This window comes from Rhodophyticola porphyridii (genome assembly GCF_003688285.1).
Lineage (GTDB): Bacteria > Pseudomonadota > Alphaproteobacteria > Rhodobacterales > Rhodobacteraceae > Rhodophyticola > Rhodophyticola porphyridii.
The window spans coordinates 441,682-496,588 of sequence record NZ_RCNT01000001.1; the positions used below are offsets into that span (position 1 = coordinate 441,682).

At 64.6% G+C, this 54,907-nt stretch carries 57 protein-coding genes, 1 pseudogene and 1 riboswitch (2 of these 59 running past the window's edge); of the genes and pseudogenes, 19 read left to right on the forward strand and 39 right to left on the reverse strand.

Annotated features, from left to right (window positions below; translation table 11 throughout):
• A protein-coding gene (locus D9R08_RS02245; RefSeq protein WP_121896357.1) for a metallopeptidase family protein crosses the window boundary here: on the reverse strand, positions 1–345 show its 5' portion. 66 nt of this gene lie to the left of the window's left edge; only the first 345 of its 411 coding nucleotides appear in the window; its start codon is at positions 343–345; its stop codon lies beyond the left edge, outside the window.
• 63 nt (positions 346–408) lie between these two features.
• Here D9R08_RS02245 and gltX point away from each other — a divergent pair, with 63 nt between their 5' ends.
• A complete protein-coding gene (gene gltX / locus D9R08_RS02250; RefSeq protein ID WP_121896808.1) occupies positions 409–1,731 on the forward strand; it encodes a glutamate--tRNA ligase in 1,323 nt (440 codons plus the stop codon).
• A gap of 348 nt (positions 1,732–2,079) precedes the next feature.
• On the opposite strand, the gene D9R08_RS02255 is transcribed toward gltX, so the two are convergent.
• Positions 2,080–2,724, reverse strand: coding sequence for an FAD-dependent oxidoreductase (locus D9R08_RS02255; RefSeq protein WP_121896358.1), 645 nt, complete (start codon positions 2,722–2,724; stop codon positions 2,080–2,082).
• On the opposite strand from D9R08_RS02255, the gene D9R08_RS19185 reads away from it, so the two are divergent.
• On the forward strand, positions 2,714–3,133 hold the full coding sequence (locus tag D9R08_RS19185; protein WP_199709250.1) for a hypothetical protein: 420 nt from the start codon (positions 2,714–2,716) through the stop codon (positions 3,131–3,133). The genes D9R08_RS02255 and D9R08_RS19185 overlap by 11 nt on opposite strands.
• Here D9R08_RS19185 and D9R08_RS19605 read toward each other — a convergent pair.
• Positions 3,017–3,301: pseudogene (locus D9R08_RS19605) on the reverse strand (NAD(P)-binding protein); the annotation flags it as partial. The gene D9R08_RS19185 and the pseudogene D9R08_RS19605 overlap by 117 nt on opposite strands.
• A 181-nt stretch (positions 3,302–3,482) precedes the next feature.
• Positions 3,483–3,944 carry a pyridoxamine 5'-phosphate oxidase family protein gene (locus D9R08_RS02265; protein ID WP_121896360.1) on the reverse strand — a complete coding sequence of 154 codons (462 nt, stop codon included), beginning with the start codon at positions 3,942–3,944 and terminating at the stop codon, positions 3,483–3,485.
• 268 nt (positions 3,945–4,212) lie between these two features.
• Between D9R08_RS02265 and D9R08_RS02270 the strand changes: the two genes are divergently transcribed.
• The 3 genes from D9R08_RS02270 to D9R08_RS02280 all read left to right on the forward strand — a co-directional run bounded on the left by D9R08_RS02270 (position 4,213) and on the right by D9R08_RS02280 (position 6,874).
• Positions 4,213–4,671, forward strand: coding sequence for a DUF2267 domain-containing protein (locus tag D9R08_RS02270; protein ID WP_121896361.1), 459 nt, complete (start codon positions 4,213–4,215; stop codon positions 4,669–4,671).
• Between the two features lie 348 nt (positions 4,672–5,019).
• Positions 5,020–6,102, forward strand: coding sequence for a ribosome small subunit-dependent GTPase A (gene rsgA / locus D9R08_RS02275; protein ID WP_121896362.1), 1,083 nt, complete (start codon positions 5,020–5,022; stop codon positions 6,100–6,102).
• 4 nt (positions 6,103–6,106) lie between these two features.
• Positions 6,107–6,874, forward strand: a complete 768-nt coding sequence (locus D9R08_RS02280; RefSeq protein ID WP_233557171.1) for a VOC family protein — start codon at positions 6,107–6,109, stop codon at positions 6,872–6,874.
• A 237-nt stretch (positions 6,875–7,111) separates the two neighbouring features.
• Here the strand turns inward: D9R08_RS02280 and D9R08_RS02285 are convergent, their stop codons facing one another.
• Positions 7,112–7,837 (reverse strand): phosphotransferase, encoded by a 726-nt coding sequence (locus tag D9R08_RS02285; RefSeq protein WP_121896364.1) that lies wholly within the window; start codon positions 7,835–7,837, stop codon positions 7,112–7,114.
• A 327-nt stretch (positions 7,838–8,164) separates the two neighbouring features.
• Here D9R08_RS02285 and D9R08_RS02290 point away from each other — a divergent pair, with 327 nt between their 5' ends.
• Entirely contained in the window at positions 8,165–9,553 is a 1,389-nt protein-coding gene (locus D9R08_RS02290) for an MATE family efflux transporter (RefSeq protein ID WP_121896365.1), read from the forward strand.
• Here the strand turns inward: D9R08_RS02290 and D9R08_RS02295 are convergent.
• On the reverse strand, positions 9,527–10,090 hold the full coding sequence (locus D9R08_RS02295; protein ID WP_121896366.1) for a gamma-glutamylcyclotransferase family protein: 564 nt from the start codon (positions 10,088–10,090) through the stop codon (positions 9,527–9,529). The two genes, D9R08_RS02290 and D9R08_RS02295, sit on opposite strands and share 27 nt — an antisense overlap.
• A gap of 74 nt (positions 10,091–10,164) precedes the next feature.
• Positions 10,165–10,257, forward strand: a riboswitch (glycine riboswitch).
• Positions 10,258–10,401: 144 nt separating this feature from the next.
• On the opposite strand from D9R08_RS02295, the gene gcvT reads away from it, so the two are divergent.
• From gcvT to gcvP, 3 genes are all read left to right on the forward strand, one after another.
• Complete coding sequence (gcvT, locus tag D9R08_RS02300; RefSeq protein ID WP_121896367.1) at positions 10,402–11,505, forward strand: glycine cleavage system aminomethyltransferase GcvT; 1,104 nt, start codon at positions 10,402–10,404, stop codon at positions 11,503–11,505.
• A 16-nt stretch (positions 11,506–11,521) separates the two neighbouring features.
• Positions 11,522–11,881 carry a glycine cleavage system protein GcvH gene (gene gcvH / locus D9R08_RS02305; RefSeq protein ID WP_121896368.1) on the forward strand — a complete coding sequence of 120 codons (360 nt, stop codon included), beginning with the start codon at positions 11,522–11,524 and terminating at the stop codon, positions 11,879–11,881.
• 180 nt (positions 11,882–12,061) lie between these two features.
• Positions 12,062–14,899 (forward strand): aminomethyl-transferring glycine dehydrogenase, encoded by a 2,838-nt coding sequence (gene gcvP, locus D9R08_RS02310; protein WP_121896369.1) that lies wholly within the window; start codon positions 12,062–12,064, stop codon positions 14,897–14,899.
• Positions 14,900–14,979: 80 nt separating this feature from the next.
• On the opposite strand, the gene D9R08_RS02315 is transcribed toward gcvP, so the two are convergent.
• Together D9R08_RS02315 and D9R08_RS02320 are read right to left on the reverse strand one after the other, a co-directional pair.
• Positions 14,980–15,441, reverse strand: a complete 462-nt coding sequence (locus tag D9R08_RS02315) for a GNAT family N-acetyltransferase (protein WP_121896370.1) — start codon at positions 15,439–15,441, stop codon at positions 14,980–14,982.
• Positions 15,442–15,471: 30 nt separating this feature from the next.
• Complete coding sequence (locus D9R08_RS02320; protein ID WP_121896371.1) at positions 15,472–15,996, reverse strand: DUF4329 domain-containing protein; 525 nt, start codon at positions 15,994–15,996, stop codon at positions 15,472–15,474.
• 137 nt (positions 15,997–16,133) lie between these two features.
• Here D9R08_RS02320 and D9R08_RS19030 point away from each other — a divergent pair, with 137 nt between their 5' ends.
• Positions 16,134–16,307, forward strand: a complete 174-nt coding sequence (locus D9R08_RS19030) for a hypothetical protein (RefSeq protein WP_158598910.1) — start codon at positions 16,134–16,136, stop codon at positions 16,305–16,307.
• A gap of 88 nt (positions 16,308–16,395) precedes the next feature.
• Here D9R08_RS19030 and D9R08_RS02325 read toward each other — a convergent pair whose 3' ends face one another.
• Both D9R08_RS02325 and D9R08_RS02330 read right to left on the reverse strand, forming a co-directional pair.
• On the reverse strand, positions 16,396–16,602 hold the full coding sequence (locus D9R08_RS02325; RefSeq protein WP_121896372.1) for a cold-shock protein: 207 nt from the start codon (positions 16,600–16,602) through the stop codon (positions 16,396–16,398).
• 276 nt (positions 16,603–16,878) lie between these two features.
• Positions 16,879–19,380 (reverse strand): glycosyltransferase, encoded by a 2,502-nt coding sequence (locus D9R08_RS02330; RefSeq protein ID WP_158598911.1) that lies wholly within the window; start codon positions 19,378–19,380, stop codon positions 16,879–16,881.
• Between the two features lie 327 nt (positions 19,381–19,707).
• Here D9R08_RS02330 and D9R08_RS02335 point away from each other — a divergent pair, with 327 nt between their 5' ends.
• Positions 19,708–20,628 (forward strand): ring-cleaving dioxygenase, encoded by a 921-nt coding sequence (locus D9R08_RS02335; protein ID WP_121896374.1) that lies wholly within the window; start codon positions 19,708–19,710, stop codon positions 20,626–20,628.
• The gene (locus tag D9R08_RS02340; protein WP_121896375.1) at positions 20,625–21,284 is read left to right on the forward strand and encodes an alpha/beta hydrolase; all 660 of its coding nucleotides are present in this window, start codon (positions 20,625–20,627) and stop codon (positions 21,282–21,284) included. The genes D9R08_RS02335 and D9R08_RS02340 overlap by 4 nt, the downstream gene beginning before the upstream one ends.
• A gap of 23 nt (positions 21,285–21,307) precedes the next feature.
• Here D9R08_RS02340 and D9R08_RS02345 read toward each other — a convergent pair whose 3' ends face one another.
• The 6 genes from D9R08_RS02345 to D9R08_RS02360 form a co-directional block, all read right to left on the reverse strand.
• Entirely contained in the window at positions 21,308–22,855 is a 1,548-nt protein-coding gene (locus D9R08_RS02345) for a polyamine aminopropyltransferase (protein WP_233557172.1), read from the reverse strand.
• The gene (locus tag D9R08_RS19335) at positions 22,852–23,076 is read right to left on the reverse strand and encodes a DUF350 domain-containing protein (protein ID WP_227284544.1); all 225 of its coding nucleotides are present in this window, start codon (positions 23,074–23,076) and stop codon (positions 22,852–22,854) included. Before D9R08_RS19335 ends, D9R08_RS02345 begins: the two co-directional genes overlap by 4 nt.
• A gap of 19 nt (positions 23,077–23,095) precedes the next feature.
• A complete protein-coding gene (locus tag D9R08_RS19035; protein WP_158598912.1) occupies positions 23,096–23,266 on the reverse strand; it encodes a hypothetical protein in 171 nt (56 codons plus the stop codon).
• Positions 23,267–23,278: 12 nt separating this feature from the next.
• Entirely contained in the window at positions 23,279–24,574 is a 1,296-nt protein-coding gene (locus tag D9R08_RS02350; protein ID WP_158598913.1) for a DUF4178 domain-containing protein, read from the reverse strand.
• Entirely contained in the window at positions 24,571–25,194 is a 624-nt protein-coding gene (locus tag D9R08_RS02355; RefSeq protein ID WP_121896378.1) for a DUF4178 domain-containing protein, read from the reverse strand. Before D9R08_RS02355 ends, D9R08_RS02350 begins: the two co-directional genes overlap by 4 nt.
• An 84-nt stretch (positions 25,195–25,278) precedes the next feature.
• Complete coding sequence (locus D9R08_RS02360; protein ID WP_121896379.1) at positions 25,279–26,649, reverse strand: aspartate aminotransferase family protein; 1,371 nt, start codon at positions 26,647–26,649, stop codon at positions 25,279–25,281.
• Positions 26,650–26,933: 284 nt separating this feature from the next.
• On the opposite strand from D9R08_RS02360, the gene D9R08_RS02365 reads away from it, so the two are divergent.
• Genes D9R08_RS02365 through D9R08_RS02375 form a run of 3 tightly spaced genes read left to right on the forward strand, consistent with a single transcriptional unit; the run spans position 26,934 to position 29,595 of the window.
• A complete protein-coding gene (locus D9R08_RS02365) occupies positions 26,934–27,287 on the forward strand; it encodes a hypothetical protein (RefSeq protein WP_233557173.1) in 354 nt (117 codons plus the stop codon).
• Positions 27,288–27,343: 56 nt separating this feature from the next.
• Complete coding sequence (locus D9R08_RS02370) at positions 27,344–28,870, forward strand: ATP-dependent DNA helicase (RefSeq protein ID WP_121896381.1); 1,527 nt, start codon at positions 27,344–27,346, stop codon at positions 28,868–28,870.
• Positions 28,867–29,595, forward strand: coding sequence for an SDR family oxidoreductase (locus D9R08_RS02375; RefSeq protein WP_121896382.1), 729 nt, complete (start codon positions 28,867–28,869; stop codon positions 29,593–29,595). Before D9R08_RS02370 ends, D9R08_RS02375 begins: the two co-directional genes overlap by 4 nt.
• Here D9R08_RS02375 and D9R08_RS02380 read toward each other — a convergent pair.
• The 17 genes from D9R08_RS02380 to trpS all read right to left on the reverse strand — a co-directional run bounded on the left by D9R08_RS02380 (position 29,592) and on the right by trpS (position 43,322).
• Entirely contained in the window at positions 29,592–29,969 is a 378-nt protein-coding gene (locus D9R08_RS02380; protein ID WP_121896383.1) for a nuclear transport factor 2 family protein, read from the reverse strand. The two genes, D9R08_RS02375 and D9R08_RS02380, sit on opposite strands and share 4 nt — an antisense overlap.
• The gene (locus D9R08_RS02385; RefSeq protein WP_407690592.1) at positions 29,966–30,730 is read right to left on the reverse strand and encodes a TIGR02186 family protein; all 765 of its coding nucleotides are present in this window, start codon (positions 30,728–30,730) and stop codon (positions 29,966–29,968) included. The genes D9R08_RS02380 and D9R08_RS02385 overlap by 4 nt, the downstream gene beginning before the upstream one ends.
• Entirely contained in the window at positions 30,721–31,644 is a 924-nt protein-coding gene (locus D9R08_RS02390; protein WP_121896384.1) for a sulfite exporter TauE/SafE family protein, read from the reverse strand. The genes D9R08_RS02385 and D9R08_RS02390 overlap by 10 nt, the downstream gene beginning before the upstream one ends.
• Before the next feature lie 221 nt (positions 31,645–31,865).
• Positions 31,866–32,831: an ABC transporter permease gene (locus tag D9R08_RS02395; RefSeq protein ID WP_121896385.1), complete on the reverse strand. Its 966-nt coding sequence runs from the start codon at positions 32,829–32,831 to the stop codon at positions 31,866–31,868.
• A gap of 4 nt (positions 32,832–32,835) precedes the next feature.
• The gene (locus D9R08_RS02400) at positions 32,836–33,465 is read right to left on the reverse strand and encodes a LysE family translocator (RefSeq protein WP_121896386.1); all 630 of its coding nucleotides are present in this window, start codon (positions 33,463–33,465) and stop codon (positions 32,836–32,838) included.
• A 5-nt stretch (positions 33,466–33,470) separates the two neighbouring features.
• Complete coding sequence (locus tag D9R08_RS02405; protein ID WP_121896387.1) at positions 33,471–34,580, reverse strand: ABC transporter permease; 1,110 nt, start codon at positions 34,578–34,580, stop codon at positions 33,471–33,473.
• A complete protein-coding gene (locus tag D9R08_RS02410) occupies positions 34,581–36,122 on the reverse strand; it encodes an ABC transporter ATP-binding protein (RefSeq protein ID WP_121896388.1) in 1,542 nt (513 codons plus the stop codon).
• A 135-nt stretch (positions 36,123–36,257) separates the two neighbouring features.
• Positions 36,258–37,256 (reverse strand): BMP family lipoprotein, encoded by a 999-nt coding sequence (locus D9R08_RS02415; RefSeq protein ID WP_121896389.1) that lies wholly within the window; start codon positions 37,254–37,256, stop codon positions 36,258–36,260.
• A gap of 180 nt (positions 37,257–37,436) precedes the next feature.
• Positions 37,437–37,853 (reverse strand): GNAT family N-acetyltransferase, encoded by a 417-nt coding sequence (locus D9R08_RS02420; RefSeq protein WP_121896390.1) that lies wholly within the window; start codon positions 37,851–37,853, stop codon positions 37,437–37,439.
• Entirely contained in the window at positions 37,850–38,524 is a 675-nt protein-coding gene (tsaB, locus tag D9R08_RS02425) for a tRNA (adenosine(37)-N6)-threonylcarbamoyltransferase complex dimerization subunit type 1 TsaB (protein ID WP_121896391.1), read from the reverse strand. The genes D9R08_RS02420 and tsaB overlap by 4 nt, the downstream gene beginning before the upstream one ends.
• A 129-nt stretch (positions 38,525–38,653) precedes the next feature.
• Entirely contained in the window at positions 38,654–39,217 is a 564-nt protein-coding gene (locus D9R08_RS02430; RefSeq protein WP_121896392.1) for a NifU family protein, read from the reverse strand.
• Between the two features lie 103 nt (positions 39,218–39,320).
• Positions 39,321–39,776: a universal stress protein gene (locus D9R08_RS02435; RefSeq protein WP_121896393.1), complete on the reverse strand. Its 456-nt coding sequence runs from the start codon at positions 39,774–39,776 to the stop codon at positions 39,321–39,323.
• A 135-nt stretch (positions 39,777–39,911) separates the two neighbouring features.
• Positions 39,912–40,778: a branched-chain amino acid aminotransferase gene (locus tag D9R08_RS02440; protein WP_121896394.1), complete on the reverse strand. Its 867-nt coding sequence runs from the start codon at positions 40,776–40,778 to the stop codon at positions 39,912–39,914.
• A gap of 42 nt (positions 40,779–40,820) precedes the next feature.
• Positions 40,821–40,961, reverse strand: coding sequence for a hypothetical protein (locus D9R08_RS19040; protein WP_158598914.1), 141 nt, complete (start codon positions 40,959–40,961; stop codon positions 40,821–40,823).
• A gap of 125 nt (positions 40,962–41,086) precedes the next feature.
• On the reverse strand, positions 41,087–41,587 hold the full coding sequence (locus tag D9R08_RS02445) for a VOC family protein (RefSeq protein ID WP_233557175.1): 501 nt from the start codon (positions 41,585–41,587) through the stop codon (positions 41,087–41,089).
• Between the two features lie 119 nt (positions 41,588–41,706).
• Entirely contained in the window at positions 41,707–42,270 is a 564-nt protein-coding gene (locus D9R08_RS02450; RefSeq protein WP_121896395.1) for an AAA family ATPase, read from the reverse strand.
• 26 nt (positions 42,271–42,296) lie between these two features.
• Entirely contained in the window at positions 42,297–43,322 is a 1,026-nt protein-coding gene (gene trpS, locus D9R08_RS02455; RefSeq protein WP_121896396.1) for a tryptophan--tRNA ligase, read from the reverse strand.
• Positions 43,323–43,431: 109 nt separating this feature from the next.
• Here trpS and D9R08_RS02460 point away from each other — a divergent pair, with 109 nt between their 5' ends.
• A complete protein-coding gene (locus D9R08_RS02460) occupies positions 43,432–44,115 on the forward strand; it encodes a rhomboid family intramembrane serine protease (protein WP_121896397.1) in 684 nt (227 codons plus the stop codon).
• Here the strand turns inward: D9R08_RS02460 and murJ are convergent.
• The 3 genes from murJ to D9R08_RS02475 are packed head-to-tail and all read right to left on the reverse strand — an operon-like array spanning position 44,112 to position 49,685.
• Positions 44,112–45,713, reverse strand: coding sequence for a murein biosynthesis integral membrane protein MurJ (murJ, locus tag D9R08_RS02465; protein WP_121896398.1), 1,602 nt, complete (start codon positions 45,711–45,713; stop codon positions 44,112–44,114). The genes D9R08_RS02460 and murJ overlap by 4 nt on opposite strands.
• 5 nt (positions 45,714–45,718) lie before the next feature.
• Positions 45,719–48,553 (reverse strand): [protein-PII] uridylyltransferase, encoded by a 2,835-nt coding sequence (locus D9R08_RS02470; RefSeq protein WP_121896399.1) that lies wholly within the window; start codon positions 48,551–48,553, stop codon positions 45,719–45,721.
• Positions 48,513–49,685, reverse strand: a complete 1,173-nt coding sequence (locus D9R08_RS02475; RefSeq protein WP_121896400.1) for a penicillin-binding protein activator — start codon at positions 49,683–49,685, stop codon at positions 48,513–48,515. Before D9R08_RS02475 ends, D9R08_RS02470 begins: the two co-directional genes overlap by 41 nt.
• 93 nt (positions 49,686–49,778) lie before the next feature.
• Between D9R08_RS02475 and rsmI the strand changes: the two genes are divergently transcribed.
• The 3 genes from rsmI (at position 49,779) to gshB (ending at position 52,048) form a co-directional block, all read left to right on the forward strand.
• Complete coding sequence (rsmI, locus tag D9R08_RS02480) at positions 49,779–50,675, forward strand: 16S rRNA (cytidine(1402)-2'-O)-methyltransferase (protein ID WP_121896401.1); 897 nt, start codon at positions 49,779–49,781, stop codon at positions 50,673–50,675.
• Entirely contained in the window at positions 50,672–51,025 is a 354-nt protein-coding gene (locus D9R08_RS02485) for a YraN family protein (protein WP_121896402.1), read from the forward strand. The genes rsmI and D9R08_RS02485 overlap by 4 nt, the downstream gene beginning before the upstream one ends.
• A 75-nt stretch (positions 51,026–51,100) precedes the next feature.
• Positions 51,101–52,048 carry a glutathione synthase gene (gene gshB / locus D9R08_RS02490; RefSeq protein ID WP_121896403.1) on the forward strand — a complete coding sequence of 316 codons (948 nt, stop codon included), beginning with the start codon at positions 51,101–51,103 and terminating at the stop codon, positions 52,046–52,048.
• A 135-nt stretch (positions 52,049–52,183) separates the two neighbouring features.
• On the opposite strand, the gene D9R08_RS02495 is transcribed toward gshB, so the two are convergent.
• The 3 genes from D9R08_RS02495 to D9R08_RS02505 all read right to left on the reverse strand — a co-directional run.
• The gene (locus D9R08_RS02495; RefSeq protein ID WP_121896404.1) at positions 52,184–53,722 is read right to left on the reverse strand and encodes a YifB family Mg chelatase-like AAA ATPase; all 1,539 of its coding nucleotides are present in this window, start codon (positions 53,720–53,722) and stop codon (positions 52,184–52,186) included.
• A 63-nt stretch (positions 53,723–53,785) separates the two neighbouring features.
• Positions 53,786–54,466, reverse strand: a complete 681-nt coding sequence (locus tag D9R08_RS02500; RefSeq protein ID WP_121896405.1) for a glutathione S-transferase — start codon at positions 54,464–54,466, stop codon at positions 53,786–53,788.
• 58 nt (positions 54,467–54,524) lie between these two features.
• On the reverse strand, positions 54,525–54,907 hold the 3' portion of the coding sequence (locus tag D9R08_RS02505) for a histidine phosphatase family protein (RefSeq protein WP_121896811.1). 196 nt of this gene lie beyond the right edge of the window; 383 of the gene's 579 nt are visible here — the last part of the coding sequence; its start codon lies beyond the right edge, outside the window — the gene reads right to left on this strand; the stop codon is at positions 54,525–54,527.

Below are 54,907 nucleotides of genomic sequence, written 5' to 3' on the forward strand. Positions count from 1 at the left end.
ATGGACCAGCACATGGGCCACGAGCGTTTCCAGGGGCACGTCGCCGCGATCGGTCCACTCCTCCAGAATGGCGCGGCGGAAAAGCCAGATCGTATCGGGGCCATAGGGCTGGTCCATCACCGATTTCTCGGTCAGGGGTATGCCTTCGTAAAGGCCTGTCAGATCAAGCGGGTCGGCAATCTCCATTTCGCTCAGGATATAGTCGGGGGCGAAATCCTCGACGCGCAGGGCGACCGCAAGCGCGGCCTCCCCGTAAGGTGGCGGAAGCGCCTCCCGCGCGGCATGGGCCATCATCTCGAAACTGGCGAGATCCGGAGCGGGGGTATTGCCGGGCAAGCTGGACATGGCCCCGATATGGACAAAATGCACCGCCTGTGAAAGAGGATCGACGCTGATTTGGAGGCATTCATGACTGTTACCCGTTTTGCGCCCTCACCCACAGGCTATCTTCATGTGGGCAACCTGCGCACCGCCTTGTTCAACTATCTGATCGCACGGAAGGCGGGCGGGCAGTTCATCCTGCGGCTGGACGATACGGATCCGGAGCGTTCCAAACCGGAATATGCCGATGCGATTCAGGAGGATCTGGAATGGCTCGGCCTGACATGGGACCGGGTGGAGCGGCAATCGGCCCGGTTGGACCGGTATGCGGCGGCGGCGGACGAGTTGCGGGAAAAGGACCGTTTCTACGAGGCGTTCGAGACCCCGACCGAGCTGGACCTGAAACGCAAGAAACAACTGAACATGGGTCTGCCCCCGGTCTATGACCGGGCGGCGCTGGCGCTGAGCGCGGCCGAAAAGGATGCCCTGCGGGCAGAGCGCGGGCAGGGGGTGTGGCGGTTCAGGCTGGATCATGAGCGGATCGAATGGACCGATGGCATCCTTGGCGATCTGTCGATCGACGCGGCCAGCGTGTCCGACCCGGTGCTGATCCGCGGCGACGGGCAGGTGCTCTATACGCTGGCCTCGGTGGTGGACGACACCGAGATGGGGATCACCGATGTGGTGCGCGGATCGGACCATGTGACCAATACCGCGACGCAGATCCAGATCATCGATGCGCTGGGCGGGCATGTGCCCCGTTTCGCGCATCACTCGCTGCTGACCGGTCCGCAGGGGGAGGCGCTGTCGAAACGTCTTGGCACGCTGGCGCTGCGCGATTTGCGCGCGAACGGGGTGGAGCCGCTGGCGCTTCTGAGCCACATGGCGCGGATCGGCTCGTCTCAGCCGGTTGAACTGGCCGGATCGCTGGAGGAGCTGGCCGACGGGTTCGACCTTGGCCATTTCGGCTCCGCGCCGACCAAATTCGATGTGCAGGATCTCTACCCGCTGACCGGGCGCTATCTGCACGGCCTGCCGCTTGAGGCCGTCGCGGAGGATGTGGCTGCGCTGGGCGTGCCCGAGGCGCTGGCCGAGCCTTTCTGGAACGTGGCGCGGGCGAATATCACGACCCGCGCCGATCTGGCCGGGTGGTGGGCGCTGTTCCGGGACGGGGCGACACCGCTGGTGGATGCGGAAGACCGGGATTTCGTGGCCGATGCCTTCGCGATGCTGCCCGATCCGCCCTATTCGGCGGAGACCTGGAGCACATGGACGGATGCGGTGAAGGCGGCGAGCGGGCGCAAGGGCCGGGGGCTGTTCATGCCGCTGCGCAAGGCGGTCACGGGGCTGGAACGGGGGCCGGAGATGGCCGATGTGATGCCGCTTCTGCAAAAGAAGCCGGGCCTGTAGGCACCGGAGCAAGCGGGCCCGTCAGCGCGCCCGGGGGAACGCAAGACGCCCGGCGCCGCTGCGCGGGCCCGGAGGGAAATCCGGTGATGTGAGAGAGCGCTGCCGGAGGAAACGCCCGCGCTGCTCTTTTCACCGGGGGGCCGGAACCGCGCTGCGGCTGCCATGGCATTTGTCACCGGGTCGGGCTGCGGGGTCGATAGACGCCTGAGAGAGCGGGGCCTTTCCCGTCTGTCCTTGAGATATGCGCGCCAAGCCTATTGGTCCGCCTTGTCGGCGGGCGACGCGGGCGTTCATCCGACCTCTCTTTTCATCCTCAGGGCCAGCCGGCGGGCCTGCTCGCGACCGCTTTCATAGGCGCCGTGCGCGGCCCCGGCCCAGTGCGGCGAAGGCCTCGCCTGCGAAGACGATGTTGTCCGTCTCCATGGAGATCGCCCGGCGCCGCTGCGCGGCCGCGCCGGGGCGCGCATTCGAGTAGCTTCCCAAAATCAGCGGGTTGTGGCTCCAGTCGCTCGTGCCGGACGCGATAATCCCGCGCCGGAGGTCGCTCCCGAACGCATGAACCAGCCTCTCCGTCGCAAGGGCGATCATCGCCGGTCCACCTTCACCGATCGCCGGGCCTGCCGCATCGCCGGCCAGGTGGGCGATCAGCACGGGCGGCGAGGTCGACATGATCTGGAAGTCTATCGCCCGTGCGCCCGAGCCGGGGTCAATCATACAGAAGATCTTCCCTGCGGTCTCCGGAGGGAGGTCGGTCACCGCAAGGGCCACTTTTTCGTACTTGCCGCAGGGCAGGTCGCCAATGATGTCGAGCAGTTCGGTCGTGGATCCGGGCGAGAAGCCGATCGAACCCGAGGCCAGAACGCCTGTCGAGGCGGTGATGATCGCGGCCTTTGCCGATATCGTGCCTGCGGACGTATCGAGCGTGACCGAGCCCGCCCCTTGCAGCACCTTTTCGACCCGCGCATTCAGTTTGATCGGAAGGTTGGAGGCCATCCGCGAAAAAAATATCGCCGTAGCCAGAGATCACCGGCCAGTTCAGATCGGTGTCTTCACCGTCGAAATAGTCGGGCGCGGAGACCTTTTCAGGATTTGCGCCGGCCATGGTCTGCAGGACACAGCGAACGCCCGCGTTCCAGCGCCCTGCATCGGGAAGTATCTCCTGAATGGAAACGTCGTTTTCGGCCTCGAACGCGGCTTCGATTGCATCGAAGGCCGCCAGCGTGGCAGCGCGGGCCTCCGCCAGCTCCGTGGCGGAAACGAACCGTCCCGCCTGCCAGATCGCGAAATGATCGACGCGGTCCTCCGTCCGGTAGGCGGCGCCGAGCCGGTCTGCCCAGGCGACCAGCGGATTGATGTCGGCGGAATGCAGCCAGTGGCATCCATGGTCCCAGGCGACCGGTAAGCCCGATGTGTCTGTCAGCGCCCGCCCGCCCACACGATCCGCAGCCTCAAGGACGACGAAGTTCAAACCCGTCCCGGCAAGTTCGAGCCCGGCACCGATGCCCGCGGCGCCTGCTCCGACAATGACCACATCATGGAAGTCCATGGAGAAAAGGTAGTTCAGCCACATCGAAACCGCCAGGACCCCTCCGCCGGTAAGCTGATGCGCAGCTGCTCGTGCAGGGGCGCCTGTCTGAGATCGGCTCCGAAAATCCAGTCATGGCAGTTCCGGGACGAGGCGAGCCTTGGCCACAGCAGAGATTGCGCGCCGCGCCAAAGCCGCAGTCGGCCAGGCGATGGCGAGGCCACCGTCACTCGGTGGCGAAGCGCGGCCTGGTGCGAAAAAAGCTCACATCGTTGGTGAATATGCTGTCTGGTACAAGCTTGATCAGGCGGCCCGACGGGTCCGGGATGCGGGCTACATTCTCGATGAACCAAGGGTTCCAACGGGTTTCGTCAGGGCCCAGGTACCGCGACAAGAGACGGCGGAACAGATCCTGATCCATCGCTTCGACTGTGGCGCGGCCGCGCAGGCCCAGGTGACGCATGATGCCGCGCGCATTGTCGTAGTCGACGATTTCAACAGCAACCTCTGGCGTGTGACGGATCCGGCGGGCCGAACTGGCACCATCGTCCGACAGCATGAAAAGTGCGCCGTTTTCCCAATGATACCAGACGGGCGCGCAGCGGGGTGCGCCATCGGCTTCGCATGTCGCGAGGCTCGCCACCAGGGGCAGGCACAGAACCTCTTCGTGATCGAACGCTTTGGGCATGGGGTTCCTTCCCGGGCAAGACGGCCGAGCGCATGCGCCGGCATCGGGGAGATTGCATGAGGGGAAACGGTGCAACAAGCCGGAACAGCCTGTAAACGGGCGCGGTGCACAGGAGCAGAGCAACGCAAAAGGAGCTCACGCCGGGCCCCGCGCATCAGGATGGGCGATGGCGGAAAGCGGGAGGCCACCGCCCGTCACACATCGACATCCGGCGACCGATCTTTTTAGGCTGGCTGCGGTTCGAGTCGCGTCGACAGGGAGATCACCGATGCCAATGCCATGGACATACCGGCATGCGTCCAAGGAATGGCGTGCCTTTCTCGACGATGTGAAAGAGCGGATGTCCCTTGAATCCGACAACATGGCCTATACCGCTGTCGATGCGGTGTTGCAGGTGTTCCGGCGCCGTCTGACCGCGCAACAGGGGCTGGATTTCGCAAGCGTTCTTCCAACCGTCCTGCGCGCGATCTTCGTGAACGGTTGGAATGTGACCGGCCCGCCCGTTGCTTTCGCCGACAGACATACGCTTGTCGACGAGGTGAAGCGGGTGCGGGTAAACCACAACCTGACGCCGGACAATGCGATCGAGGCGACGGCCTGGGCCGTCCGGCGCTGCACCGACAAGAGAGACTTCGAGCGTGTGCTGGCCCAGATGCCCGACGGCGCGGCAGCCTTTTGGCAGGTGGAGGTGGACGATCCCTCGGAACTCGACCAACGGATCATCTAGCAGGGACGCATCACCCCCCGGGTCAAGGGACCGGCGGCGGTGATCGGAAGCGCGCGCTCCGGCTGGCCGGCCCCGAACGGCGGGGAAGGTCGGCAATGCGGACCTGAAGAAGGACCCAAATCAGCCGTCAACGGTTGCGTTTTGCCTCTACTCATCCTATCTCCAAATCATCTGTAATGGAGATTTCATGTCCCGGTAAGGAAGGGAGGCAGCGCGCCTCCCGGAGCACATACAACGTCTGAAACTGATCCGTCCTCTCGTAGCTGGCGGATAGACTGGATGTGCGCACTCTTTTCCTACCATCAGCGCCCAAATCTGACCTGGGCCAGAGACATGAAAGCGACCCCCATGACACGGGATTACTCAAACTTCCTTCCGCGGGGCGCGTACGCCGCCGGATCACACGCCAAACTCGACCCTCTTCAGGCCCTGGGGTGGCACCCCTTCTTCGCCCAACAGATCAGTGTGGACGATTTGTCATCGACACCTCCCGTTCGCATTGTCGAAGTGCACCGCAGTGGGCTGCACGCCCTTGGTGACGACATTGATACTGTACTTCCTCCCAGAGCGGATGTGACCGTCGGGGACTGGCTGATGCTGGATCCTTCGCACCCGCGATCCAGTCGGGTTCTCGAGCGCACGAGCCTCATCAAGCGGCGGGCGCCCGGCACCGACCGGCAGGAACAGCTGATTGCGGCAAACATTGATACGGCCTTTATCGTCACGTCCTGCAATCAGGACTTCAAGGTGGCCCGGTTGGAACGCTATGCCGCTCTGGCCTTCGAGGCACGGATCACGCCCGTCATCGTCGTCACAAAGACCGACCTTGTGCCGGACCCGCAAAGCTACATCGACGCGGCGCGCGCGGTGTCGGACATGATCGACGTGGTTGCGCTTGACGCCCGTGGAGACGCGCCCCGGACAGAACTGACCCCATGGTGCAAGCCGGGCAAGACGGTGGCGTTCCTCGGCTCATCCGGCGTTGGGAAATCGACGTTGGCCAATGCGTTGCTCGAGAGCCAATCCATCGAAACCCGGACCATTCGCGAGGACGACGCGAAAGGTCGGCATACGACGACGCGGCGTGAGCTTCATGCGATGCCCAATGGCTGTCTGATCCTGGACACGCCGGGCATGCGGGAGTTGCAGCTCACCGATGCGGCGGACGGGATCAATGACCTTTTTGCCGACATTCAGGACCTGGCCGCGCGGTGTCGATTCAACGACTGTCAGCACGAAACCGAGCCGGGATGCGCTGTTCTGGAGGCTGTTGATGAGGGTATTCTCGATGCCCATCGGCTTGGCAGGTGGCGCAAGCTGATGGCGGAGGACGCGTTCAACTCGGCAAGCCTTGCGGAACGCAGGTCACGCGACAAGGCCTTCGGAAAAATGGTGCGCGGCGTTAAAAAGATCAAAGATGTCAGGAGGTAAGACGATGGCGCAGTCGAAAGCGGGTCAAATCGTATGGCACGACCTTTTCACATCGGACAGAGAGTGCTCGATGGCATTTTACCAACACGTCGCCAACTGGACATATGAGGTCGAGCGGGCGACGGATTTTGCCTGGGGAGGCGGCGAGAAGGATTTCGTCCTTGCCCTCTCCGGTGACGAAGCGGGCGCCGGGTTGGCCGAGACGCCTCCGGAGCAGGAAAATGGCTGGATCGCTTATATCGAGGTCTCCGATGTGGACGTGGCGGTCAAGCGCGTCGGCACGCTCGGAGGCAAGATCGTTCGGGAGCCGTTCGAGGTGCCGGGCGTCGGGCGCAACGCACTCGTCCGCGATCCGCTCGGTGCTCTGGTGGGGATTTCGCTGTCTCGGCACGGTTTCCCTGTGCCGCGCCGGCAGTTCGGCCCTGACGTGTATGTCAGCAACGGGACTGACTTCTCGCAGGCGTTCTATGCAGAGCTTTTCGAATGGCAGGTCGCTCCCGAGCGGGACAAGAATCGCGTCGCTCTCCTCGGGCCTGGGGGCGATCTTGTTGCAATCCAACATGCGGCGACTTGGCCAACCGGTTCAAACGCAGCTTGGGTCCCGTGCATCAGGGTTGCTTCAGTCTCCGATGCCTGCCGAGTTGCGGCAACCCAAGGGGCGCGGTCGGCTTCAGTGGATGTGAATGAAACCGTTCAAGTCCATCACCGCATCCTGTGTGATCCAGACGGTGCGCTGTTTGTTCTCGGCGTCGGGCAGACACCCACTTTCTAGCAGCGCGCCTATTCTTCACGGATGCTGCAGAGCGGATATTTGTTCGTTCTGCAGCATCCGTGACCCAGGGCTCCAAGCCGACCTTCACTGCGGTCGCGAGCGCACCTCGGCGGTACGGAGCATGGGTGACGGCCCGGTGTGCGGGACGAAGTGAGCTTTCGCCGCGCCTGCGCCAATGGCGGCTTCCTGCGTTCGAAATAGGAATAGGGACTATTGGTGCGTCACCAAATTGCGATATCAAAGACGCTCTGCAAGGGCTTTCGCATATTCGGGTTCAACGATCCAACTACATGCGACTTCCCAAGCTATTCGGGCTTGGCGAGCAGCCCCGTCATCCTTCTCGATATGACCACAATCGAACAAAATCAGGTCGCGCCTGCATTCGTCCCAATCAATCAATGCAAAGCGGTGCTCTGGGGTTACTAGAATGTTCCCAGCATTCAAATCACCGTGGATGACGCTTTCGTCTCTGCTTGCCACGGCACGCCAAGCATCCCGGCACTTACGCACCAATTCCCCCGGCATTTTGTTCAAGTCAACGTCGCCACCAGCAGAGACACTCAGGAGCCCCTTCGATGATTGAAACTGAGGGCGCTGCGGAAAATGGGAGGCAGCTTTGTGAAAACTTCGCATAGAAGGCCCGAGGCAAGGCAGATCGCTTGGGTCTATCTGAACGCCTTCGATGAACTCTTGGCAGGTCCAGCCGTCTTCAATGAGGTTGCCGCCAGTGCTTTTCAACAGACGCGGGACGACGAATCCGGCATGCCGAGCTTGTTCGTGGATCTCGGAGAGCCATTCGACTGATGCTGATGATCGTCTCGTCGATTTGAAAACGACATTTTGAGAGAGACTCGCCGAAGCAAAGACGGCGTTCCGATGCCCTCCGTGAAGCGGAACCAGCTCAGTTGAGATCGCCCACTTTTCCGTCCGCGGTCGGTCTGGGGTGAGCGATATCACATCCATTTTGGCCCAATGAGTTGCGTTATAGGTGCTTCATAGCTGACATTCATGCGTCACGCAGCATCGGTCAACATGGGCTCGAAGCCGCCCCCCGAGAGCCTTCCTGCCCGACGTGCCCGATGTGGCAGAGCCAGGGCGTGCGATGACCCATCGGGCTTGGCCTGGGTCTGGGTCTTCGATGACGCTGAACGAAGCGGCGGTTTTCTCCCCGGAGACGCGGCCAGCCGCCGTACTCCGCAGACTTGACCTGTAATCTCTCCTTCGGGAGGCATGAAAAAGACTGGCCGGCCCTGTCCATTCATGCCACGCCTAGAACAGGAAGGGACGCGCATGGCACAGGCGAAATTTCTGACTGGCAATCTCTTCCGGCATATCAGCATCATGTCGCTGACCGCCTCGATCGGGTTGATGGCCGTCTTTCTGGTCGATTTCATCGACATGATCTTCATCGCGATGCTGGGCAAGGCGGAGCTGGCCGCGGCCGTGGGCTATGCCGGGGCGATCCTGTTTTTCACGACCTCTTTCGGGATCGGCATGGCCATTGCCGGCGGCGCGCTGGTGGCCCGCGCTCTGGGCGAGGGCGACGCCAAGCTGGCGCAGCGGCGCGCGACCAACAGCCTGATCTTCGGGGTCGCCTTCGGTGCGGTGTTCAGCGCGATCGTCTGGATCAACCTGCACGGGCTGACGGCGCTGGTGGGCGCGAGCGGCCAGACCCAGGAACTGGCGGTGCAGTATCTTCGGATCATCATCCCTTCCCTGCCATTCCTGCTGGTGGGCATGGTGGGCGGTGCGATCCTGCGGGCCCATGGCGATGCGCGCCGCGCGATGATGGCGACGATCTATGGCGGGCTGGTCAATGCGGTTCTGGACCCGATCCTGATCTTCGGTCTCGATCTGGAGCTGACCGGCGCGGCCCTTGCCTCGGTCGCGGCGCGGGTGACCATCGCGGCCACCGCACTGATCCCGATCCTCCGGCATCATGGCGGTTTCGGCCAGCCCGACCTGCCGGGCTTGCGCGCCGATCTTGCGCCGGTCGTCACGCTGGCCTTTCCGGCGATCCTGACGCAACTGGCCACGCCTGTCGGGCAGGCCTATGTCACGCGATCCATGGCAAGCTATGGCGAAGAGGCGGTGGCGGGCATGGCCATCGTGGCGCGGCTGACGCCGGTGGCGTTCGGCGTGATCTTTGCCCTGTCGGGGGCGGTCGGGCCGATCATCGGGCAGAACTTCGGGGCGCGGGACGCGGCGCGTGTCAGGCGCGCCTATTGGGACGGGCTGATCTTCACCGCGCTGGTGGTGATCCTCGTCACGGCGGTGTTGTTCGCCCTGCGCGGACCGATCGCGGATCTGTTCTCTGCCAGCGGCATCACCCGCGATCTGGTCTTTCTGTTCTGCGGCCCGCTGGCGCTGGCCTTCTTTTTCAACGGGATGATCTTCGTCTCGAACGCGGCGTTCAACAATCTGGGGCACCCGTATTATTCGACATGGATCAACTGGGGCCGGCACACGGCGGGTACGATCCCGCTGGTGATCGTGTTTTCGGTGTGGTTCGGCGCCGCGGGCGTGCTGATCGGGCAGGCGGTGGGGGGCGTGCTTTTCGGGCTGGTCTCGCTCTGGCTGGCGCTCAGGGTGATCGCGAAACAGGATGGGGCCGGGGCCGCGCCGGGCCCGTTCCAGCGTCAGGCGCGCCTGCTACAGCTTTTTTATCACCGCCGATAGCCGCTCAAGATTGTCGTCGACAAAGGCCCGTTCATCGGCTTCGAGCACCTGCGCACGCGCATAGACGGGGGCCGCGCGGTCATTGAGGATCGGCGCGTCCCAGCCTGCGGTGGTGTCGAAGAAGCCTTGCGCGCCCGCCGTGCCGAACTCGCGCAGATACCCCTGGATCACCGTGTCGAGATAGCTGAGCAGGATCGGGTGTTCGTCGGTCGCGTCGGTGTCGTGTTCGGGCCGTGTGCGATAGATCTGAATATCGGGCAGATGGCCGTGGTCATGGGTGATCTGGGCGACCGGCAGGCGGTGATAGGCATGTTCGCGCTCGTCAAGCGCGGTCCAGTCGGCGCCGGGGACGGCCGCGATGAGCCCGTCGATCGACGTGCCCGGCGCTTCGACCGCGGTCAGATACGCGGCCTTGCGCAATCGCGTCCGTTTCCAGGTGCGTGCCCAGCCTGTGACCCGCGCCCGCGCAGGGCGGGGGAAATCATGCGTGGCACGATTGACCAGGCTGCCATAGCCGAAGAAAAACGGGTCGGACATGGGCGCCAGTGATGACCATTTGCATCGCTGCACGCAACCCCTTGCCCAACGCGAGAATCCGGGTATCTTCGGCACCGTTCAGACAGGGAGAACCCGGCAAGACGCGCCGGTGCCGAAGGAGCAACCGCCCCGGTAAACTCTCAGGCAACAGGGACCTGTCTGCGCCAAGAAACTCTGGAGAGAGATGCCGGGAGGCATCCGCCGAAGGGATAACGATCTCAGGCGAAAGGACAGAGGGGGCATCGAGGGTCGCGCGCGTGCTGCGCGGCCGAAACGATGCCGGGCCTGCCCCGGGTAGACCCGAGGGATTGATGGCCGAAGATCTGAACCGTTTGCCGCTTCATGCGCTACACGCCGAACTGGGCGGGAAATTCGTGCCCTTCGCGGGCTATGAGATGGCGGTCCAATACGCCGATGGCGTGATGGCCGAGCATCTATGGTGCCGCGAAAAGGCGGGTCTGTTCGATGTCAGCCATATGGGGCAGGTTCTGTTGCCGCCGGATCAGGCGCAGGCGCTGGAGGCGCTGGTGCCGGTCGATGTGCTCGATCTGGAGGTCGGGCGGCAGCGCTATGGCTTTTTCACCAATGACGATGGCGGCATTATGGACGACCTGATGATCGCGCGGCGCGACGGGGACCTGTTCCTTGTGGTCAATGCGGCTTGCAAGGCGGCCGATATCGCGCATCTTCGCGCGCATCTGGGCGGTGTGCAGCCGGTAGAGGGGCGCGCCCTGCTGGCGCTGCAGGGCCCGCTGGCGGAGGCCGCCCTGACCCGGATGGTGCCGGATGCGGCGGCGATGCGGTTCATGGATGTGGCGGTGATGGTGTGGCAGGGGGCCGAGCTGTGGCTCTCGCGTTCGGGCTATACCGGGGAGGACGGCTTCGAGATTTCGCTGCCGGTGGAAAACGCCGAGGCCTTTGCCCGCGCCTTGCTGGAGATGCAGGAGGTTGCGCCCATCGGTCTGGGCGCGCGCGATTCCCTGCGTCTGGAGGCCGGGTTGCCGCTTTACGGGCAGGATCTGAGCCCAGAGATTTCCCCGATCGAGGCGCGCCTGGGCTGGGCCGTTTCCAAGGCGCGGCGGGCGGATGGTACGCGCGCGGGCGGGTTCCCCGGAGCGCCGCGCATTCTTGCCGAAATGGCCGGGGGCGCCCTGCGCAAACGCGTGGGTCTGAGGCCCGAGGGGCGCGCGCCCATGCGCGCGGGCGTGCCGCTATTCGCCGATGCCGAAGGCGGCCCCGGGATCGGGGTTGTCACCTCGGGCGGGTTCGGGCCATCGGTGGGCGGGCCGATTGCCATGGGCCTGATTGACAGCGTGGTGCCCGATGGGGCCATGATTTATGGCGAGGTTCGTGGCAAACGCCTGCCTGCGGCGCAGGTCGCGATGCCGTTCTACAAGAAGACATACAAACGCTGAGCGAGGGAACAGACCGATGAAATACACCGAGGAACACGAATGGCTGCGTGTCGAGGACGATCTGGTGGTGGTGGGGATTACCGAATATGCCGCCACGCAACTGGGCGATGTGGTGTTCGTGGAACTGCCGGAGGAGGGCCTTGAGGTCGTCAAGGATGACGAGGTCGTGGTGATCGAGAGCGTGAAGGCGGCGTCCGACATTCTGGCGCCGCTGGATGGTGAGATTGTCGAGGTGAATACGGCGCTTACGGACAATCCGGGGCTGGTGAACGAAGACCCCACCGGTGCGGCGTGGTTCTTCAAGATGAAGCTGGAAGACATGAGCGCGATGGACGACCTGCTGGACGAAGCCGCCTACAAGGCCCTGATCGAATGACGATGGCGGGGATCGTGGCCGGGCGCGACACGGAGGCCCTTTGCGGTTCGCCCCGGGCCTGCCGTGTGGGCCCTGGCCCGGTCCGCAAATCCACCACGGGGGGGATCGCCGGGCCCGCCTGCGCGCGCCTGCCGGAAATCTTGTGACTATCCTTTGCCAAGCCTGAACGGGAACACCTTCATGACCTTCACGCCGTCCGACTATGACCCTACCGATTTCGCCAATCGCCGCCATATCGGCCCCTCGCCGTCCGAGATGGCGGAGATGCTGGCCGAGGTCGGCGCGGGCAGCCTTGACGAGTTGATGGATCAGACGCTGCCAAGCTCGATCCGGCAGAAGAGGCCGCTGGACTGGCCTGCCCTGTCGGAGGCGGAACTGATCGCGCGGATGCGTGAGATCGCGGCGAAGAACAAGGTTATGGTGAGCATGATCGGGCAGGGCTATTACAACACGCATACTCCGCCCGCGATCCAGCGGAACGTGCTGGAAAACCCGGCCTGGTACACCGCTTACACCCCCTATCAGCCGGAGATCGCGCAGGGCCGTCTGGAAGCCTTGCTGAACTTCCAGACCATGGTGGCCGATCTGACCGGCCTTGAGGTGGCCAATGCCTCGCTTCTGGATGAAAGCACGGCCTGCGCGGAAGCGATGGTAATGGCGCAGCGGGTGGCGAAATCGAAGGCCACGGCATTTTTTGTGGACGAGAACTGCCATCCGCAGAATATCGCCGTGATCCGCACCCGGGCCGCGCCTCTGGGGATCGACGTGATCGTCGGCGCGCCTGCCGATCTGGATGCCACGGCGGTGTTCGGAGCGCTGTTTCAGTATCCGGGCACCTATGGCGGGCTTGCCGATCCGTCTGCGCAGATCGCCGCGCTGCACGAGGCCAAGGCGATCGGGATCGTCTGCACCGATCTGCTGGCGCTGACGCTGATCAAGGAACCGGGCGCGATGGATGCCGATATCGCCGTGGGCTCGGCGCAGCGCTTTGGCGTGCCGCTTGGATATGGTGGCCCGCATGCGGCCTTCATGGCCTGTCGGGACGCCTATAAACGCGCGATCCCGGGCCGGCTGGTGGGGGTCAGCATCGACAGCCACGGGCACAAGGCCTTCCGTCTTGCGCTGCAAACCCGGGAGCAGCATATCCGCCGCGAGAAAGCGACCTCGAATGTCTGCACGGCGCAGGCGCTGCTGGCGGTAATGGCCTCATTCTACGCGGTGTTCCACGGTCCGCTTGGGCTGAAAGCGATTGCGGAGCAGGTGCATCTGAAGACAGTGCGTCTGGCGGCTTCCCTGCGCGCGGGCGGGTTCGCACCCGAGCAGGACCGGTTTTTCGACACGATCACCGTGCCGGTGGGCAATATGCAAAGCCGGATCATGGCCGCCGCCGTGGCGCGCGGGATCAATCTGCGGGATGTGGGCTCGGACCGGATCGGAATATCGGTGGACGAAACCACGACGGTGGAGCATCTGGCCGCGGTGTGCCGCGCCTTCGGAGTATTGCTCGCGGGGCCGCAGAACCTGCCGGCGATCCCGGGCGATCTGTTGCGGACATCGGAGTATCTGACCCATCCGATTTTCCACATGAACCGGGCCGAATCCGAGATGATGCGCTATATGCGGCGCCTGTCGGACCGGGATCTGGCGCTGGACCGGGCGATGATTCCGCTCGGCTCCTGCACGATGAAGCTGAACGCCGCGGTCGAGATGATGCCGATCACATGGCCCGAATTCGGTGCGCTGCACCCGTTTGCCCCGGCCGATCAGGCCGAAGGCTATGCGGAGATGCTGGAGGATCTGTCGGCCAAGCTGTGCGAGATCACCGGCTATGACGCGATGTCGATGCAGCCCAATTCGGGTGCGCAGGGGGAGTATGCCGGGCTTCTGACCATTGCCGCCTATCACCGGGCCAATGGCGAGGCGCACCGCAATATCTGCCTGATCCCGGTGTCGGCCCATGGCACCAACCCGGCCTCCGCGCAGATGGCGGGGATGAAGGTGGTGGTGGTGGCCGCCGCCGCCAACGGGGATATCGACGTGGAGGATTTCCGCGCCAAGGCGGAGGCCGCCGGGGAGAATCTCGCGGCCTGCATGATCACCTACCCCTCGACCCACGGGGTTTTCGAGAAGACCGTCGGCGAGGTGTGCAAGATCACCCATGCGCATGGCGGGCAGGTCTATCTGGACGGTGCCAATCTGAACGCGATGGTGGGGCTGTCGAAGCCGGGCGAGATAGGGGCGGATGTCTCCCACCTGAACCTGCACAAGACGTTCTGCATCCCGCACGGCGGCGGTGGCCCCGGCATGGGGCCGATCGGGGTGAGGGCGCATCTGGCACCGTATCTGCCGGGTCATCCGGAAACCGGAGGAACGGAGGGGCCGGTCAGCGCCGCGCCTTATGGCTCCGCCTCGATCCTGCCGATCTCCTATGCCTATTGCCTGCTGATGGGCGGGCAGGGCATCACGCAGGCGACCAAGGTTGCGATCCTGAACGCCAATTACATTGCCGCCCGCCTGAACGATGCGTTCCCGGTTCTGTTCAAGGGCAAGAGCGGCCATGTGGCCCATGAATGCATTCTGGACACGCGGCCCTTCGCCGAGGCAGGGATTACGGTGGATGATATCGCCAAACGTCTGATTGATAACGGGTTTCACGCGCCCACCATGAGCTGGCCCGTGGCCGGTACATTGATGGTGGAACCAACGGAGTCGGAGACCAAGGCCGAGATCGACCGGTTCTGCGACGCGATGCTTTCGATTCGGGCGGAGATCGCGGATGTGGAGGCGGGAAAGATCGCCGCCGCCGACAGCCCGCTGCACCACGCGCCGCATACGGTCGAGGATCTGATCGGCGACTGGGACAGGGCCTATACCCGGGAACAGGGGTGTTTTCCTGCCGGCGCCTTCCGGGTGGACAAATACTGGCCGCCGGTCAACCGGGTCGACAACGTCTATGGGGACCGGCATCTGATCTGCACCTGTCCGCCGCTGGAGGAGTATCTCGACGCTGCCGAATGAAGGCAGGCGGCGGGGACGGTAAGAGGGCCGGCCCCTGACGACAGACGGGCCGCGCGGATGCAGCGCGCTGCGCCTTGTCCTCAGGGGAGTTCATAGCATTTGCAGATGGCACCATCCGTCCTGCGGTAAGTTCTGAAGCCCATCGCGTCGTAATAGGCAAGGCCAACTGTATTGTCCGCGCCGATGGTCGCGTCGATCTTCCGGAGTCCGGCCCCAATGGCGGCCTCTCGCGAGGCGGCGAACAACCGCGAACCGATACCTCGGCGCCCGGCCTGCGGGCTGACATGGGTGCCGATGATCCCCCAGCCGGGCTCAACCCCGTAGGGGTTGTCTTCGGTCGCATGCTTGAGCGACTGAAATCCCAGTATCCTACCGCTATCATCCACAGCGACGGTACACGCGATCCGGTGCGGATGGGTGATGTAATGCGACAGGACGAAGGCCATGTCGCTGGCCCTGCTGCGGAGTCCTGCCGCCACAAGCTGGTCCAGCACATCGCTGATGCCCTCGGCGTCGCCGGTTTCGGCGGGTCTGATCAGCATATGTCCGGGCTCCTCGCCTTTCGTCGCCGTTCAGCGCTGCCCGAACCGGGCGCGCAGGCCTTGCAGCGTGTATTGCTTGGCGACAGGCCCATGCTCCTCGGGCTGGAAATTCGGGTCCGACGGCAGGCAATCGCGGCCACAGACCTGATGCATGTTGCCGGTTTGCCCGTTGACGAACCAGAGTCGCCCACCGGGCGTGGAGACCCAGCCGTTTATTCCCTGTCTCATGTCGCCTTCGACATCGACGGTCGAGGGGACCTCCCCGTCATAGCCCTGGCCCCAGGCCGCGTGGGTATGCCAGGAGGACAGGACCTCCGCACCGGGTGGTAGGGGCAGGCTTGCGCAGGAGGCATGGCCGCCCCAACTGACCTTGGTGCTTTCCAGCTCGCCGGAGGGCGCGCGCAGCACATACCCGCATACCTCGCGGTTGAATTCGATCGACAGCGGGTTCATGTTTCTGAAAAGCGCCGTCATGAACTCGGTTTCCTCGGCACTCTGTGCCTGTGCGAGGGGGGCCGTCACCAGGCCGAGCACAAGCGCAAGGATCAATCGCATTACATCAACTCCGTAGAACGCGGGCCTGCTGCCATGATAAGAGATATCCAGGGGTTTGCCAGTGCCTTGGCACCGGCTGGACAGCCATCCGGGACGCACTAGGTGGAATTTCGGGGACAGGCAAGGGCAGGGACATCATGGTCAAGTCAGAGTTGGAAAACGCATCCGGTACGGAGGTTATCCTGCGAAATGCACCGGAGGTCGACCGCGACATGCGGCTGTGGCTGAAGGCGGGGTATTTCGCGATGCTGTTCTGCCTCTGGAGCAGCTTCATCATCCCGATCCTGTTCGTCATTCAGATGCGGTGGTAGATCAGCCGCGCATGAAAAACGGGCGCTGCCCGAGGGCGCGCCCGTTTTGAAATCTCTGAGCCCGCCGGTAAGGCAGGCGAGTTCCGGCTTATGCCAGAGCCAGATTTGTCGCGCTTTCGCGGCCGTCACGGCCTGCTTCCACGTCGAAGGTGACCTTCTGGCCATCATTCAGACCGGTCAGACCGGCGCGTTCCACGGCAGAGATGTGCACGAACACGTCGCGCGATCCGCCTTCGGGCTCGATGAAGCCGAAGCCTTTAGTTGCGTTAAACCATTTCACGGTGCCATTGGCCATCCGCTTTTCTCCTTTAAAATCAACTGCCCGCGTAGTGCGGCAGCTATGGCGTCAGTCAGTGGCAGGTCGAGTCGTGGCGCCTATGGTAGGGAGACAGCGGGTCGATTTGCGGTAACGGTCGCAAGGGGCATATGGGGCGGGGCCGCACATAAAGCAAGATAATTCGCGCGGGCACCGGCAAGACCCCGCCTATCGGGCCTGGGTCGGGCGGCGGCAAAGATCGCGGTGCACCGCCCCGAACCGGGGCGACCTCGCGGGCAGAGAAACGGCGCCCGATCAATCGGCAGCGGCGATCCGGGCGGTCTCGGCGGGGGCCATAGCGGCGGACAGATCCGCGATGAGACGGGATGTGCCGCGGCGCGTGATGACCCGGTTGGGCGGACCGGCCTGCCGTACGGCCTCGGCCTGCGCGCCCAGATCGAAGCAGAAGACGGGCAAGCCTGTCGCCAGCGCCTCATGGGTGACGAAGGAGAAGGTTTCCGGCCAGATCGAGGGGATGAGCCAGTGGCTGACCCCGTATCTGGCGACCAGATCGGGGATCTCCCCGATCGCATAGCTGCCATGGATCGGCACCCAGTCGGGCATGGGGAACGCCCGATCGAAATTGCCGATGACCGCCATGTCGAACGGGCGCTGCCCGGGTCCGGTCAGCTTCTTGCAGATCGCGGACACCACGCCGGCGCCCTTTTGCATGCCGATATCGCCCAGCACGCCGAGAACCGGGCGCGGGCCTTCGGGCGGGCGCAGAATGGCCGGTACCTTGGCCAGCATCTCGTGCGGGGCGACCGTGATGCGGTCGGCGGCCTCGGGATAGGCGGCGGTGACCAGATCGCGGCTGTCCCGGGAAAAGACCGTCAACCCGTCGGCCTTGGCGATCAGCGCGCCCCAGGCTTTGCGCCAGTCCCGCAAGGGGACATGGGTGCCGTCGGGGCGCAGGATGCTGTGGATCCTGGCGGCGCTGTCGGCGGCGGGCACGCCGGTGAAGCGGTTTTCCTCGTCCAGCAGAACGTAGGACGGGCTGAGGGGGAAGAAATCGTGGAAAAGGATCTCCAGCCGATCCTCGGGCCCGCGTTTCAGGCCGGACAGGATCTCGGGCAGGCTGACCGGATCCGCATCGCCGACACCGCAGGAATAGATCACCCTGCGCGGCCCGGTGGATGCCAGCAGACCGGTGACAAGAACCAGATTTCCGGTGTGCCCGGAGATCGTGCCGAACGCGCCGTGGACCTCAAGCGTCAGTCGGCTGGCGCCGCCCACGCGCAACACCACGGCCGCCCCGGCCGCCGCGATCCGGCGGCTGATTTCCCGTTCGAGATAGCGTTCCGCCCCGCCGCCGAGACTATGGGCGAGGTAGATCGGCAACGGATCTGCGGTCAGGCTGCCGGCCCAGGCGATGGCCAGCGCGAGACGGACGGATTTCAGCGGGTCGGTCGCGATGAAGTCCTGCACCTGGGCATCGTAGCGGGGATAGCGCCGCGAAATGGTTGCGCCGTTGCGCCGGAGCAACTCCTGCTTCTGGAGCGTGCCGAAGCTTTCGCCGCCGCGATGTTCGACGAAGAGATTGCCAAGCCCGACGTGGCGCCCGCCAAGGGCGGCTGCTTTCTGGCACCAATCGACCTCTTCGCCATAGCCGCGGCCAAAGACGGTATCGAGAGCGGGAAGCCGCCGGAGAAACGCGGCATTGATTGCCATGCAGAAGCCGACGCCCGTGGGCGTGGCGGCCTGCCCGGCCACGGGGTCGATCCACCGCGCGGCCCGGTCGATCAGGTCGGCCTGCCCGGGCAAAAGGACATTTCGCTTGCAGATGCCGGGGACCGAGAAGATCTCGGCATCGTTGGACATGGGCGTGACCGTCGCCACCTTGTCCCCGGTCAGGATCGGCTGCATCAGCCGGGAGGCCCAGCCCTCTGGCACGAACGCGTCGGAATTCAGCAAGATGACGTGATCGCCCAGATCGCGCGCCCGCGCCAGCCCGCGATTGACGCTGCCGATGAAGCCGAGATTCCGCTCGTTTTCCAGCAATTCAACCGGGGCATCGGCGCCAAGCCCCTCGCGCCAGTCCCGCAAATAGGGGCGGACCGCCGGATCGCTGGAACAGTCTTCCAGGATAATCAGGCGAAAGGGAATGTCGGTGTGCCGCATCACCCGGTCCAGCACCTCGGGCAGGAGATCGAGGGCGTTGTAGACCGGCAGGATGATCGTGACGGTGCCTGTGCCGGTGCCGGTGTCTGCTTTCTGCGGTCTTGCCCCGGTCATGGTCGCGGGATAGGCCGGATCGGTGCGGGCGAAGAGATCATCATCCAGAAGGCCGCGGCCCGAGGGGCTTCGGTCGAAGCCCAGTTCGGATATGATCCGGCTGTAGGCGCGCGTGTCCCGGAACAGTTTCCAGCGCAGGATCGGCCCGATATTGCGGAACAGAAGCCGGGCAAATTCGGGCCGCAGCGCGCGTTGCGCGGCCCGTACTTCCGCCGTGCCGGGACCGGGCAGGGGCTGCGCATGGCCGAAGCTTCCGGTCACGCTGGTCAGCGTCAGATCGGTGCCGTCGCGCGGCATGGTCAGCTCGAAGCCCAAGGCGGCCGTGTCGGCAAGGTTCAGCGCGGAGGCGACATCGGGGCGCGGAATATCCGGGCGGGCAACGCCGGATTGCGTCTCGCTGGACAGGATCAGATGGGATGCGGTGGACCAGCCGACCACATGCACATGATCCCCGGCCAATGTGTAGAAATCCACATACCCTGTCGGATGGTCCGGATCGGGGCCCAGGGGAAAGCCCGGCATTTTCAACGTGATGTGCTGATCGGCATATCGGCTGAAAATAGATCTCAATCGTGAAATCATGGTGGGCGAAACGTCCCGTAACCAGCGCGATTGCTAAAAAAGCCGCTCTGGAATGATCGAGCGGTATAGGAAGAAAACGCTAGCCGATTTCCCAAGACCTCACAAGAGCGGGCCCGTCGCCCCCCGGAAACCGCATTTCGGGAGCCGGGGCAGTGCATTTCTGCACAACCTTCGCGCGCATATGTGCGTTGATGTAGGGGGACGCAGACCCAGCTTTTCAGCAAGCGGGGCTGCTTGCCCCATTTCACGATCTGGAGGAGATATCAGATGACCCGTTCGATCCCCGGCCTGCACCATGTGACGGCCATTTCCGGGCCACCTCAGGCCAATGTCGATTTCTTTACCGGTGTGCTCGGCCAGCGTCTTGTCAAGAAAACCGTGAATTTCGACGATCCCGGCACCTACCATCTGTATTATGGCGACCGGACGGGCAGCCCCGGCACGATCCTGACCTTTTTTCCGTTTGCCGATGCGGGGCCGGGCCGTGCGGGGCCGGGCATGGCCTCCGCCTATGGGTATGCGGTGCCAGCTGGGCGGTTCGACCCCTGGATGGAGCGGCTGGCCGAAGCGGCCGTGGCCTTCGACGGGCCCGTGGAGCGTTTTGGCGCCAGGGTGATCACCCTTGCGGACCCCGATGGCGCGCCGGTGGAACTGATCGAGACAGACCGCGAGAGTGCGGAGGATCTGGACGGGTTTCACTCCGTCACGCTTTGGGAGCGGGATACAGAGCCGACCGCTCGGCTTCTGGTGGATGTGTTCGGCTATGAGCACGCCGGCCATGAGACGAGGGGCGGGGTGGAACGCCTGCGACTGAAAGCACCGGGAGATGCGCGCGGCGGCGTGGTCGACCTGATCCGGTCCGATGCACCTTCCATCGGGCGGCAGGGTGCCGGAAGCATCCATCACGTGGCGTTCCGCGCCGAAAACGACGCGGTGCAGCAGGCGTGGCGCGAAACGCTGACAAGTGCCGGGTTCGGGCCGACGCCGGTGATCGACCGGCAGTATTTCAACGCGATCTATTTCCGGGAACCGGGTGGGGTTCTGTTCGAGATCGCGACCGATCCGCCGGGCTTCGCGGTGGATGAGGACGTAGCCGATCTGGGCACCGCGCTGAAGCTGCCGGCTCAATACGAGGCGCAGCGCGACCGCATCGAACAGGTGCTGCCGCCCCTGAAGGTGACCACATGAGCGACCGGGGCCTGCTGTCGTTTGGCGGGGCCAGCCCGGGCCGGGCGGCCCGTGGCCTCGTCCTGGCGCATGGGCGCGGCGGCTCCGCGGCCGACATTCTGGAGCTGGGCGCGGCGCTTGGTCTGCCCGATGTCGCGCTGGCGGCGCCCGATGCCAGGGGACAGAGCTGGTGGCCCACGTCGTTTCTGGCGCCGCATACGCAGATGGCCCCCTATCTGGAGGCCGGATTGCATGCGCTGGACCGGGCGGTGGAGGCGCTGGTAGAGGGCGGCCTGGAGCGGGACCGCATCGCGGTCGCGGGCTTCAGCCAGGGGGCTTGTCTGGCGCTGGAATACGGGGCGCGCAGCGCCGGTCTGGGGGCGGTCATCGGCCTGTCCGGCGGGCTGGTGGGCACGGGCGATGCCGGTGGTGGCGCGGTAAATGCGCTATACGGGTATGCGCCCAAGCTTTTCGACTATGACAACCGGCTGGAGGGCACCCCCGTCGTGATCGCGGTCCATGCGCGCGACCCGCATATCCCGCTGGCACGCGCCGAAGAAAGCGCCGGGGTGTTCCGGGCCATGGGTGCGGAGGTGGAGCTTCTGGTCACGCCCGGCGAGGGGCACGGGATAACCGGCGACGGTCTGGCGGCCATGCGCCGCTTGCTGAACCGCTAACGGGTTTTCCTTCCCCGGGAGGGTCAGCGGAACCAGTGGTTCCATCCGGCATGGTAGAGCGGCACCAGCGGATGACCCTGAATGGAGTTGACCTCCGCCTGCAGGCGTGCGGTGTCGAGGCCGAAGACCCGGGCGGACTGCCAGACCCCGGGCGTGAGGAAACGCAGATTTGCGGGCAGGAACGGCGCGCGATCGGTCAGGCCCATGGGACCGGCGATGACGAAGCCCCAATCGCCGAAGCTGGGCACATAGACGTGATAGGGCAGCGTGGCGAGCCCCGCACCGGGAGCTTGCGGGTTGCGGGTGGCCGCCAGCGTCGCCTCGATCGTCCAGAAGGCTTGCCGCGCAAATGTGGGCGAGCCGGCCTGCGTCACGAAAAGCCCCCGCGCGGAGAGGCGCTCCACCAGCATGGCGTAAAACTCGATCGAGTAAAGCTTTGATACTGCGATTGTTTTCGGATCCGGCAGGTCGGCGATGACCACATCGTATATGGCGGTGTCCTCGGCGACGAAGGCCCAGGCATCGGCGTTGATGACGGTCACGCGCGGATCGTTGAACGCGTTGCCGTTGAGCGGGATCAGGGCCGGATTTGTCGCGAACAGATCCGTCACCCGCGGGTCCAGATCCACCAGCGTCACGGTCTCCACATCGTCATGGCGCAGCACCTCGCGAAGCGCCATGCCGTCGCCACCGCCGAGGATCAGCACATCGGACCGCCGCGGGGCGAGGCCCATGGCCGGATGGACCAGCGCTTCGTGGTAGCGGTGTTCGTCAAGCGTGTCGAACTGGATCGACTGGTCGAGAAAGAGCCGGATCCGCTCGTCGAAGCGGGTGATGGTGATGGCCTGATACGGGGTCTGTTCGGAGAGGATGACCTCGTCTTCGAAGAGCCGCGCATCGATTGCGGAGACGAGCCGGTCGCTGGAGACGAGGCCGATAAGGGCGAGCCCCAGAAACCCGGCCCAGGGCAGCCAGAGGCCGCTGCCCAGCCGGTCGCGGAAAAGCCAAAGGGAAAACCCCGCCACCAACAGGTTCAGCACGCCGAAGGCGAGGCTGGCCGCGATCAGGGAAAGGTTGGGGATGATCAGAAGCGGAAATGCGAGGCTGGCGGCAAGCGCGCCGATATAATCCGCGGTCAGCACGTTTTCGAAGCGGAACTCGGCGGCCCCGATCTGTTTCAGCACTCGGGTGATCAAGGGGATTTCCATCCCCGACAGCACGCCGATGATGATCAGCAGCCCGTAAAGCGGCAAGCCGACGCTGCCCGACCAGGCATAGGCGAAGAACAGGATCGGCCCGGAGGCGCCGCCGAAGACGCCCAGGGCGATCTGCGCCCGCACGAACCCGCCAAGGGCATCGCCGACAAAGCGCGACAAATAGGCCCCCAGGCCCATCGCGGACAGGAATACGCCGATCACGAAGGAAAACTGCCGGATCGAATCCCCGATCAGATAGCTGGAGATCGTGGCCGCGATCAGCTCGTAGATCAGGCCCGCGACGGCAACCACGAAGGTGGCCGCCAGAAGCCAGGCGACCTTGGGCGTGACCTCGGACGGTGAGGAGGCGGTCAAGACAGGATGACGGCGGCGATGATGATCGAGATCGAGATGAAGACCGCGCTGATCAGCACGGCCAGGGCGGTGTTCTGATCCTCTTCGATCTCCTTGACGATCGAGAAGGGGGTCATCAGATCGAGCACTTTCCACGCGATCCACAACAGGACCAGCCCGATGCCGGTGTAAAACAGCGTGGAGACGAATTCGGCCAGAACGATCAGCTCAAACGGGTTCATGGGGCGGGCTCCTTTTGGGTCATTTGATACGGCCGAGCGAATTGTAGCCACCGCCCGGGCTGCCAGCGCGGATCGAGGCTGCGGTGGCGATATCCCGGCTTTCGCGGCCGATGCCGTAGTAGGACAGATAGCCCGCGCCCAGAAGGGCGAGGCTACAGCCGACCAGTATGACGACGCGAAACGGGGTCATGGGCGGGCCTTTCTAATCTTCATCGGTCCAGTCCGAGCCGGACCAGCGTCGTTTTTCGTACAATGCGTAGCGGCCTTGCAGCGCGAGGGCGCCCAGAAGGAACAGGACCGTCATGGCCCCCATCCAGAGAGAGGTCGTCACCTTCTGTCGCACCGATATGGTGACATAGGAGAGCGGGCTATGGTTGCCCTGCCAGCTTTCCGCCTCCTCCAGATCCAGCGTGATCCGATGCACACCGGTGTCCGTGGGCCGGAAGAGATAGTGTGCGCGGCGCGAGCCTTCGGACCATCGCTCCCCACCGTCGGTGCCGGAGTAATACTGCGCCGCGCGCAGGCCCTCGACCACGGGCTCGCCCGCTGCATTCAGGATCTCGGTCGAGAACAGCGCATAGGCGTTGCTGACATCGGTTTGCAGATCCACGCGAACCAGCTGATCCGCCGAGGTGAGCGTGAAGTCGTAGGTTTGCGGCAGATCGCGGACCGGCACCCGGTCGACGTTCAGCACCCTGTCGCCGGGCAGGATCCAAAGGGCCAGGGTCAGCAAAAGCGCGACGGCGGCAAACCCAAGCAGCGCGAGGCGCAGGAAGCCTTCGTCCTTCAACGGTTTGAAAGGGGTCAGAGGATGCGGTTCCGTCACGCGGATTGTGGCCGGATCGATGCCAAGTTGGGCGCAGATCCGTTCGGTCGGGATCAGGATCGAGCGTTCGACCTCGCGTTCGTTCCGGCTGAAGGAATAGCTCAGCATCGCCTCTCTGGACATCAGCGTGACGGCGGTCTTGCTCTCCCCCAGCTCGGGGAGCCAGTTGAACTCCCCTTCCATGAAATCGATGCGCGCCGTGCTGGTCTCGTAATAGCGGTAATGACCGTCGTTCAGCCTGGCGCGGGGCGGGCTTTCGGCGCGTTCCACCTGCGCGGCGCCTATCCACATGGGCGAGGGCAGGTCGCGCAGCTTGCGCGTGAAGACAAAGGCGCCGCTTTCATAGCTCAGCCATGCATAGCCATGGGTGGGCGAAAAAAGCTGATGCTCGGTCCAGCGCCAGGTTTCGCCGCGATAGGTCTCGATCATCCCGAGCGTGCCGATGACGGTGAAATCCGCGCCTTCGATGGTGGCCGTCATGCCGATATTCACCGGGCTGAACGGGTGGTCCCGTTTTCCGATGGAGGTCAGGATCCTGTACTTGTCCTGCGCGTCGAGAACCGCGCCGCAATAGCCGCAGACATGGGTCCGCACGCGGCCCCCGCCCAGCACGCCGAGGCCCGCGCCGCATTGCGTGCAATTGATCGAGGATAGATCGGCGGCGCGGGTCATGTCGCGCGGTCCGGTTTCAGATCGAACGGGTCGAGCCAGCGACCCCTGTACCATGCGCGGACACCGGCCCAGAACTCGCCGGAGATAAGCGCGCCGTCGTCGCCGGTGGCGTTCACGAAATTGTGCCGCTCTCCGATTTCCATGACTTCGGGGAACTCCCCGCGAATGGCAACGCAGGCGGCGGAGTCGGCCTCCGTCACGGTGTAGGTGTTGCCCTCCACCCGGAAGCTGGCGCCAAGCGGGGGCGCCTCGTTCCATTTCGGAGCCTGTCCCTCCGGCAGCGCGGTCTGGAGGATCACGTCCCCCTCATCTATGCTGATCCATGCGCCATTGCCGCTGCCGTCGAGGGCCCAAAGCTCATCCCACCAGCCGCGCCCGTAATCGAACCGGGCATGGCCCACCATCCGGTAGACATGCCGCCCGACGCGCAGCTTGTCTCCAAGGGCGAGCAGCATCGGGACCTCATGCATTTCGCCATGGTTGCCGATCGGGGCCAGCGCATCGGCCTGCCGGAACAGTGTGGTGCCGCAGGAGGGGCAATCGAACATCCGCGTCGATTTTTGCAGGCGGGCGAAGCTATTGCCGCAGTTCGGGCAGGAAAGATGGCCTTTGGGCGTCATGAAAAGATATCAGAAAATCGGGTCATGTGATGCCGAACTGGTACCTCGTGCGGGGGGTGCGGGGCAATGAAAAGCGTGGCACCTCTAGCCCAGGACCTCGGCCACCGCCTCGGTCGTGGCCGTTATCACGGTATCGGCCTCCTCCCGCGTCAAGCAGAGCGGCGGGGCGAAGCCGATGATGTCGCCCTGCGGCATCGCCCGCGCGATCACGCCGCGCCGGCCCATGGCGGCCACGATCTGCGGTGTGATCTTGCGGTCGGGGTCGAAATAGGTGCGGCTGTCTCGGTCGGCGATCAGTTCCACCGCCGTCAGCATGCCTTCGCCGCGGATATCGCCCACATGGGCGTGATCGCCAAGTGCTGCCTGCATCTGCGCGGTGAGATAGGGCCCCACGGTGGCCGCATTCTCGACAAGGCCAAGGCTGTCGATGAGCTTGAGATTGGCAACGCCTGCCGCGGCGCCGATGGGATGGGCCGAATAGGTCCAGCCATGGCCGATGGGCCCGTTTTCGTCCGTGCCCTGTTCCAGCACCTTCCAGACCTTTTCCGATACGATCGAGCCCGACAGCGGCGCATAGGCGGAGGTCAGCCCCTTGGCGATGGTCATGATATCGGGGGTCAGCCCATAGGCGGGGCTGGCGAACATATGGCCCAGACGGCCAAACCCGGTGATCACCTCGTCCGCGATAAGCAGAATATCGTGCTTTTCCAGGATAGGCGTGATCGCCTCCCAATAACCTTCGGGCGGGGGGACGATGCCGCCGGTGCCAAGCATGGGTTCGGCGATGAAAGCAGCGATGGTGTCCGCGCCCTCGGTGTCGATCAGCTGTTCCAGATCGGCGGCGCATTGCGCGGAAAACAGGGGCTCCGACATCTCCCGGGTGTCGCGACGATAATAATAGGGGCTGGTGGTGTGCCGCACCATGTCGAGCGGCAGATCGAATTTCCTGTGGAACAGATTCAGCCCGGTGAGCGAGCCGCTCATCAGCCCTGAGCCGTGATAGGCGCGCCAGCGGCTGATGATCTTCTTCTTTCGGGGCAGCCCGCGGATGTTGTTGTAGTACCAGACCAGTTTTACGTTGGTTTCATTCGCGTCGGACCCGCCCTGACCGAAATAGACCTTGGACATGTGATCGGGCGCGCGGTCCATCACCATCTTGGAAAGGGTCACCGATGCTTCGGTGCCGTGGCCCATATAGGCGTGATAATAGGCCAGCTCACGCGCCTGTTCGGCAATCGCATCGGCGATTTCGGTGCGGCCATACCCCACGTTCACGCAATACAGTCCGGCAAAGGCATCGAGCAGGCGGCTGCCGTCGCGGTCGGTGATGTAGCAGCCTTCGCCGCCGATTATGATCCGGCCCTGCACCTCGCCGCGCGCATGTTGCGCCAGATGGGTGGAGGGGTGGAGGAAACTGTCGCGGTCCCATTGGGACAGTTGATCATTGGTCAGCATGTCGGGCCCCTTTGTCTCGATGTCCGCAGTCTAGCGGAGAACGCCGCAGGTCGTGCAAGCACAATCTATCGCAAATGTCTGCGGCGGGGCGTCCCGCTGGTCCGGCCGTCTGTGCGGGAGCGGGCATGCCGTCTGCCGGTCCGCGCCTCTGTTGCCAGAATGCACCGCTTTTGTTAACCAGTTGTTAATAAACTGCTGATCGTGTGCGCCTTTCGTTGCCACTGCCAACGGGTCGGGCGTAGTTCCCTGGACACTGACCAGACGCTGCAGAACGCAGGCCCTGAATGGCGGGCAAAGCCCGGTCATCCACCCGGAACGGGACACGTAAAACCATGACTTCCGACGATCCCGATACGCTGCTGGAAGCCGTATTGGAAATACTGATGAGACTTCCGAAAAGTCCTGAACAGGTGCTGTCGCAGATCGCCGCGGATCACGCGGATCTGCGCACGCTGCGCGTGATCCGGGTCCTGCTTGAGGCCGATGCGATGATCACCGCGACCTTCAATGGCGGCGCCGATCAGCGGGGCGATGCGCGGCTGGCCCGGGCGGTGGCCGTGCATCTGGCGAAACTGGCCGATCTGGCCGAAGAGATGCGGCCGGGCGCGCCTGTCCTGTTGCGCGATCTGGCACTCTAGGCCCACGCGCGGTTTGGCCGTGGCACTTGGGCGGGGGCCGGGCTAGGGTCGCGCCCATGACGCGCCCCGCTGTTTCCTTTTCCGACGATCAGGCCTCCGCCTACGATGCGATTGCCGAGATGCTGCGCGCCGCCGGCGTGGATCTGGACCGCGATACCCTGACGCCGATGGCGGAGGGCAAATCCGCGGTGATGGCCGTGATCGGCAAGGCCGGCAGCGGCAAGACCCTGTTGCTGGCCCATCTGGTGGATGCGCTGGTCAGCGCGGGCGTGGATCTGGTGTCGGGCGATTGGGAAGGCCGCCGCCGCAAGGACCGGCGCACCGTCGCGATTCTGGCCCCCACCAACAAGGCGGCAAGCGTGTTGCGGACGCGGGGTGTGCCTGCGACGACGATCCACCGCATCCTTTACACGCCCGTCTATGACCCGGAATACGAGAAAGTCGCCGAATGGCTGGCCGGTCAGGGCGAGCGGCCCGAGATCGAAGCGCTGAGCGATACGGCCCTGGACCGGGCCAAGGTGGTGTATGACGCCCATAAATCGGTGCCGGCTGCCTTGGCCGCGGCGGGGCTGCGCGGGTCTGATTTCATCACCGGCTGGAAGCGGCGTGAAGACCCGCTGGATATCGGGCTGGTCGATGAAAGCTCGATGCTGGATCAGAAGCAGTTCGAGGATTTGCAGGAGATCTTTCCCACCCTCGTTCTGTTCGGCGATCCCGCGCAGCTAGCCCCGGTCGGCCAGTCGGGCGCGATGGTGTTCGATCAGCTGAAAGGCCCCCGCAAGCAGGAACTGGCCCGGGTCCACCGGCAGGAAGCGGACAACCCGATCCTTGATCTGGCCCATGCCCTGGGCGACCCCTCGCTCCGCTTCGAGCAGTTCGAGCGGATGATCGAGGAGGCGGCGCGGGCGGATGACCGGATTGTCGTCGCCCCGCGCGCCGACAGCGATCTGATGGCGCGCAGTCCGGTGCTGGTCTGGCGCAATGCGACCCGCATTCGCCTGATCCGCGCGTTCCGCATGGCCCATGGCGCGCCCGAAGATGCGCTTCTGCCGGGGGAACCGTTGATCTGCGACGGGATCGAATTGCCGATCAAGCATCGGAAGAAACGGATCGACCTTGAGGCGCGGGGCCTGATCAAGGGCGCGCAGGTGGTCTATATCGGGCCCGGCAACAAGCCGGGATTTTCGCGGCTGCATGTGGTGGGCGCAGAAAGCCCGCGCCTGTCGGCGGCCTCCATCGTGAAGATCGAAAAGCCGGGGGAGGAGGAGCCCTTCATCCCCTTCGCTGCGCGGATGGGCGCCACATTTCTGCATGGGGCGGCGGTGACGACCCACAAGGCGCAGGGCAGCCAGTGGGAAACCGTGCAGGTTTTCGCGCCCGATCTTTACGCCGCCGCGCGCGCCGGGCGGGAAGAGGCCGGGCAGGCGCTGTGGAAGCGGCTGGCCTATGTGGCGATCACCCGCGCCGAGGAGCGGCTGATCTGGGTCACCCGCTACATGCTGTCGAAACCGCAAGCGGTTCTGGGTGTTGACGATCTGGAGGTGCCGGTGGAACCGCTGGCCCTGCACGTGGAGGAGACATGAAGACCATTCTGATCACCGGGGCGAGTTCCGGAATTGGCCGTGCCACGGCGGAGCTGTTTCTGGAAGAGGGCTGGCGCGTGGGGTTGCTCGCGCGCCGCCGCGGACGGCTGGAGGAGCTTGCCGGGGGGCGGCAATCGGCGATGTGCCTGCCTGCCGATGTGAGCGATCTGGCGGCGGTCGAGGCGGCGGTTGCGGCGCTGGCCGAAAAATGGGGGCGGCTGGATGCCGTTTTCAACAACGCGGGCATCTTCACGCCCCAGGGTGCGATTGACGAGATCGACCCCGATGACTGGCACCGCAGCCTGTCGGTGAACCTGACCGGCATGTTCAACACAGCCCGCGCCGCGTTCGCCCAGATGCGCGCGCAGGATCCGCAAGGCGGGCGGATCATCAATAACGGGTCGCTTTCGGCCCATTCGCCGCGCGAGGGCTCCGTCTGCTATACCACCACGAAACACGGGGTGACCGGGCTGACCAAAACGCTGAGCCTCGATGGCCGGCGGTTCGGGATCGCGGCGGGACAGATCGATATCGGCAATGCGCGGACCGAGCTGGTCGACAAGCTGAATGACCGGATGCTGGCCGAGGGCAAGCCGCTGATGGACATGATGGATGTGGCCGATGCGGCGCGGTCGGTGCTGCACATGGCGAGCCTGCCGCCTTCCGCCAATGTGCTGTTCCAGACGGTGCTGGCGACGAATATGCCATATGTTGGGCGCGGTTAGGTGCGCCGGACCCATTGCGCCCGCCATTCCGGCGGATCGTACGGATCGGGCCAGTATTCCACCTGTCTAGCGATCCGGCCCGCGCGGACGGTGTGAAAGGTGAGCGCCACGGCCTTTGTCGCGCCGTCGGTCACGTGAACCTCCGTCACCACGGTCTCGCCCTCGGCCACGAGGCGGCGGATATCGAAGCGCCAGCGCCCGCTGGCCGGATAGGCGGTGTTCACTGCGGCGAAGGCCGCGGGCCCCTCGGTCACCTCCCCCGACTGGGGCCAATCGAGACGAAAATCGGGGCTGAGCCAGCGGCTTGCCGCATGAAAATCATTGCTGGCCATCGCGTCCCAGAAGGCGCGCACGGTGTCGGCGGGCCCGGTCATGCGCGGATGTACCGGAACACCGCCGAGGCGAGCCAGCCCGCGGCGATTGCGATGACCAGCGACAGGATGCCGTAGATCAGCGGGCGTTCATGGGCGAGATTGTAGATCAGCCGTTCAAGGCCGACCTTGCGCACCGCGATCACGGTGTCATACGCGGCGATGATTTGGCGGTTCCGGGTCAGGAAGATCCGTGTGCGGTAACTGCCCTCGACCAGATTTGCGGGCAGCCGGACGGAGGTATCGAACAGCGTGTCATCGCGCAGATTCACGGCCCCTTCGTTCAACTGGTAGAGGCCGTTCTCCTCCCTGATGCGGATCAGCGCGCGGGTGAAACTCGGCTGATCGCTCACGCCCGAGCCCACCGCGCGGATCGCACGGCGGATCGAGATCCGGTGGCGCAGATCGTTGGTGTCGCTCAGCACGTCGCGCAGGGGCGCGGTGGTGGACACGGCATAGAAGGTCGGCGCCTCATCCACCTCGGCAGCGTCGGTGTTGATCCAGATGCCGAAGCGGCGATCCTTGCGGCGCACGGTCACCGGCCGGTCGGGGCCTTCTACGGTGATGATCACCTCAAGCGGGCCGCTGCGCGGGATCGGCGCCTCCCGGCGGACCGCGCCGAAGATCAGGATCTCGGACCCGTCGAAATTGGTGGTGATCGCGATCTCGTCGCGGCTGAGACCGGCCACGACCTGCTCGGCCAGCGCGGGTGCAGGCAGGATCAGGGCCAGGATCAGGATCAGGAACAACTGTTTCAATGGGATCCCCCGCTGCCGAGGGAGTAGAGTTCCGCCGGTTCCAGAAGCAGATCCAGCGCCAGCCGCCCGCAGACCGCCAGTACCATGATCGCCAGCAGGATACGGAGCTGTTCGGCCTTCATCTTGACACCGATCCGGGTGCCGATCTGCGCGCCGATGACACCACCCACCAGCAACAGCACGGCCAGCACCATATCGACGGTGTAATTGGTCGTGGCATGCAGAAGCGTGGCAAAGCCGGTGACGAAAATGATCTGGAAAAGCGATGTGCCGACGACGACCTTGGTGGGCATCCCCAGCAGATAGATCATCGCGGGTACCATGATGAAACCGCCGCCCACGCCCATGATTGCGGCCAGCACGCCGACCAGAAGCCCGACCAGCAGCGGCGGGATGACCGAGATGTAAAGGCCCGAGGTGCGGAACCGCATCTTGAAGGGCAGGGCATGGATCCAGCCGCGATGCTTGCGGCGCGGGACAGGCGCATCGCCCGCCGCCCGCGCCCGGCGGATCGCGCGCAGGCTTTCAATGAACATCAGCCCGCCGATCAGGCCCAGAAACACGACATAACAGAGCCGCACCAGCAGATCGACCTGACCGAGCGCCGTCAGGATCGCGAAGACCTGAACGCCCGCCGCAGCCCCCACAAGCCCGCCTATGAGCAGGACGGTGCCCATCTTGAGATCGACGGTCTTGCGTTTGAGATGCGCCAACACGCCGGAAAAGCTGGAGGCGACGATCTGGTTGGCCTCGGTCGCGACGGCGACGGCGGGCGGAATGCCGATGAAGAACAGCAACGGCGTCATCAGAAACCCGCCGCCGACGCCGAACATGCCCGACAAGACGCCGACCAACCCGCCCAAACCCAGCAGCAGAAAGGCGTTCACGCTGACCTCGGCGATGGGCAGGTAGATTTGCATGGGTTGGCTGAGGCCTCCGTCCTTATGGCTTCCCGTGTAGCGCGGCCCTTACGTCAATGCCAGAGTGTCGCACCCCGGGCCGGCTGCGACAGATCGGAACAGGATCGCACCGGGCCATCCGGCTGTAACCCGCCCCGGATTTCCGGGTCGCGCTGTCGGATGCAAACGCCGCGTGGCGCCCAGATCCGGGGCCGGTGCCGCGGACGGGCTCAGGCCAATCGTTACCGTTCCTTGACGTAGGGCTCCCCGCCAGCGCGCGGCGGGATCGCCTTGCCCACGAACCCTGCAAGGATCACCACGGTCAGGATATAGGGCAGGGCCTGCATGAACTGCACCGGGATGGTTACGCCGACAAGCTCGATATTCTGATAGCGGTTCCCGACCGCATCCAGAAGCCCGAAGAGCAGACAGGCATAAAGCGCGTACCAGGGCCGCCACTTGGCAAAAATCAGTGCGGCAAGTGCAATGAAGCCGCGCCCGGCGCTCATGTCCTTCACGAAGCCGGCGGCAAGGCTGGTGGCCAGATACGCGCCCGCAAGCCCGCACAGGACACCGCAGATCATCACCGCCGCATAGCGCGCGCCCATGACGGAGATACCGGCGGTGTCCACGGCGGCGGGGTTTTCACCCACCGCGCGCAGGCGCAGGCCGAACCGGGTGCGAAACAGGATCCACCATGTCAGCGGCACGATTGCGAGCGCCATGTAAACTAGGATCGAATGGCCCGAGATCAGTTCGGAATAGATCGGCCCGATGATCGGCACATTCGCCATCGCATCGGCGAAGGGCAGGGTGATTTCCTGAAAGCGTGCGGCTCCTTGCAGCGGCGGCGTGCGTCCGCCCTGCTGAAACCATGTCTGGGCGATGACCACGGTCATGCCCGCGGCGAGGAAGTTGATCGCCACGCCAGAGATCAGCTGATTGCCCCGGAAGGTGATCGAGGCAAGGCCGTGAATGCCCGACAGGACGCAGGATGCCGCAATACCGGCCACCAGCCCGACCCAGACATTGCCGGAGGTGAAGGCGACCGCCGCCGAGAAGAAGGCGGCGGCCAGCATCTTGCCTTCCAGTCCGATGTCGAAGATGCCCGCGCGTTCGGAATAGAGCCCCGCAAGGCAGGCCAGCAGCAGCGGCGTTGCCAGCCGGACGGTGCTGTCGAGGATTTGCAGGATGGTCAGGAAATCCATGGGCTCAGCTCCGGGATGTGGCGAGTTTGAAGGCGGCGAAGGTGAAGAAAATGCCCATACCAGTTTCGATCCAGCGGCGGGCCTTCGCATAGATCGCGATGACCGGACCGGTGGAGAATGTGACCGCATAGGCAAGATGTCCGAGGATCGACAGAAGCGTGGCGCTGCCGATCAGAAGCGCCCCGATCTGCAAGGGCGCATCCGTGCCAAGGCCGATCGCGACGATGGCAATCCAGTGCAGTGCCGCTTTGGGGTTCGTTAATTGGATGGCAAGCCCGCGCAGCACCATGTTCCCGCCCGTGGGCTCCTCTGCCGCGTGCAGCGCGGCCCGATCCGGGCGCGCGGCCGAGCGGAAGGCCTTGTAGGCGAGCCAAAGCAGATAGGCCGCTCCGAGGATTTTAAGCGCGATCATCGCCCCGGCATAGGCCGTCATCAGCGTCGCGAGGCCCGCGACGGTCAGGCTGGCCCAGATCCCGGAGCCCAGGCCGATGCCCAGGGCCAGGGATGCGCCCCGGCGGCGGCCTTGCGCCATCGAGGTGCCAATGACGGCCAGAATATTGGGGCCGAGTACCAGGAACCCGGATGCGAAGATGCCGAGAGCCAGGAACAATGCGGGCAGGTGCTGGGCGATCATCCGGGTTACTCCGCCGGGCTGTCTGCGCGGTCGCGGCGGCGCAGGCTGAGGAAGAGCTTCTCCATCGGCATCCGGACCATGTTGTCGAGCGCGCCGGTGAACAGGATGACCAGCGCCTGAATCACGACGATCATTTCGCGGCTGACTGCCGGCATCTCGAATTCAAGCTCCGCCCCGCCCTGATAGAGCACACCGAAGAGGATTGCCGCCAGGAATACGCCCACCGGGTGCGACCGACCCATCAGCGCCACCGCGATCCCGACGAAGCCCGCGCCTTGTACGTTGTCGATCACCAGCCGCTCGGCCTCTCCCATGACCGAGTTGGTGGCCATCAGCCCGGCCAGCCCGCCCGAGATCAGCATCGCGATCATGATGATGCGCACCGGGTTGATACCGGCATAGACAGCCGCCGTTTCGGAATGGCCGAAGGCGCGGATTTCATACCCCAGACGGGTGCGCCAGATCAGCATCCAGACCAGGAAACAGGCCAGCAACGCGAGGAGGAAGGAGATGTTGAGCGGGGTGGAGGACCGGAATCCCAGCCATGGCGCGATATCGGCCGCGTTCGGCAGATGCACGGCGTCGGCGAACCGCGCGGTTTCGGGCGCCATGCTGCCCGGCACGCGGAACACATTGACCAGAAGATAGACCAGCAGCGCCGATGCGATGAAATTGAACATGATCGTGGTAATCACGATATGGCTGCCGCGCTTGGCCTGAAGATAGGCCGGGATCGCCGCCCAGGCCGCGCCGAAGATCGCCGCCGCGCCGCAGGCCACGAGCAGCGCCAAGGACCAGTGCGGCCAGGGCACAGACAGGCAGACGATCGCCACCCCAAGGCCGCCCAGCGCGGCCTGCCCCTCGCCGCCGATATTGAACATCCGCGCGTGAAAGGCCACCGCCACGGCGAGCCCGGTAAAGATGAAATTCGTGGCGTAGAAAAGCGTGTAACCCCAGCCATAGGCCGACCCCATGGCGCCGCGCACCATGATCTGCATCGCTTCGACCGGGCTTTCGCCGATATAAAGCACCACAAGCCCGGACACGAGCAGCGCAAGGATCACGCTAATCAGCGGGATCAGGATCACATCGGCCCATTTTGGCATCTTGTCCATCTACGCGGCCCCCTTGGTCATGCCCGCCATCATCAGGCCAAGCTCTCTTTCGTCGGTTTCATCGGGCAGGCGCTCGCCCATGAAATGCCCGTCGAACATCACTGCGATCCGGTCGGAAAGCCCCAGGATCTCATCAAGCTCGACCGACACCAGCAGGATCGCCTTGCCCTGATCCCTGAGCGCAATGATCTGCTGGTGAATAAACTCGATCGCACCGATATCCACCCCGCGTGTCGGCTGCCCGATCAGCAACAGGTCGGGGTTGCGCTCCATCTCCCGGGCCACGACCAGCTTCTGCTGGTTGCCGCCCGAAAAATTGCGGGCCGGCAGGCGTGGATTGGGCGGGCGCACGTCATAGCGCTCCATCTTGGCCATGGTGTCGGCGCGGATCGCGGTATTGTTCATCAACAGCCGGTTGCGCTGGTATTTCGGGTCATGGTGATAACCGAAGGCGATGTTTTCCCATGCCTCATAGGGCATGATGAGGCCTTCCTGCTGGCGGTCCTCTGGCACATGCGCGATGCCGCGATTGCGCCGGGTCTGCCCGTTGGAATGTTTGCCCGTCAGGTCGATCTGGTCGTTGTTCAGGATCACAGTGCCGCTCTGGGCCGGCCTCATCCCGCCCAGCACCTCCAGAAGCTCGGTCTGACCATTGCCCGCGACGCCGGCGATGCCGAGGATTTCACCGGCACGGATGTGGAAGGAGATGCCCTTCAGCCGCTCAACGCCCTTGCCGTCCCTGACCTTCAGGTCATCGACCTTCAGGATCGTGGCGCCTGGATTTGCCGGTTTCTTGTCCACGCGCAGCAGCACCTTGCGGCCCACCATCATCTCCGCCAGTTCGGGTGGCGAGGTCTCGGCTGTTTTCACGGTCGCGGTCATCTGCCCCCGGCGCATCACGGAAACGGTGTCAGTCACCTCCATGATCTCGCGCAGCTTGTGGGTGATCAGGATGATGGTTTTGCCTTCTTCCTTGAGTCGCCCCAATATCCGGAACAGCTGATCGGCCTCTGCCGGGGTCAACACGCCCGTGGGTTCGTCGAGGATGAGGATGTCGGCCTTGCGGTAAAGCTGTTTCAGGATCTCCACGCGCTGCTGGTGGCCGACGCTCAACTCCTCCACCACCGCGTCGGGGTCGACATTCAGCCCGTATTCCTCGGCCAGCTCGGTCAGCAGTTTGCGGGCCTTTGCGATGGAGGGTTGCAGCATCGCGCCGTCTTCGGCGCCGAGGATCACGTTTTCGACGACGGTGAAATTCTCGACCAGCTTGAAATGCTGGTGAACCATGCCGATGCCGGCGCTGATCGCGGCCTGGCTGTCGGGGATCGGCGTCAGTTTCCCGTTGATGAAGATCTCGCCCGCATCCGCCTTGTAGAAGCCGTAAAGGATCGACATCAGCGTCGATTTGCCGGCGCCGTTTTCGCCCACGATGCCGTGGATGGTGCCGGGCTGAACGGAGATGGAGATGTCCTTGTTGGCCTGAACCGGGCCGAATGCCTTGGAGATGCCTTTCAGCTCGATCGCGGGGGAGGCTTGAGTCATTTACGTGGTCCTGCGTGCGCACGGGCTTGGAAAAAAGGTATGGAAAGGGCCGCACACCGGAGACCGGGGCGGCCCTTCGTCAACTTTATGGAACGGCGCAGGGGCATATGTCTATGCCGATGCGCCGCAACCGGATTATTGCATCGCCACCGGGCAGGTGCCGTCATCGGAGAAGTTGTGCACGACGATTTCGCCCGCGATGATCTGTTCGCGCGCCGCGTCCACGGCCTCCTGCATCTCCGGCGTGATCAGCTCGGCGTTGTTTTCGTCCAGCGCATAACCGACGCCATCCTCCGCCAGGCCCAGAACCGTCACACCGGTTTCGATCTCGTCGCCGGCGGTGAAGGCGTTGTAGACTGCCACGTCAACGCGTTTCAGCATCGAGGTCAGAACCTGACCGGGATGAATGCCGTTCTGGTTGCTGTCCACGCCGATCGACAGGATACCCTCATCCGCTGCGGTTTGCAGAACCCCCACGCCGGTACCGCCGGCGGCGGCGTAGACCACATCGGCGCCTTGCGCGATCTGGCCCCGGGTAAGCTCACCGCCGCGAACCGGGTCGTTCCAGGCCGCAGGCGTGGTGCCGGTCATGTTCGCGATCACGGTCGCATCGGGATTTGCGGCCACCACACCCTGGGCATAACCGCAGCCGAAGCGCGAGATCAGCGGAATGTCCATGCCGCCGACGAAGCCCACGACGCCGGTTTCCGATGCCATGCCGGCAAGCATGCCGACAAGGAACGAGCCTTCATGTTCCTGGAAGATGATGGACTGCACGTTGGGCTGGTCGACCACGCTGTCGATGATCACGAAGGTGGTCTCCGGGTAGTCGGGTGCGATGGTGTCCAACACCGACCCGAAGGCAAAGCCCGCCATCACCACCGGGTTGGAGCCCGCTTCGGCCAGACGGCGGAGCGCCTGTTCACGCTGCGCATCCGACTGCAACTCGATCTCGCGGTATTCGCCGCCGGTCTCCTCGGCCCACCGCTGCGCGCCGTTGAAGGCCGCCTCGTTGAACGACCGGTCGAATTTTCCGCCCAGATCGAACACCAGCGCAGGGCCGTCGGCCAGAACCGCCGTGACGCTCAGCGCCGTCGCCGCGGCCGCGCCAAGCAAAGATTTCATCAAGCTCATTTAAACACTCCCAGTTGGTGGCGGGCCAGTGGCCGGTACGATCCGGCGCCCGCAAGCAAAGATCTCGTGATCCCTGCGCAGAATAAGGGCAAAGCCGGGCGGGGCGGTCAACCGGATTCTGATTTGCAGCGCGGCCCGGCAGGCGGACCCAACGTCAGCTTTTGCCGGGTTGACGGCAAATTAGGCGGTCAGCACGCGTTCCATGATCAAAGCGTCGTCGCGGGTGCCGTCTTTGTGGGTGTAGTAGGCAGGGCGCTGGCCGGTTTTCGCAAAACCCGCCCGGATATAGAGGCCGACCGCCGGGGCGTTGCCCGCGGCCACCTCCAGAAACAGACGGTTCACCCCCTGATCGCGGGCCAGCGCCTCGGTGTCGTCCAGAAGGGCCAGCGCCAGGCCCTGCCGTCGCGCGGCCGGTGCGACGGCTAGGGTGAGGATCTCCATCTCGGGAGGGAGAAGCCGCAGGAGCAGAAACGCATGCCCCCGGTGCAGAAGCCGGGTACTGGCCTGCGCCATAAGCTCCCGGAACTCCGCAGCGCTCCATGCACGCTGCCTCGTGAAGGCGCGGTCATGGATCAGGGCCAGCTGCTCCGGGGTCATGCCAGAATGACCGGGGCTGCCAGCCGGGAGGGGGCCGCGTCCGCCGCTCGGACATATAGCGGGGCGGGCCGTGGAAACCTTTGGCCGGTTGAGAGCTTCGCCATCGCGATGCGGGCCAGCGGGCGGGCATAGTCCAGAAGAACGGCCGGGCGCGGGTGCGCTTCGGATGCCAGCCCATGGGCGATGGCTGCGGCCTCATGGCCCAGCACCTCGCCGCCGTCCGGCAGATCGAGATCGGCGGGCGGATTGGCCGGGTCGATCTGGCGCGGTGGGCCAACCGCCGCACCGCCCCTGAACGGCTGCACATAGGCCGTGCCGCGCGGACCGGGCAGGCTGACGAGTTGCGATGTGCGCGCTTTCGGGCTGTATGCCGCCCGCATGAGTTCAAAACTTGAGACGCCGATGGCGGGCACTCCAAGGGCCAGCGCCATGCCGCGCGCGGCGGACACCGCGATGCGCAACCCGGTGAAATTGCCCGGGCCTGTGCCGACGCCGATGGCGGCAAGATCCGCCGGGGTCAGTCTTTCGGTTTCCATCATTTTCGCAATGAGCGGCATCAGGGCTTCCGCCTGCCCCTTTTTCATCGGCTCGTGACGATGGGCGAGTATCCGGTCGCCCCGTATCAACGCGGCGGCGCAATGGGGCCCCGACGTATCGAAGGCGAGGATCATGGATGTGCAACTGGCGCGGCTACGCCGCACCTGCAATCGCTGGACTGGCGACAGGATGCTGCCTCGGGCCGGGGTGATACCGTGATTTGCGCGGCGTCGTAACGGCGGCGCCAGGCCAGCATCCCGAGGTCAGACTGCGACAGGGCGGACCTCAAGCACTTCGGGGATGTAATGGCGCAGCAGGTTCTCGATACCCATTTTCAGGGTCAGCGTCGATGACGGGCAGCCGGCGCAGGCGCCCTGCATATGCAGATAGACAACGCCGCGGTCGAACCCGTGGAACGTGATGTCGCCGCCATCCTGTGCCACGGCCGGGCGCACGCGCGTATCGAGCAGTTCCTTGATCTGCCCCACGATCTCGGCATCTTCCCCATCATGTTCGGCATGACCCCCGGTGCCGCCGCCTTCGCCTTCCATAACCGGCTCGCCGGACTGGAAATGCTCCATGATCGCCCCAAGGATTGCGGGCTTCACATGGTCCCATTCCACAGTGTCGGCCTTGGTCACGGTCACGAAATCGGTACCGAAGAATACGCCGGTCACACCGTCGACGGCGAAGATACGGCTTGCCAGCGGAGATTTTCCGGCCGTGTCGACGGAGGGGAAATCGGCGGTACCGACGCCCAGCACGGTCTGGCCCGGCAGGAATTTCAGGGTTGCGGGGTTCGGAGTCGATTCGGTCTGGATGAACATGGCGGCATATCCTTAGCGGTTTGCTCAGATATGCGCCCGATGGCCCGGGAAGTCAAGTTTTGGAACGGTTCTAAACTGGTGGGATGCGTTGGGCGCCGGCGTATCAGGTGATCTGCTCAAGCTGCTCTTTCGACATCTCGCCCGGCACGATCGTCATCGGTACGGGCAGTGTGCCGGCACTTTTGGTCAGCGCGGTCACCAACGGCCCGGGGCCGCCCTTGCCCGTGCCCGCGCCGAGAACCAGAACGCCGATCTCCGGGTCTTCGCGCACCTGCGCCAGGATCTCGTCCACCGGTTCTCCCTCGCGGATCACCAGTTCGGGGTCGATGCCCTGACGATCGCGCATCCATTTGGCGAAGACGTTGAAATGCGCCTCGATCCTTTCGCGGGCCTCGGCGCGCATCATCTCGCCCACACCGATCCAGTGATTGAATTCATCGGGCGGAATCACCGACAGGATTTCGACGCCACCGCCCGTATGGGCCGCGCGCATGGCGGCAAACCGCATCGCGTTCAGGCATTCGCGGGTGTCATCCAGCACCACCAGGAATTTGCGCATGGTTCAGGCCCTCCGGTGGGGGAGAATGACCTGTCGCGCGGGTCCATGCAACGGATTTAGCGCAGGGCTCCGGCCGCCTGGGGCAGGCTTGGCCAACGCTCGCTTGCGCGCTTCCGGGCAAGCGGGCGTCGAAACTCAGGCATCGGCGGATTGCGCCCAGTCCCAATAGAGCTCTCGTGCCTTCCGGGTCACCGGACCGATCTGGTAATGGGTGCCGTCGAATTCGGTCACGGGCGTGACCTTGTTGAGATTGCCCGACATGAACACTTCGTCCGCCTCGCGGAAGCGGTCGAAACCCAGCACTTCCTCGCGGACGTCATAGCCGTCTGCGCGGAGGTTCCGGATATGGCGTGCCCGCGTGATGCCCGACAGGAATGTCCCATTGGCAACCGGGGTGAACACAACGCCGTCCTGAACCATGAAGATGTTGGCGGTGGCGGTTTCGGCCACATTGCCAAGCGCGTCTGCGACCAGCGCATTGTCATACCCCTTGGACGCGGCCTCGGCCAGCATCCGCGCGTTGTTCGGGTAAAGACAGCCCGCCTTGGCATTGGTCACGTTGTCGGCCAGTACGGGGCGGTGAAACTGCGTGGTGGTCAGCCGCGAGGCGGCTTCGGGCGCCGCCATCGGGATCTCTTCCAGACAGATCGCGAAGCCGGTCGCGTTCTCCTTGGGAACAATCCCCATATGGCCGCCATCAAGACCCCAATACATCGGGCGGATGTAAACGGGGGTGCCCTTCGGGTAGCGTTTCAGCCCGTCCCAGGTGATATCGAAAATCTCTTGGGCCGTATGGGTCGGTGTCAGCATCAGCGCCGCGGCGGAGCGGTTCACGCGCTCGCAATGAGCCATGAGATCCGGCGCGAGACCGTCCACGTGACGCGCGCCATCGAAAACGGTGGTGCCCAGCCATGCGCCATGATCGGCGGCCCGCATGATCGGAACATCGCCATCATGCCATGCGCCGTCGAAATAGGTTTTGATGTTGCTGCCGGTCGCCATCTGATCCTCCCCCCGCAAGTAACGGGGGGAGCATGAGTGACTTTAGGTCAGAGGTCCAGACGTAAACCCCAGCTGATAATCCATCGCACCAGGTTTCGGGGCGTCGGGCCGGGGTTTGGCCAAGGGTTTCAGCGGGGTTTCAGCCGCCGTTTGGGCCGGTTTGGTCTTGGTCAGATATGTCATGAGAATGCTCCCCCAAGGTTTGAAGTCGCGGTTCGGACAAAGACATATAAATGTGCGCCCGGGAAAGTCCAGCCCGAGATCATGATAGTTTTGTGCAACCGCGAACAGAGAAGGCCCGGCGCGCGTCAGGCTTCGGCCAGAAGCGCCTGCAAATCCAGCGGATCGGTCGTCATCGACAGGCTGCCATCAGCGGTGCGCGGCCAGTCTTCGGGCGCGCGGTCCCGGTACAGTTCGACGCCGTTGCCATCGGGATCGGACAGGTACACCGCCTCGCTGACACCATGATCGGAGGCGCCTTCGATCGGAATGCCGGCGGCGATGACCCGGGCCACCGCGCCGGCAAGCGCCGCTCGGTCGGGGTAAAGGAAGGCCGTGTGAAACAGGCCCGTGTGCCCGCGGGGCGCGGGTGTACCGCCACGGCTGCTCCATGTGTTCAGCCCGATATGATGGTGATAGCCGTCCGCGGACAGAAACGCGGCCTGATCGCCATGGCGTTGCTGCACCTCGAACCCCAGCACATCCGCATAAAACGCGATCGCGCGGTCCAGATCGGCGACTTTCAGATGCACATGGCCGATGCATGTCCCCATGGGTGCGGCGTAGGATCCGCGCGTGATCTCAGACATGACAGCTCTCCTTTCCTGAACCGCATACCGCCGGATTGCGGACAGAAAAACCGCCATCTCCGCAGGGCTTTCGTGCATGTCCGCGCAGAGACGCCGAGGCCGGCGGGGGTGCGTCTGGGTCAAACCCGGCCAGCATCTCCGCGCCCTGTACCTGCCCGGACATGCCGCAGAACGAAGTCCACCCGGTCTTCCACCGGGCATTTCGGGACGTCCACAAGCCTGTAGCCAAGCTCCGCATAGGCGCGGCGAGTTTCGTGAAACTCCCGTTCGGCGAAGGCGAAATCATGCTGCCGCTCCGCATCTGTGCGGTAAATCTCCGGCCATGGCGGGCAGAGGAAAACCGGTGCGGCGAAGCGGAGGCCACGAGCTGTCTGCGCCATCCGGTCCGGGATCGGTGCGCCGATGACCCGGCTGTATCCCAAAGCCTCGACAAAGCTGCGGTCGAAAAACACGGGGGCGCTGGCCGCGGAGTGCGCCTGATAGGCCTCCACCGACAGGGAAAACAGCAGATCGCGGAAGGCGACGCTGTCCCGCCATGGCAGCGCTGGCCCGGCCGCAGCAATCTGATCCCGCACGATCCTGCGTCCGATCTCGGGCTCCGTGTGATACCCGCGCGCGGCCAGCGCTTCCAGCAGGGTGGATTTGCCGCCGCCCGATGCGCCGGTGATGACATGTATCGCCATGCTTTGCCCCTTGCGTTCAGGCGGCTCTAGCTGCGGATCATCCCGATGATGTCATAGGTCTGCTCAAGGATCGGCACCGTGATCTCCCGGGCCCGTTCCGCCCCGCGGCCGAGAATCCGGTCGATCTCGGCCGGGTCATCCATCAGCCGGGCCATTTCTTCGGAAATGGGCGAGAGCTTCGCCACGGCCACATCTGCCAGCGCCGCCTTGAAATGGCCGAACAGGGCACCCGCATGCTGATCCAGTACCGCCTGCGGCTCGATCTCGGCCAGCGCGGCATAGATATTCACCAGGTTGCGCGCGTCCGGGCGCCCCGCCAGACCATCGACATCGCCGGGCAGCGGGTCCGGATCGGTCTTTGCCTTGCGGATCTTCCGCGCGATGGTGTCGGCATCGTCGGTCATGTTGATCCGCGATTTGTCCGACGGGTCGGATTTCGACATCTTTTTCGTGCCGTCCTGAAGGTTCATCACCCGGGTGGCGACGCCTTCAATCACCGGCTCGACAATGGGAAAGAACTCCACCCCGTAATCGTGATTGAACTTCGCCGCGATGTCGCGGGTCAGTTCCAGATGCTGTTTCTGATCCTCGCCCACGGGCACATGGGTGGCGTGGTAGATCAGGATATCGGCGGCCATCAGCGCGGGATAGGCCAAAAGCCCGAGCGAGGCCGCCTCGGCGTTCTTGCCGGCCTTATCCTTCCACTGGGTCATCCGCCCCATCCAGCCCATCCGCGCGATGCAGTTGAAGATCCACGCCAGTTGTGCATGTTCGGGCACCTGGCTCTGGTTGATCAGGATGGATTTTTCCGGGTCGATCCCGGCCGCAATAAACCCGGCGCACAACTCGCGCGTGTTCTGGCGCAAGGTGTCGGGGTCCAGCAAGGTCGCCGTGATCGCGTGCAGGTCGACCATGCAGTAGACCGTTTCATGCTGGCCCGCATCCTGCATATCCACCCAACGCTTCATCGCGCCCAGGTAGTTGCCCAAATGCAGATCACCCGAGGGCTGCATTCCCGAGAAAACGCGGGGGGTAAACTTGGTGCTGCTCATAGCTCTGGCCTTTCGGTCCTCTTGCCCTTCGCGCGCAAAGGCGCCTTTTCATCCGCGCGCGCCTCGCTTACCCATGCGGGCCAAGCCCGTCAACCAAGGGAGATCACGCATGCAGGATCCGGATGCCAACCCCTTCAACGTGCTGCCGCCGGTGGTGATTGCGCTGGCCGTGGTGATCTTCGGGCTGGAGGTGATGTTTCAGGCCGCCACCGCAGGGTTTCTGGGCGGTCAGGGCGGCGTCGGCTGGCGGCTTGCGGCCATCAGCGACTATGGCGTTCTCAATGACGTGATCGACTGGATGCTGGCCAATAACAGCTATCCGCCCGAACATCTGGTGCGCTTTGTCACCTATCCGCTGATCCATGCCGGAATGATCCATGCCGTCTTCGTGGTCGTCTTCATTCTGGCCATCGGCAAGATGGTGGCGGAGGTGTTCTCGCCGCTGGCATTCGTCGCGGTTTTTCTCGTCTCCGCGATTGCGGGGGCGCTTGGCTTCACGCTCCTGCTCGACAGCCCGTATCCGCTGATCGGCGGGTATCCTGCGGTCTACGGGCTGATCGGGGCGTTCACCTTTCTGCTCTGGGCCGATCTTGCGGCGCATGGAGCAAACCGGTTCCGCGCCTTCGCGCTGATCGCGGCGCTGCTGGCGATCCAGATACTGTTCGGCGTGATCGACGGCGATTTCGGCAATGTGGTGGCCAATCTTTGCGGCTTCGTGGCCGGTTTCCTGATGTCCTTCGTGGTCAGCCCCGGCGGCTGGCAACGAGCCCTGGCCAAGCTGCGCCGCCGTTAGGAGCGGCGGAGCGCGCTGCGCAGTTCGGCGATGTGGAAAGCGTTCAGGGCCCGCCCGATGAGGAAATAGCTGAGCATCCCGAGCAGAACCATGGCCGCCAGCGCGCCGTAGCGCCAGCCATCGGTGCCCAGAAGCGGCCCGAGCAGCAGCGCGAGCCCCCATAGCACCACCCCCATCAGGATCGACGCGATGGAGATCCGCCAGATCCGCCGGCGATAGCGGTCGTCGAATCGGGCGACCTCGCCCATCGGTCTGGTACCGCGCGACAGAAGCCAGACCATGACCCAAGCCGCGACCGTGGTGCCGATGGCGGCGCCCAGAAAGCCAATTGCCATGGCCAGCCCGACGGCGACGACGGCGTTGACCACCATTGCCACCACCGCATAGCGGAACGGCGATCGCGTATCTTCGCGCGCGAAGTAGAGCGGCTGCATGACTTTCTGAAGTACGAAGGCAGGCAGCCCCGCGCCATAAACCGCCAGCGCCAGCGCCGTGGCCGCCACATCGTCCGGGCCGAAGGCGCCGCGCCCGAAAAGGACGGAGACGAGCGGAACCGGGATCACCATCAGTGCCACTGCCGACGGCACGGTCAGCGCCATCGAGAGTTCCGCCGCGCGGCTGAGCGCCTCGCGCCCGCCCGTGGCGTCATCGGCGCGCAGCCGGCGCGACAGATCCGGCAGAAGAACGATCCCGATTGCGATCCCCACCACGCCGAGGGGCAACTGATAGAGCCGGTCCGCGAGGCTGAGCCATACGATCGCACCCTCAAAAAAGCTGGCGACCTGGCGGCCCACCAGCAGGTTGATCTGCACAACGCCGCCCGCCAGCATGGCCGGCGCTGCAATGATCGCCAGTCGCTTGAGATCGGGGCTCAGGCGCGGCATTTGCAGCCGAATCCGGAACCCCGCGCGCGCGGCAGCCACCCAGACCAGCACCACCTGGGCCACGCCCGCCACCAAGACGCCCCAGACAAGCATCGTGCCGGCATGGACCCCGGTGATCCCGGCCAGTCCGGGCGCATCGACCGTGACAACGTCTTCCAGCACACCGGTCTCCGCCAGAAGAAGAGCGCAGATCAGGACCATGTTCAGAAGCACCGGGGCGGCCGCGGCGGCGGCAAACCGGCCCGAGGCGTTCAGAACCCCGGAAAGCAATGCCGCAAGGGAGATGAAGAGGATGTAGCCGAACGCGATCCGCCCGAAGATCACCGCCAGATCAAACCGCGCATCCCCGGCAAAGCCGCTTGCCATGGCAAGCACCAGCCACGGCATGATCAGCTGGGCGACAAGCGTGAAGACGATCAGGAGCGTACCCAAGCCCGCGAAGGCCTCTCTCGCGAAGCCTTCGGCATCCTCCCGGCCTTCCAGTTTCTTCGAGAAAAGCGGCACGAAGGCGGTGTTGAACGCGCCTTCGGCAAAGAACCGGCGGAACATGTTGGGCAGGCTGAAGGCCACCAGAAAGGCCTCCGCCACCGGACCCGCGCCCAGAATGCCGGCGATGAGAATGTCGCGGGCAAAGCCAAAGACGCGGCTGAGCAGGGTCCAGACCCCGACCGTAAGGAACCCCGCGACGAGCCGGATCGGACGCGCGGCCGCCATCGCGCTCAGGCCCCGGCCCGTTCGGCAACCCGTGCGATCGCGTCGCGGAGCTTGCGTTCAAGACTGTCCTGCTTGGATTTGGTGTAAAGCTTCAACCCGAACATATCCTTGACGTAGAAGGTATCGACCACCTGCGCCCCGTATGTCGCGATGACGGCGCTGGCGATATAGATATTCGATGCCGCAAGCGTTTTTGTCAGATCGTAGAGCAGACCGGGCCGGTCGCGGGTATCGACCTCGATGATCGTGTAGATCTCGGAGCCGTCATTGTCGAAGGTGATGTTGGTCGGCACATCGAAAGGCCGTTCGCGTTTCTTGATCTTGTCGCGGCGCTCCAACGCGTGACTTGCCACCACCTCGCCTTTCAGGGTCTTGCCGATCATGTCGCGCAGGCGGGGCAGTCGGGCCTCCTCATAGGGGTTGCCATCGGCATCCTGCACCCAGAACACGGCGGTGGCGAACCCGTCTTTGGAGGTGTAGGTGCGGGCGTCCACCACATTGGCGCCCACAAGGCTGAGCGCGCCTGCAAGACGGCTGAAGATGCCCGGATGGTCGGCCAGCGCAAAGCAGACGCGGGTGGCGTCGCGATCAGTGTCGCGGCGGGTGTCTATCCGGATCTCGGTCTCGCCCAGATCGCGCAGCATCTCGGCAAAGGTGATCTGGCTGGCCAGATCGAGACCCTGCCAATAGGGGCCGTAATGCCGCGCCATTTCGGTCTTGAGCTCGGGTTTGTCCCAGCCGTCGAGGGCCTCGCGCAGCGCGCGCTTGGCCTCGCTTTCCAGCTTGTCGCGGTTGAGATCCTCCAGACCGTTTTCCAGCGCATGGGCGGTCGCCCGGTAAAGCCCGCGCAGGAGGGTGGCTTTCCAGTTGTTCCAGGTATGCGGCCCGACCCCGCGAATATCGCAGACGGTCAGCACGGTCAGCAGGTCCAGCCGGTCCCTGGTTTTCACGGCCTTGGCGAAATCGCGTACCGTGCGCGGGTCGGAGATATCGCGTTTCTGCGCCATGTCCGACATCAGCAGATGATAGCGCACGAGCCATTCCACCGTGTCGCACTCCGCCGGCTTCAGCCCGAGGCGCGGGCACATCATCCGCGCGATCCGGGCGCCGAGGATCGAATGGTCCTCCTTCCGGCCCTTGCCGATGTCATGCAGCAGGCAGGCGACGTAAAGCACCTTGCGGTTCACGCCGCCCTTCAGGATCCGGCTGGCGACCGGCAGTTCCTCGATCAGTTCTTCCCGCTCGATCTGCGCGAGGGTGGAAACCACCTGTATCGTGTGCTCGTCCACCGTGTAGCTGTGATACATGTTGAACTGCATCATCGCGACGATTTCGGCGAATTCCGGAATGAACGCGCCCAGAACGCCAAGTTCGTTCATCCGACGCAGCCCGCGTTCCGGATTGCCGTGTTTCAGCAGAAGATCCAGGAAAATCCGGTTCGCCTCGGGGTCCCGGCGCAGATCCTCATCGATCAGTTCCAGATGCCCCGCGACCATCCGCATCGCATCGGGATGGAGCAGATATCCGGTGCGCAGCCCCTCCTCGAAGAGGCGCAGCACGTTCAGCTTGTCGGCCAGAAAGGCGGTTTCATCCTCGACGCTCAGGCGGTTCTGCTTGACGGCGTAGCCGGGTTTCAGCTTCTTGCGGCGGGTGCGTTTGCGGCCCCGGAACAGCTCCCACAGACCGGGTTCGCGCTTGACATGGCTCGCTTCGAGCGCGGTCAGGAAGATCCGAGTAAGTTCGCCGACGCGGGTGGCGTGGCGGAAGTAATCCTGCATGAAATGCTCGACCGCGCGCCGCCCGTCATGATCGGTATAGCCCATGCGGTCGGCCACCTGAACCTGCATGTCGAAGGTCAGCTGATCCTGCGCGCGCCCGGCAATCAGATGCAGATGGCAGCGGACCGACCACTGAAACCGCTCCGCCGCGTCGAAGGCATCGAATTCCTCCTGCGTGAACACGCCCAGCCCCACCAGTTCGCGGGCCCGCTGCACGCCGTGCAGATATTTCGCGATCCAGTAGAGCGTCTGCAGGTCGCGCAGCCCGCCCTTGCCCTCTTTCACATTGGGCTCCAGCATGTAGCGCTGGCCACCCTGCTTGCGGTGGCGCGTGGCGCGCTCTTCCAGTTTCGCTTCGATGAACTCGGAGGCGGTGCCGGCGAAAAGCTGGCTGTGCAGCGTGTCCTGTAGATCGGCGGCCAGGGCGGCATCGCCCGCCAGATAGCGCATCTCCAGAAAGGTCGTGCGAATGGTGTAGTCGTCCTTGCCCAGGCGCAGGCAGTCCTTGATGGTTCGGCTGGCATGGCCGACCTTCAGGCGCAGATCCCACAGCATGTAGAGCGTCGATTCGATGATGCTCTCTACCTTCGCGGTCATCTTCCACGGTGTGACGAACATCAGATCGACATCGGAAAACGGCGCCATCTCGCCACGGCCGTAGCCGCCCACCGCCATCACGGCGACGCGCTCCGCGTCGGTGGGTGTCGGGGTCGGATGCAGTTTCGCGGTCGCCACATGAAGAACTTCGCGCAGCATCCCGTCGGTCAGATACGCATAGGCGCGCAACACCCGGCGCGCGGCGGTCGGATCGGCGGCAAAGGCCGCGCTGATCCTGCTGCGCCCGGTCTCCTTCACCTCGGCGAGGATCTCGACCACATGCGCGCGGATCTCGCCGGCATCGGAACAGTCGGCGATCCTTGCCTCGATCCGCTGGCGGATGGCGGGCTGATCGAAGACCTGCGATGCGGGACAGATCAGATCCGCGGCATCCGAAGGCTCTGAAAGGACCGGTGGCGAGGGGTCAGAACCCCGCAGGGCCAAGGCGTCTTGGGGCAGGGTCAATCACGGCCACCTGGTTGTTTTGGACTTGGGCAATGGCCATGGCCCGCTGATTGGTGCCATCGCTTCTGAGGCGGAATACTCCGTTCGCGCCGTTAAAGCCAGAGGAGGCGGTGAGATCCGCCGCACCCAGTCTGCCCTGAGACGCGGCCGTCTCGGCCACGGCGCGCATCGCGTCATAACCGATGGCGGCCAGGATATGCGGAGTGGAGCCGTTTGCCGCGCTGTAGCGCGCATTGAAACTGGCCGCCGCCTGCGGATCGGGCAGGGCGAACCAGCCGCCTTGCAGGCCTGACAGTTCCAGCGTCTGCGGCGGCACATCCCATCGCGTCAGCCCGATGACCCGGGTGCGTTCCGTGTCGAGCCCGTTTTCGGGCAGCAATTGCGCGAAAAGCGGCAGGGCGCCCGCGGCATCGGAGGTCATGATGAGCGCATTGGTATCTGTGGACCGCACGGTGCTCATTACGGTCGGCAGGGCCGCGACCACGCCGTTTTGCGAAAACTCGTAGCTGACCCGGCCGGTGATCGTGGCGCCGGTGCCCGCAACGGCGCGTTCGACCGCGTCGCGCGCGACCTCGCCCGCCAGATTGCGGGCATGAAGGATCAGGATCCGGTTGCGCCCCTGGGTCGCGGCATAGTTCACAACGCGCGCGGCGGTGTTCTGGAAGGTATGGCCCAGCACGAAGACATTGCCGCCCGCGATCTCGGTGTTATTGGAGAAGCTCAGCACGTTGATGTTGGAGCGCGCCACCGCCACGCCGACCGCGGCCGCCGCATCGGAACGGAGCGGCCCGAGGATCACATCCGCGCCCGCGCTGACCGCCTGTTGCGCGACCGCGGCGGCCTGGGCCGCATTGCCGGCTGTGTTGTAGACCGTCAGGTTGATCTCGACGCCCTGCACTTCGGCCATGGCCATGCGCGCCGCGTTTTCGAGGCTGCGGGCCACCAGATCGTCGCCCGCGCTGGCCGAGCCATAGGGCAGGAGCATGGCGACCTCGATGGTCTGGCCGGAGACGCGGGGGCCGATGGGGCCGCTGGTGGGATTGCCCACCTGACAGGCGGCAAGAAGCCCGGTCAGCGCGAGAACGGAAAGCAGCCGGAATGGCTTGCGGAAGTTACGCAAAGCAGAGATCATGAGGATCCTCGTCTCCCTTGGGGCACCTGTCATCTATACGGGCGAGACTAGTGCGTTCAGACCCCCAAGTAAACGCCGCCGGAGCCTTTGGCCATGCCCGATCTGCCCACCGATCCCAGCCCCCTGGCAACGCCCGCGCGCCGCGTGACGCTGGCGCCGGGGCTCTACTTCGTGGCGACGCCTATCGGTGCTGCGCGCGATATCACCCTGCGTGCCCTGGACATTCTGCTGAGCGCCGATCTGCTGGCCGCCGAGGATACCCGCACCGCGCGCAGATTGATGGAGCTGCATGGCATACCCCTGGGCGACAGGCCGCTTGTCGCCTATCACGATCACAACGGCCCGGCGCAGCGGCCCCGGCTGCTGGCGGCCCTGGCCGAGGGCAGGACGGTGGCCTATGTCTCTGAGGCCGGGACGCCGCTGGTGGCCGATCCCGGGTATCAGCTTGGCCGCGCCGCGATCGAGGCGGGTGCGCAGGTCTTTGCGGCGCCGGGCCCTTCCGCGGCGCTGGCGGCGCTGACGGTGTCCGGCCTGCCGAGCGACCGGTTTCTTTTCGCGGGTTTCCCGCCCAGTCAGGCCGGCGCCCGCAAGCGGTTTCTGGAAGGGTTGGCTGATATCGAGGCCACATTGATCCTGTATGAAAGCCCCAAGCGCATTCACCGATTGTTAGATATTCTGGGTGAAACTCTGGGGCGGACGCGTCAGATCGCGCTGTGCCGGGAGCTGACCAAGCGTTTCGAAGAGGTGATCCGCGGCACTGTCGCAGAACTGTGCGAGGTCATCGAGGGCCGCGCGCTGAAAGGCGAGATCGTGCTGGTGGTCGGGCGTGGGCAATCCCGGCAGGCCAGCGCCGACGACATGGAGACGGCGTTGCGCGAGGCACTGAAAACCCAACGGGTCAAGGATGCCGCCACCGAGGTTGCAGAGAAACTGGGGCTGCCGCGCCGACTTGTCTATCAGGCGGCCCTGAACCTGGAAGATGACGCATGAGCGGGATGACGAGCTATCTGGCGGGCAGAACCGCAGAAGACAGGGTTGCCGCGGAATATGCCCGCGCTGGCCACGTGATCCTGTCCCGCCGCTGGCGCGGTCAGGCCGGCGAGATCGATCTGGTGGCCGAAAAGGACGGGGAGACGGTTTTTATCGAGGTGAAGAAAAGCCGGAGTTTTGCCCGGGCCGCCGAACGCCTCTCCCGCCGTCAGATGCAGCGGATCTATGCCAGTGCCTCCGACTATCTTGGCCATTTGCCGGATGGGCAGAACAGTGTTGCCCGGTTCGATGTGGCGCTGGTGAATGACCGCGGCATCATCGAGATCGTCGAAAACGCTCTCTGCGCCTGATCGCGGCATTCCCCCATTGCAAGCCCGCCGCCATCGCGCCATGAAGGCGGGACCTACGCTGGATGGAGTGCTGCCATGGCCCTGAAAGTCGCGTTTCAGATGGACCCGATCGACCGCATCAACATCGATGCGGACAGCAGTTTCCGGCTTGCCGAAGAGGCGCAGGCCCGGGGCCATGAACTGTTCTTCTACACGCCCGAGAAGCTGGCCTACCAGGAAGGCCGCGTGACGGCCCGCGGCTGGCCGCTTGAGGTGCGCCGGGTCAGGGGCGATCATGTCTCGCTTGGCACCTATACCGAGGTGGATCTTGCCGAATGGGATGTGATCTGGCTGCGTCAGGATCCGCCCTTCGACATGGGCTATATCACCACGACGCATATGCTTGACCGGCTGCATCCCGCAACGCTGGTCGTGAACGATCCGTTCTGGGTGCGGAACTATCCTGAAAAACTGCTGGTTCTCGATTTTCCCGATCTGACCCCGCCGACCACCGTCGCCCGGGATCTCGACACGTTGAAGGCGTTCAAGGCGCGCCATGGCGATATCATTCTCAAGCCGCTTTACGGCAATGGCGGGGCGGGCGTGTTCCGCCTGACCCCGGAGGACCGGAACCTCAACTCGCTTCACGAGCTTTTTGCCGCCATGAACCGGGAGCCGCTGATCGCCCAGAAGTTCCTGCCGGATGTGAGCGCCGGCGACAAAAGGATCATTCTGGTTAACGGAGAACCGGTCGGCGGCATCAACCGTGTTCCAGCGGAGGGCGAAACGCGGTCCAACCTGCATGTGGGCGGGCGCGCGGAAAAGATCGGGCTGACCGACCGTGACCTGGAGATCTGCGCCCGGATCGGGCCGTTGCTGCGGGAAAAGGGACAGGTTTTCGTAGGCATCGACGTGATTGGCGGCTGGCTGACAGAGATCAACGTGACCTCGCCCACCGGCATTCAGGAGCTGGAGCGTTTCGACGGCGTGAACATCGCCGAGAAGATCTGGCAGGTGATCGAGGCGAAACGCGCCGGGCTCTGACCGAGCCGCCTCGGCGAGAGGCGTCGCGAGCCGGGCAAACGGGCCTGATCCGGGAGCCGTCCGAATCCTGAAAGGGTCCGGAGGATCGTGGAAACCGCCGGTTTCTTAACCTGTCTGCGGCCCGGGCGGCTCTCGTCAGTTCTGCGCTCCGATCAGGCGAAACCCGATCGCCTCGGCGATATGGGGCGCGCTCACGGTCTCATCCCCGTCCAGATCGGCGATGGTGCGCGCGACGCGCCGGATACGATGATATCCGCGCGCGGAGAGGCGAAACCGGTCGGCGGCCTTCAGCAGAAGTTCCTTGCCTTCGGCATCCGGCGTCGCGATCCGGTCCAGCGCGTCGCCCTCGGCGTCCGCGTTGCAACGGGCGGGCAGGTCAAGCGCGGCGAAGCGGGCGGCCTGCCTGTCCCGCGCGGCCGAAATGCGCGCGGCGATCATGGCACTGCTGTCGCCCGAAGGCGGCAGGTCAAGGTCTGCATAGCCCACCGGCGGGACCTCAAGGCGCAGGTCGAACCGGTCCATCAGCGGACCGGATATCTTGCCCAGATAATCCTCGCCGCAGATCGGTGCCCTGCCGCAGGCCTGATCGGCATCGTAGAGGTGCCCGCAGCGGCACGGATTGGCGGCGGCAATCAGCAGGAACCGGCATGGATAGGTGACATGGGCATTGGCCCGCGCGACCACGACATCGCCGGTTTCGATCGGCTGCCGGAGCGTTTCCAGCACGGCGCGCGGGTACTCGGGAAATTCGTCAAGAAACAGCACGCCGTTATGCGCAAGGCTGATTTCGCCCGGTTTGGCCCCGCGCCCGCCACCGACAATGGCGGCCATCGACGCGGTGTGATGCGGCGCGCGGTAGGGGCGGGTGCGGGAAATGCCGCCCTCGTCCAGAAGGCCCGCCAGCGAATGGATCATCGAGGTTTCCAGCGCTTCGGCGGCCGAAAGCGGCGGCAGAAGTCCGGGCAGGCGGGCCGCCAGCATGGATTTGCCCGACCCGGGCGGCCCGACCATCAAAAGGTGATGACGGCCCGCCGCCGCAATCTCCAGCGCGCGCTTGGCCCGTTCCTGCCCCCGAACTTCGCGCAAATCCCCGGGCGTTGCATCCTGCCTCACCTCGCCCGGCATGGCCTGCGCCAGGGGCGCGCGGTCTGTCAGATGCGCGATCATTTCCGCAAGCGAACCGGCGGCGAAAACCGGCGTGACCCCGACCCAGGCCGCTTCGGCGCCGCAGGCCGCGGGACACAGAAGCACGCGGTCATCCTCTCCCGCGGCAAGGGCTGCCGGCAGCGCGCCGATAACCGCGACAAGGCTGCCGTCAAGAGACAGCTCTCCCAACGCCACGGCCTCTTCGACGCGTTCGCGGGGCAGTACGCCAAGGGCTGCCAGCAGCGCGAGCGCAATCGGCAGGTCGAAATGGGAGCCCTCCTTGGGCAGGTCGGCGGGGGAGAGATTGATCGTGATCCGTTTCGACGGCAATGCGATGGCCATGCCCGAAAGCGCCGTGCGAACCCGTTCGCGTGCCTCCGACACGGCCTTGTCCGGCAGGCCCACGATCGCGAAGGCGGGCAGGCCCGGCGTGACCGCGCATTGAACCTCCACACGGCGGGCCTCCAACCCCTCGAAGGCGACGGTATGGATTCGGGCAAGGCTATCGGGGCGGGCGGTGTCCAGCATGGTTAACCGCTACGATTCCGAGGTTAGGAAACCGTTAATGCCGGCTGCTTGTGATGCGGCCTATCAGTGGGGCATGGGAAACGGGCGGCGTGGCAGATCCATGTCGTAATTCGGCTGCTCGGGTCCGCCCGACAGGCCGGCCTCATACCATTCGCGGAAGGCCGGATGGCCGAGCTGTCTGGCGACATAGGCCTGTGCCATGTCGGAAACGGGCAGGCCGTAGGTGGCGATCCGGGTCGCGACCGGAGCAAAGAACACATCGGCCAGCGAATAGGCCCCGCACAGCCACGGGCCGCCATGCGCCTCCAGTGCAAGCCCCCAGATCAGCTCCAGCCGCGCGAGGTCGGACCGGACGGCATCCGACACCTCGAACCCGTCCCACGCGGTGCGCAGGTTCATCGGACACGCCCCGCGAAGCGCGGCAAACCCAGCATGCATTTCGGAAACGAGGCTCATGGCTCGGGCGCGGGCCACGGGTTCGGCGGGAAGAAGCCCGCGATCCGGAAACGCTTCGGCCAGATGCCAGGCGATTGCGATGCTTTCGGTCAGAAGCCCGCCATCGGGGGTGCGGACCACGGGGACCGTGCGGCCCGGCGCAAAGGCAGCGACATCGCGCGCAAAGCGCTCGTCATAAAGGCGGGTGACCGAAACCTCGACTGGGATGTCAAAGGCGGCGAAGGGCAGCCAGCCGCGCAGCGACCAGCTGGAATAGGATCGATCAGCGATCAGAAGAGCATAAGTCATGCGGATATTGGGACGGCGGACGACCCCGCGGTCAAACGGCAATTCCTGATCGGGCCCATCACGGCGCGTGATTGATCCGCTCTACCGACCAGCCTGCGGGCCCGTGTTGCAGGCAGGTGACCGAAAGAGGGTCGATCCGGTGGCCGATGGCCTGCGCAGGCGGCAGACCGGCGGCGCGGCCGATCTGGGTCATGATCACGCCGATATGGGCCACGGCGACGATATCCCGACCCGCATGGTGCCGGGTGAGGCGGCTCACCACCGGATCGACGCGGGCTGCGACCTGATGCCAGCTTTCGCCATCGGGCGGGGCGACATCCCCCGGCGTTTCCCAGAACCGGCGGCTCAGTTCCGGCTCGCGGTCCATGATGTCGGAAAAGCCCAGCCCGTCCCAGGCGCCGAAATTGAACTCCCGCAGATCCCGTTCATGGGCAAGCCGCA

Coding starts and splice junctions, on each gene's coding strand:
- gltX (WP_121896808.1), top strand. CDS start 409: ATGACTGTTACCCGTTTTGCGCCCTCACCCACAGGCTATCTTCATGTG.
- D9R08_RS02255 (WP_121896358.1), bottom strand. CDS start 2,724: ATGGCCTCCAACCTTCCGATCAAACTGAATGCGCGGGTCGAAAAGGTG.
- D9R08_RS02265 (WP_121896360.1), bottom strand. CDS start 3,944: ATGCCCAAAGCGTTCGATCACGAAGAGGTTCTGTGCCTGCCCCTGGTG.
- D9R08_RS02270 (WP_121896361.1), top strand. CDS start 4,213: ATGCCAATGCCATGGACATACCGGCATGCGTCCAAGGAATGGCGTGCC.
- rsgA (WP_121896362.1), top strand. CDS start 5,020: ATGACACGGGATTACTCAAACTTCCTTCCGCGGGGCGCGTACGCCGCC.
- D9R08_RS02280 (WP_233557171.1), top strand. CDS start 6,107: ATGGCGCAGTCGAAAGCGGGTCAAATCGTATGGCACGACCTTTTCACA.
- D9R08_RS02285 (WP_121896364.1), bottom strand. CDS start 7,837: ATGGATGTGATATCGCTCACCCCAGACCGACCGCGGACGGAAAAGTGG.
- D9R08_RS02290 (WP_121896365.1), top strand. CDS start 8,165: ATGGCACAGGCGAAATTTCTGACTGGCAATCTCTTCCGGCATATCAGC.
- D9R08_RS02295 (WP_121896366.1), bottom strand. CDS start 10,090: ATGTCCGACCCGTTTTTCTTCGGCTATGGCAGCCTGGTCAATCGTGCC.
- gcvT (WP_121896367.1), top strand. CDS start 10,402: ATGGCCGAAGATCTGAACCGTTTGCCGCTTCATGCGCTACACGCCGAA.
- gcvH (WP_121896368.1), top strand. CDS start 11,522: ATGAAATACACCGAGGAACACGAATGGCTGCGTGTCGAGGACGATCTG.
- gcvP (WP_121896369.1), top strand. CDS start 12,062: ATGACCTTCACGCCGTCCGACTATGACCCTACCGATTTCGCCAATCGC.
- D9R08_RS02315 (WP_121896370.1), bottom strand. CDS start 15,441: ATGCTGATCAGACCCGCCGAAACCGGCGACGCCGAGGGCATCAGCGAT.
- D9R08_RS02320 (WP_121896371.1), bottom strand. CDS start 15,996: ATGCGATTGATCCTTGCGCTTGTGCTCGGCCTGGTGACGGCCCCCCTC.
- D9R08_RS19030 (WP_158598910.1), top strand. CDS start 16,134: ATGGTCAAGTCAGAGTTGGAAAACGCATCCGGTACGGAGGTTATCCTG.
- D9R08_RS02325 (WP_121896372.1), bottom strand. CDS start 16,602: ATGGCCAATGGCACCGTGAAATGGTTTAACGCAACTAAAGGCTTCGGC.
- D9R08_RS02330 (WP_158598911.1), bottom strand. CDS start 19,380: ATGCCGGGCTTTCCCCTGGGCCCCGATCCGGACCATCCGACAGGGTAT.
- D9R08_RS02335 (WP_121896374.1), top strand. CDS start 19,708: ATGACCCGTTCGATCCCCGGCCTGCACCATGTGACGGCCATTTCCGGG.
- D9R08_RS02340 (WP_121896375.1), top strand. CDS start 20,625: ATGAGCGACCGGGGCCTGCTGTCGTTTGGCGGGGCCAGCCCGGGCCGG.
- D9R08_RS19335 (WP_227284544.1), bottom strand. CDS start 23,076: ATGAACCCGTTTGAGCTGATCGTTCTGGCCGAATTCGTCTCCACGCTG.
- D9R08_RS19035 (WP_158598912.1), bottom strand. CDS start 23,266: ATGACCCCGTTTCGCGTCGTCATACTGGTCGGCTGTAGCCTCGCCCTT.
- D9R08_RS02350 (WP_158598913.1), bottom strand. CDS start 24,574: ATGACCCGCGCCGCCGATCTATCCTCGATCAATTGCACGCAATGCGGC.
- D9R08_RS02355 (WP_121896378.1), bottom strand. CDS start 25,194: ATGACGCCCAAAGGCCATCTTTCCTGCCCGAACTGCGGCAATAGCTTC.
- D9R08_RS02360 (WP_121896379.1), bottom strand. CDS start 26,649: ATGCTGACCAATGATCAACTGTCCCAATGGGACCGCGACAGTTTCCTC.
- D9R08_RS02365 (WP_233557173.1), top strand. CDS start 26,934: ATGGCGGGCAAAGCCCGGTCATCCACCCGGAACGGGACACGTAAAACC.
- D9R08_RS02370 (WP_121896381.1), top strand. CDS start 27,344: ATGACGCGCCCCGCTGTTTCCTTTTCCGACGATCAGGCCTCCGCCTAC.
- D9R08_RS02375 (WP_121896382.1), top strand. CDS start 28,867: ATGAAGACCATTCTGATCACCGGGGCGAGTTCCGGAATTGGCCGTGCC.
- D9R08_RS02380 (WP_121896383.1), bottom strand. CDS start 29,969: ATGACCGGGCCCGCCGACACCGTGCGCGCCTTCTGGGACGCGATGGCC.
- D9R08_RS02390 (WP_121896384.1), bottom strand. CDS start 31,644: ATGCAAATCTACCTGCCCATCGCCGAGGTCAGCGTGAACGCCTTTCTG.
- D9R08_RS02395 (WP_121896385.1), bottom strand. CDS start 32,831: ATGGATTTCCTGACCATCCTGCAAATCCTCGACAGCACCGTCCGGCTG.
- D9R08_RS02400 (WP_121896386.1), bottom strand. CDS start 33,465: ATGATCGCCCAGCACCTGCCCGCATTGTTCCTGGCTCTCGGCATCTTC.
- D9R08_RS02405 (WP_121896387.1), bottom strand. CDS start 34,580: ATGGACAAGATGCCAAAATGGGCCGATGTGATCCTGATCCCGCTGATT.
- D9R08_RS02410 (WP_121896388.1), bottom strand. CDS start 36,122: ATGACTCAAGCCTCCCCCGCGATCGAGCTGAAAGGCATCTCCAAGGCA.
- D9R08_RS02415 (WP_121896389.1), bottom strand. CDS start 37,256: ATGAGCTTGATGAAATCTTTGCTTGGCGCGGCCGCGGCGACGGCGCTG.
- D9R08_RS02420 (WP_121896390.1), bottom strand. CDS start 37,853: ATGACCCCGGAGCAGCTGGCCCTGATCCATGACCGCGCCTTCACGAGG.
- tsaB (WP_121896391.1), bottom strand. CDS start 38,524: ATGATCCTCGCCTTCGATACGTCGGGGCCCCATTGCGCCGCCGCGTTG.
- D9R08_RS02430 (WP_121896392.1), bottom strand. CDS start 39,217: ATGTTCATCCAGACCGAATCGACTCCGAACCCCGCAACCCTGAAATTC.
- D9R08_RS02435 (WP_121896393.1), bottom strand. CDS start 39,776: ATGCGCAAATTCCTGGTGGTGCTGGATGACACCCGCGAATGCCTGAAC.
- D9R08_RS02440 (WP_121896394.1), bottom strand. CDS start 40,778: ATGGCGACCGGCAGCAACATCAAAACCTATTTCGACGGCGCATGGCAT.
- D9R08_RS19040 (WP_158598914.1), bottom strand. CDS start 40,961: ATGACATATCTGACCAAGACCAAACCGGCCCAAACGGCGGCTGAAACC.
- D9R08_RS02445 (WP_233557175.1), bottom strand. CDS start 41,587: ATGTCTGAGATCACGCGCGGATCCTACGCCGCACCCATGGGGACATGC.
- D9R08_RS02450 (WP_121896395.1), bottom strand. CDS start 42,270: ATGGCGATACATGTCATCACCGGCGCATCGGGCGGCGGCAAATCCACC.
- trpS (WP_121896396.1), bottom strand. CDS start 43,322: ATGAGCAGCACCAAGTTTACCCCCCGCGTTTTCTCGGGAATGCAGCCC.
- D9R08_RS02460 (WP_121896397.1), top strand. CDS start 43,432: ATGCAGGATCCGGATGCCAACCCCTTCAACGTGCTGCCGCCGGTGGTG.
- murJ (WP_121896398.1), bottom strand. CDS start 45,713: ATGGCGGCCGCGCGTCCGATCCGGCTCGTCGCGGGGTTCCTTACGGTC.
- D9R08_RS02475 (WP_121896400.1), bottom strand. CDS start 49,685: ATGATCTCTGCTTTGCGTAACTTCCGCAAGCCATTCCGGCTGCTTTCC.
- rsmI (WP_121896401.1), top strand. CDS start 49,779: ATGCCCGATCTGCCCACCGATCCCAGCCCCCTGGCAACGCCCGCGCGC.
- D9R08_RS02485 (WP_121896402.1), top strand. CDS start 50,672: ATGAGCGGGATGACGAGCTATCTGGCGGGCAGAACCGCAGAAGACAGG.
- gshB (WP_121896403.1), top strand. CDS start 51,101: ATGGCCCTGAAAGTCGCGTTTCAGATGGACCCGATCGACCGCATCAAC.
- D9R08_RS02495 (WP_121896404.1), bottom strand. CDS start 53,722: ATGCTGGACACCGCCCGCCCCGATAGCCTTGCCCGAATCCATACCGTC.
- D9R08_RS02500 (WP_121896405.1), bottom strand. CDS start 54,466: ATGACTTATGCTCTTCTGATCGCTGATCGATCCTATTCCAGCTGGTCG.